At 39.6% G+C, this 45,756-nt stretch carries 49 protein-coding genes, 2 pseudogenes and 2 riboswitches (1 of these 53 cut by a window edge); of the genes and pseudogenes, 10 read left to right on the top strand and 41 right to left on the bottom strand.

What is annotated here, in order from left to right; all coding sequences use genetic code 11:
* Window positions 1–127: 127 nt before the first annotated feature.
* Window positions 128–1,315 (top strand): annotated as a pseudogene (locus H9649_RS03610) (IS1182 family transposase); the annotation flags it as partial.
* Between the two features lie 295 nt (window positions 1,316–1,610).
* On the opposite strand, the gene H9649_RS03605 reads toward H9649_RS03610, so the two are convergent.
* The 12 genes from H9649_RS03605 to H9649_RS03550 all read right to left on the bottom strand — a co-directional run bounded on the left by H9649_RS03605 (window position 1,611) and on the right by H9649_RS03550 (window position 13,791).
* On the bottom strand, window positions 1,611–2,195 hold the full coding sequence (locus H9649_RS03605; protein WP_191693346.1) for an ECF transporter S component: 585 nt from the start codon (window positions 2,193–2,195) through the stop codon (window positions 1,611–1,613).
* 258 nt (window positions 2,196–2,453) lie between these two features.
* A riboswitch (FMN riboswitch) is annotated at window positions 2,454–2,586 on the bottom strand.
* Window positions 2,587–2,663: 77 nt separating this feature from the next.
* Window positions 2,664–3,857, bottom strand: coding sequence for a hypothetical protein (locus tag H9649_RS03600; RefSeq protein ID WP_191693345.1), 1,194 nt, complete (start codon window positions 3,855–3,857; stop codon window positions 2,664–2,666).
* On the bottom strand, window positions 3,858–4,385 hold the full coding sequence (locus H9649_RS03595; protein WP_191693344.1) for an RNA polymerase sigma factor SigX: 528 nt from the start codon (window positions 4,383–4,385) through the stop codon (window positions 3,858–3,860).
* 68 nt (window positions 4,386–4,453) lie between these two features.
* Window positions 4,454–6,256: an ATP-binding protein gene (locus H9649_RS03590; RefSeq protein ID WP_191693343.1), complete on the bottom strand. Its 1,803-nt coding sequence runs from the start codon at window positions 6,254–6,256 to the stop codon at window positions 4,454–4,456.
* Window positions 6,249–6,968, bottom strand: coding sequence for a response regulator transcription factor (locus H9649_RS03585; RefSeq protein ID WP_191693342.1), 720 nt, complete (start codon window positions 6,966–6,968; stop codon window positions 6,249–6,251). Before H9649_RS03585 ends, H9649_RS03590 begins: the two co-directional genes overlap by 8 nt.
* A 102-nt stretch (window positions 6,969–7,070) precedes the next feature.
* On the bottom strand, window positions 7,071–8,255 hold the full coding sequence (ccsB, locus tag H9649_RS03580; RefSeq protein WP_191693369.1) for a c-type cytochrome biogenesis protein CcsB: 1,185 nt from the start codon (window positions 8,253–8,255) through the stop codon (window positions 7,071–7,073).
* 2 nt (window positions 8,256–8,257) lie between these two features.
* Window positions 8,258–9,904: a cytochrome c biogenesis protein ResB gene (resB, locus tag H9649_RS03575; protein WP_191693341.1), complete on the bottom strand. Its 1,647-nt coding sequence runs from the start codon at window positions 9,902–9,904 to the stop codon at window positions 8,258–8,260.
* Window positions 9,905–9,917: 13 nt separating this feature from the next.
* The gene (resA, locus tag H9649_RS03570) at window positions 9,918–10,451 is read right to left on the bottom strand and encodes a thiol-disulfide oxidoreductase ResA (protein ID WP_191693340.1); all 534 of its coding nucleotides are present in this window, start codon (window positions 10,449–10,451) and stop codon (window positions 9,918–9,920) included.
* A 126-nt stretch (window positions 10,452–10,577) separates the two neighbouring features.
* A complete protein-coding gene (locus tag H9649_RS03565) occupies window positions 10,578–11,309 on the bottom strand; it encodes a pseudouridine synthase (protein WP_191693339.1) in 732 nt (243 codons plus the stop codon).
* A gap of 120 nt (window positions 11,310–11,429) precedes the next feature.
* Window positions 11,430–12,431 (bottom strand): D-alanyl-D-alanine carboxypeptidase family protein, encoded by a 1,002-nt coding sequence (locus H9649_RS03560; RefSeq protein WP_191693338.1) that lies wholly within the window; start codon window positions 12,429–12,431, stop codon window positions 11,430–11,432.
* Window positions 12,428–13,039 carry an SMC-Scp complex subunit ScpB gene (gene scpB / locus H9649_RS03555; protein ID WP_191693337.1) on the bottom strand — a complete coding sequence of 204 codons (612 nt, stop codon included), beginning with the start codon at window positions 13,037–13,039 and terminating at the stop codon, window positions 12,428–12,430. Before scpB ends, H9649_RS03560 begins: the two co-directional genes overlap by 4 nt.
* A gap of 2 nt (window positions 13,040–13,041) precedes the next feature.
* A complete protein-coding gene (locus tag H9649_RS03550) occupies window positions 13,042–13,791 on the bottom strand; it encodes a segregation/condensation protein A (protein ID WP_191693336.1) in 750 nt (249 codons plus the stop codon).
* Between the two features lie 56 nt (window positions 13,792–13,847).
* Between H9649_RS03550 and H9649_RS03545 the strand changes: the two genes are divergently transcribed.
* Entirely contained in the window at window positions 13,848–14,360 is a 513-nt protein-coding gene (locus H9649_RS03545; RefSeq protein WP_191693335.1) for a DUF309 domain-containing protein, read from the top strand.
* A gap of 13 nt (window positions 14,361–14,373) precedes the next feature.
* Here H9649_RS03545 and H9649_RS03540 read toward each other — a convergent pair whose 3' ends face one another.
* From H9649_RS03540 to H9649_RS03485, 12 genes are all read right to left on the bottom strand, one after another.
* Window positions 14,374–14,748 carry a GNAT family N-acetyltransferase gene (locus H9649_RS03540; protein ID WP_191693334.1) on the bottom strand — a complete coding sequence of 125 codons (375 nt, stop codon included), beginning with the start codon at window positions 14,746–14,748 and terminating at the stop codon, window positions 14,374–14,376.
* Window positions 14,749–14,999: 251 nt separating this feature from the next.
* Window positions 15,000–16,367, bottom strand: coding sequence for a diaminopimelate decarboxylase (gene lysA, locus H9649_RS03535; protein WP_191693333.1), 1,368 nt, complete (start codon window positions 16,365–16,367; stop codon window positions 15,000–15,002).
* A 22-nt stretch (window positions 16,368–16,389) separates the two neighbouring features.
* Window positions 16,390–17,838 (bottom strand): spore germination protein, encoded by a 1,449-nt coding sequence (locus H9649_RS03530; protein ID WP_191693332.1) that lies wholly within the window; start codon window positions 17,836–17,838, stop codon window positions 16,390–16,392.
* A 20-nt stretch (window positions 17,839–17,858) separates the two neighbouring features.
* Window positions 17,859–18,629 (bottom strand): SigF/SigG family RNA polymerase sporulation sigma factor, encoded by a 771-nt coding sequence (locus tag H9649_RS03525; protein ID WP_191693331.1) that lies wholly within the window; start codon window positions 18,627–18,629, stop codon window positions 17,859–17,861.
* Window positions 18,630–18,632: 3 nt separating this feature from the next.
* Window positions 18,633–19,079 carry an anti-sigma F factor gene (gene spoIIAB / locus H9649_RS03520; protein ID WP_191693330.1) on the bottom strand — a complete coding sequence of 149 codons (447 nt, stop codon included), beginning with the start codon at window positions 19,077–19,079 and terminating at the stop codon, window positions 18,633–18,635.
* Window positions 19,069–19,419 (bottom strand): anti-sigma factor antagonist, encoded by a 351-nt coding sequence (locus tag H9649_RS03515; protein WP_191693329.1) that lies wholly within the window; start codon window positions 19,417–19,419, stop codon window positions 19,069–19,071. Before H9649_RS03515 ends, spoIIAB begins: the two co-directional genes overlap by 11 nt.
* A 292-nt stretch (window positions 19,420–19,711) precedes the next feature.
* Window positions 19,712–21,010, bottom strand: a complete 1,299-nt coding sequence (locus tag H9649_RS03510; RefSeq protein ID WP_191693368.1) for a pyrimidine-nucleoside phosphorylase — start codon at window positions 21,008–21,010, stop codon at window positions 19,712–19,714.
* Between the two features lie 14 nt (window positions 21,011–21,024).
* Window positions 21,025–22,218: a phosphopentomutase gene (gene deoB / locus H9649_RS03505; protein WP_191693328.1), complete on the bottom strand. Its 1,194-nt coding sequence runs from the start codon at window positions 22,216–22,218 to the stop codon at window positions 21,025–21,027.
* 37 nt (window positions 22,219–22,255) lie between these two features.
* Window positions 22,256–23,155, bottom strand: a complete 900-nt coding sequence (xerD, locus tag H9649_RS03500; protein WP_191693327.1) for a site-specific tyrosine recombinase XerD — start codon at window positions 23,153–23,155, stop codon at window positions 22,256–22,258.
* 79 nt (window positions 23,156–23,234) lie between these two features.
* On the bottom strand, window positions 23,235–23,693 hold the full coding sequence (gene fur / locus H9649_RS03495; RefSeq protein WP_191693326.1) for a ferric iron uptake transcriptional regulator: 459 nt from the start codon (window positions 23,691–23,693) through the stop codon (window positions 23,235–23,237).
* An 85-nt stretch (window positions 23,694–23,778) separates the two neighbouring features.
* Window positions 23,779–24,291, bottom strand: coding sequence for a hypothetical protein (locus tag H9649_RS03490; RefSeq protein ID WP_191693325.1), 513 nt, complete (start codon window positions 24,289–24,291; stop codon window positions 23,779–23,781).
* 60 nt (window positions 24,292–24,351) lie between these two features.
* Window positions 24,352–24,897 (bottom strand): NUDIX hydrolase, encoded by a 546-nt coding sequence (locus H9649_RS03485; protein WP_191693324.1) that lies wholly within the window; start codon window positions 24,895–24,897, stop codon window positions 24,352–24,354.
* A gap of 104 nt (window positions 24,898–25,001) precedes the next feature.
* On the opposite strand from H9649_RS03485, the gene H9649_RS03480 reads away from it, so the two are divergent.
* A complete protein-coding gene (locus tag H9649_RS03480) occupies window positions 25,002–25,904 on the top strand; it encodes an aldo/keto reductase (RefSeq protein WP_191693323.1) in 903 nt (300 codons plus the stop codon).
* A gap of 115 nt (window positions 25,905–26,019) precedes the next feature.
* Window positions 26,020–26,235, top strand: coding sequence for a hypothetical protein (locus H9649_RS03475; protein WP_191693322.1), 216 nt, complete (start codon window positions 26,020–26,022; stop codon window positions 26,233–26,235).
* Window positions 26,236–26,277: 42 nt separating this feature from the next.
* Here H9649_RS03475 and H9649_RS03470 read toward each other — a convergent pair whose 3' ends face one another.
* Together H9649_RS03470 and H9649_RS03465 are read right to left on the bottom strand one after the other, a co-directional pair.
* Window positions 26,278–27,576 carry a nucleobase:cation symporter-2 family protein gene (locus H9649_RS03470; RefSeq protein ID WP_191693321.1) on the bottom strand — a complete coding sequence of 433 codons (1,299 nt, stop codon included), beginning with the start codon at window positions 27,574–27,576 and terminating at the stop codon, window positions 26,278–26,280.
* Entirely contained in the window at window positions 27,573–28,160 is a 588-nt protein-coding gene (locus tag H9649_RS03465; RefSeq protein WP_191693320.1) for a xanthine phosphoribosyltransferase, read from the bottom strand. Before H9649_RS03465 ends, H9649_RS03470 begins: the two co-directional genes overlap by 4 nt.
* 136 nt (window positions 28,161–28,296) lie before the next feature.
* Window positions 28,297–28,398: riboswitch (purine riboswitch) on the bottom strand.
* Window positions 28,399–28,620: 222 nt separating this feature from the next.
* On the opposite strand from H9649_RS03465, the pseudogene H9649_RS03460 reads away from it, so the two are divergent.
* A pseudogene (locus H9649_RS03460) lies at window positions 28,621–28,899 on the top strand (KGG domain-containing protein); the annotation flags it as partial.
* Window positions 28,900–29,046: 147 nt separating this feature from the next.
* On the opposite strand, the gene H9649_RS03455 reads toward H9649_RS03460, so the two are convergent.
* From H9649_RS03455 to H9649_RS03445, 3 genes are all read right to left on the bottom strand, one after another.
* Window positions 29,047–29,955, bottom strand: coding sequence for a pseudouridine-5'-phosphate glycosidase (locus H9649_RS03455; protein ID WP_191693318.1), 909 nt, complete (start codon window positions 29,953–29,955; stop codon window positions 29,047–29,049).
* Entirely contained in the window at window positions 29,952–31,055 is a 1,104-nt protein-coding gene (locus tag H9649_RS03450; protein WP_318241643.1) for a carbohydrate kinase, read from the bottom strand. The genes H9649_RS03455 and H9649_RS03450 overlap by 4 nt, the downstream gene beginning before the upstream one ends.
* 69 nt (window positions 31,056–31,124) lie before the next feature.
* Window positions 31,125–32,252: an NAD(P)/FAD-dependent oxidoreductase gene (locus tag H9649_RS03445; RefSeq protein ID WP_191693316.1), complete on the bottom strand. Its 1,128-nt coding sequence runs from the start codon at window positions 32,250–32,252 to the stop codon at window positions 31,125–31,127.
* A 194-nt stretch (window positions 32,253–32,446) separates the two neighbouring features.
* On the opposite strand from H9649_RS03445, the gene H9649_RS03440 reads away from it, so the two are divergent.
* Window positions 32,447–33,541, top strand: a complete 1,095-nt coding sequence (locus H9649_RS03440) for a branched-chain amino acid aminotransferase (RefSeq protein ID WP_191693315.1) — start codon at window positions 32,447–32,449, stop codon at window positions 33,539–33,541.
* Between the two features lie 32 nt (window positions 33,542–33,573).
* On the opposite strand, the gene H9649_RS03435 is transcribed toward H9649_RS03440, so the two are convergent.
* The 3 genes from H9649_RS03435 to H9649_RS03425 form a co-directional block, all read right to left on the bottom strand.
* On the bottom strand, window positions 33,574–33,732 hold the full coding sequence (locus H9649_RS03435; protein WP_191693314.1) for an aspartyl-phosphate phosphatase Spo0E family protein: 159 nt from the start codon (window positions 33,730–33,732) through the stop codon (window positions 33,574–33,576).
* A 357-nt stretch (window positions 33,733–34,089) separates the two neighbouring features.
* Window positions 34,090–34,341, bottom strand: a complete 252-nt coding sequence (locus H9649_RS17785; RefSeq protein WP_191693313.1) for a YqkE family protein — start codon at window positions 34,339–34,341, stop codon at window positions 34,090–34,092.
* 25 nt (window positions 34,342–34,366) lie between these two features.
* Window positions 34,367–35,551: an acetyl-CoA C-acetyltransferase gene (locus H9649_RS03425; RefSeq protein WP_191693312.1), complete on the bottom strand. Its 1,185-nt coding sequence runs from the start codon at window positions 35,549–35,551 to the stop codon at window positions 34,367–34,369.
* 110 nt (window positions 35,552–35,661) lie between these two features.
* Here H9649_RS03425 and H9649_RS03420 point away from each other — a divergent pair, with 110 nt between their 5' ends.
* Entirely contained in the window at window positions 35,662–36,564 is a 903-nt protein-coding gene (locus H9649_RS03420) for a hydroxymethylglutaryl-CoA lyase (RefSeq protein ID WP_191693311.1), read from the top strand.
* Between the two features lie 15 nt (window positions 36,565–36,579).
* On the top strand, window positions 36,580–37,506 hold the full coding sequence (locus H9649_RS03415) for an alpha/beta hydrolase (RefSeq protein ID WP_191693310.1): 927 nt from the start codon (window positions 36,580–36,582) through the stop codon (window positions 37,504–37,506).
* 63 nt (window positions 37,507–37,569) lie between these two features.
* Here the strand turns inward: H9649_RS03415 and H9649_RS03410 are convergent, their stop codons facing one another.
* The 6 genes from H9649_RS03410 to yneA all read right to left on the bottom strand — a co-directional run bounded on the left by H9649_RS03410 (window position 37,570) and on the right by yneA (window position 41,988).
* Entirely contained in the window at window positions 37,570–37,797 is a 228-nt protein-coding gene (locus H9649_RS03410) for a YneF family protein (protein WP_191693309.1), read from the bottom strand.
* A 123-nt stretch (window positions 37,798–37,920) separates the two neighbouring features.
* Complete coding sequence (gene sirA / locus H9649_RS03405; RefSeq protein ID WP_191693308.1) at window positions 37,921–38,367, bottom strand: sporulation inhibitor of replication protein SirA; 447 nt, start codon at window positions 38,365–38,367, stop codon at window positions 37,921–37,923.
* A 160-nt stretch (window positions 38,368–38,527) separates the two neighbouring features.
* Window positions 38,528–40,534, bottom strand: coding sequence for a transketolase (gene tkt / locus H9649_RS03400; protein ID WP_191693307.1), 2,007 nt, complete (start codon window positions 40,532–40,534; stop codon window positions 38,528–38,530).
* Window positions 40,535–40,641: 107 nt separating this feature from the next.
* Window positions 40,642–40,875 (bottom strand): DUF896 domain-containing protein, encoded by a 234-nt coding sequence (locus tag H9649_RS03395; protein ID WP_191693306.1) that lies wholly within the window; start codon window positions 40,873–40,875, stop codon window positions 40,642–40,644.
* 145 nt (window positions 40,876–41,020) lie between these two features.
* Entirely contained in the window at window positions 41,021–41,683 is a 663-nt protein-coding gene (locus H9649_RS03390) for a YneB family resolvase-like protein (RefSeq protein ID WP_191693305.1), read from the bottom strand.
* The gene (yneA, locus tag H9649_RS03385; RefSeq protein ID WP_191693304.1) at window positions 41,683–41,988 is read right to left on the bottom strand and encodes a cell division suppressor protein YneA; all 306 of its coding nucleotides are present in this window, start codon (window positions 41,986–41,988) and stop codon (window positions 41,683–41,685) included. Before yneA ends, H9649_RS03390 begins: the two co-directional genes overlap by 1 nt.
* A gap of 201 nt (window positions 41,989–42,189) precedes the next feature.
* Between yneA and lexA the strand changes: the two genes are divergently transcribed.
* Window positions 42,190–42,810, top strand: coding sequence for a transcriptional repressor LexA (lexA, locus tag H9649_RS03380; RefSeq protein ID WP_191693303.1), 621 nt, complete (start codon window positions 42,190–42,192; stop codon window positions 42,808–42,810).
* A gap of 45 nt (window positions 42,811–42,855) precedes the next feature.
* On the opposite strand, the gene H9649_RS03375 is transcribed toward lexA, so the two are convergent.
* On the bottom strand, window positions 42,856–44,115 hold the full coding sequence (locus tag H9649_RS03375) for a methionine gamma-lyase family protein (RefSeq protein WP_191693302.1): 1,260 nt from the start codon (window positions 44,113–44,115) through the stop codon (window positions 42,856–42,858).
* A 144-nt stretch (window positions 44,116–44,259) separates the two neighbouring features.
* Here H9649_RS03375 and H9649_RS03370 point away from each other — a divergent pair, with 144 nt between their 5' ends.
* The gene (locus tag H9649_RS03370; protein WP_191693301.1) at window positions 44,260–44,859 is read left to right on the top strand and encodes a trimeric intracellular cation channel family protein; all 600 of its coding nucleotides are present in this window, start codon (window positions 44,260–44,262) and stop codon (window positions 44,857–44,859) included.
* Between the two features lie 87 nt (window positions 44,860–44,946).
* Here the strand turns inward: H9649_RS03370 and hfq are convergent, their stop codons facing one another.
* Window positions 44,947–45,171 (bottom strand): RNA chaperone Hfq, encoded by a 225-nt coding sequence (gene hfq, locus H9649_RS03365; RefSeq protein WP_191693300.1) that lies wholly within the window; start codon window positions 45,169–45,171, stop codon window positions 44,947–44,949.
* A gap of 29 nt (window positions 45,172–45,200) precedes the next feature.
* Window positions 45,201–45,756, bottom strand: partial view of a tRNA (adenosine(37)-N6)-dimethylallyltransferase MiaA gene (miaA, locus tag H9649_RS03360; protein WP_191693299.1) — the 3' portion only. 407 nt of this gene lie beyond the right edge of the window; 556 of the gene's 963 nt are visible here — the last part of the coding sequence; its start codon lies off the right edge, out of view; the stop codon is at window positions 45,201–45,203.

Genomic DNA, 45,756 nt, shown 5'->3' with positions numbered 1-45,756 from the left:
CTCTAAAAAATATTTTTCACGCTGTATTCTTGGTCACGAACCCTATAGCTACCGTATTTTATAGAGGGAGTCGCCGCTCTCCGCTCCAATCAACGGTGTTTCCTATTAAATGAATGAGGTGATGGATATGATGACGAAGAATCAAATTAATGACCGCGAACAGTTGGAAATGCTTACAATAGAACAGTTGGTTCCTCAGGACCATCTGGTTCGTAAACTGGATGCGGCCCTTGATTTCTCCTTCATCTATCCATTGGTTGAAGATCTGTATTCAACCATTGGGCGACCTAGCATTGATCCTGTCGTACTCATCAAGATGACATTCATTCAGTATACCTTCGGCATCCGCTCCATGTGCCAGACAATCAAGGAAATTGAAACGAACGTGGCATATCGTTGGTTCCTAGGCTTCGGCTTTCATACTGAGGTTTCTCACTTCTCCACATTCGAGAAGAACTATGTCCGCCGATTTGCAGATACTGATCTATTTGAGCAGATCTTCTATATAGTTCTCAACGAGGTGGCAAACCTTGGGCTTCTCAGTCCGGAACATGTCTTCATTGACTCGACACATGTGAAAGCAAGCGCGAACAAGAGGAAGTTTGAGAAGAAGGTTGTGCGTAAAGAGACGCGGGCTTATGAGAAGAGACTTCAGGAAGAGCTCAACCTGGATCGAGAAAGGAATGGGAAGAAGCCATTTCCACCGGAAAAGTTTGAAAAGGAAGAGTACAAGGAAATCAAGGAGTCGACAACAGATCGGGAAAGTGTTTATTACGTTAAAGATGAACGGACAAAACAGTTCGCTTATTCTTTTCACGCTGCCACGGACGAAAAAGGTTTTGTACTCGCAAACATCGTCAAGCCAGGGAATGTCCACGACAGCAACATGCTTGAACCATTAGTGCGCAAGATTATCGACCAAGTAGGACGTCCAGTCGTCGTTGCGGCCGATGCAGCTTACAAAACACCAGCCATTGCTAACTTCCTTTTAGAGAATCAGGTTCTACCCGCACTTCCTTACAAACGACCTCTGACAAAAGAAGGCTTCTTTAGAAAACATGAGTATGTCTATGACGAGCATTTCGACTGCTATCTCTGTCCCGAAGGACAGGTGTTAACCTATCGAACAACAACGAAGGAAGGATATCGCCAGTATGCATCAACGCCTTCTATTTGTGCCGCGTGTTCAGTGATTGGCCGATGCACGCAAAGTAAGAATCAACAAAAGCTGATTCAACGGCACATCTGGCAGGACTATTTGGATGTAGCCGAGGATCTGCGACACAACCATGAGATTAAGGAAATATACGGAAAGCCCCGACTGTGGAGGCTGAAATGATGCCCCTGTCTTAAAGGATTTCCAGTTGATTGGAGTGCAGGGCGGCGACTCCTGGGGGATCAGCGCAGCGTGAAGACCCCGCAGGAGCGAAGCGACGAGGAGGCTGAGGGCAAGCCCCCCGGAAAGCGTCCGCCCGGAACGGAAATCAAAGTTATTTTTAGTCTATTGACAGTTTAAATGTACATGTGTAAGCAAAAGGGTTGGAAATCATAGATTTCCAACCCTTTTGTCTACAGTCTGAGCCATCCATTAAAGGATGGCTTTTTAAACTTTAATTTATTGTCAATTCCCTTTTTTGCTTATCAATCCAGTTGCTCATGCTCTTATAAAGAAGTAAAGAGATGACCATCAGCATAATCCCTTTAATTAGATTAAATGGCAGAATTCCGAGGACGACGACATTGAATAGCGCTACGCCTTCATAAGGAGGCATATTTAAAAAGTACACGTACATCGGCAAGAACACAAGATAATTCAATAGGCTCATTCCGATGGCCATTGATGCTGTTCCCGCAACTAGACCTGCAGTCAACCCTTTCGAAGACCGAATTTTATTGAATATGAAATAGATCGGCATGATGAATAAAACGCCTGTTACAAAGTTTGCGATTTCTCCTACTGGTACGCCGGTCGGACTCCCTGATAAAAACCAATGCAATAAGTTTTTTAGTAATTCTACTGAAATACCAGCTACAGGTCCCATCGTCATAATTGCTAAAACGGCAGGAATTTCACTGAAATCAATTTTCAGGAAAGTCGGCATTGCTGGCAATGGAAAATTCAACTGCATCAATACGGTTGAAATACTCCCTAGCATTGCGATGAGAATCATCTTTCTCAATTTCTTGTTATACATTTGTTCCTCTCTCCTTTTGCGATTCACTTCAAAAGAGGAAAGGTTTGACCGCTATCTATATCGTCCAATATATCAAGCTTACACAGCCATTTGTAATTGACGTTTAAGCAATAGATATAAAAATCCCTAAAGCTAAAAAGCTTCAGGGAGAGTTTAAAAGGCATCATTAAATAACAGGTTCAGCAAAGAGATTTAACTCTTTACACCCATACTTAAATAAGCACCCTTTTTGTAGACAATACAAAAAGACGGCTACACCTTCACCTTCTCCCATCCAGACTATACTGTCGGCTCCGGAATCTCACCAGAATCAGCTGTTAAGCTCGCGGGCTAAGAAGAATATACTTCCATTTCCGCCGGTCGGGAATTACACCCTGCCCCGAAGATGAATCAATATTAGATTACACTATTATTGTATACAAAAAAGAGTGGCTTGTAAACTTCAATGTTTACAAGCCACTCTTTTTCTTAGTTCCAATGAACTGGATTTGCACCAATCGGCTTAGGTAAAGGCTTTGTCAAATCATATTTAAGAAAATGATCCTGAACAATATTTCTTAACTGTACAACACAATCGAAATTTGCTGCAGTTAACATGAAACCTTCTAACATCTCATTCACTTCTTCACCGTTCATTTGTGCAAAGTCAAGCGTATCTGTGAATGTCAGCATAAGAATACCGTTCTCGTCTTTAACAGTATAGTCCACACCTGTTGGCACTACTTCTTCAACAACATCATTTTCAGATTGACGCATAGCAAGAAGAGCATCAACTGCATTATCAATAAAACCGTTCTCATAAGGTATTAGATAGCTTTGACCATCATCCATGACATATTTGAAGTAAGGTGCTTGTCGACGCAAATTGAACTTCATAGGCGAACCTACATGATCAAAAATAATGGCATCCCCTTTTGCATCTACAGTTTCGAAGTTGGAATGATCGCTACTAAATGTTGCAATGGCAGAGTTCATATATACTTCAATTGAAGCCGATGAATTGTCGTACAAGTAATCATTGCCCAACTCATGAATAATCACGCCTTCTGATTCTCTTATGGAACCTTTATAGGGATGATAGTCATCAAATCCAAATTCTTCTTCAGACAATGCGTTCGCATATTGATTATATAAATCTGAACTCGAATGCACTCCATCTGGGAAGTCCTTCTCTAAAGTTTCAATAGGCATAATGAAAGTGAGCGGTATAACTGTCGCTTCGTGCACGAGTCCGATATGGAAAAGCTGTCTTTCTTGAAATTCATCTGACAATACTACATGACTTGGTGCAAATGCTTTTGCAGAGTAAGAAGCCATATCCATACTTTCTTCTTCGGTTATATTTTGTGAATGTTCACTTTCCGGTAATTGCATTTTAGCGCTATCAATAGATCTAATCATCGCAGGTTCAGAGCCTATATCCATTTCACTTTTATTTCCATTCAACATAGAAGGTACAATAAGCATTAGAACAAACACTGCCGCAATTGCTACAAGTCCAGGTATCCATCTTTTCATACGTTTCGGTGAAGGATTTGTCTTCAATCGCTCATCGTTTTTCAATTGTTTTAAAATATTTTCTGCACTTCTATTATCAGTTGCCCTTGGCATTGATTGAAGAAGACTCTCAATATCATCGTCGCTCCATTTGTTGTCCGGCATTCATTTTCCCCCTTCTTCCGAAAGAGCATTCAATTTCTTTTGTAGAGATTTGATTGCCCGATGTTGGGTTGTCTTTACTTTTCCTTCTGTCCAACCCAATGTGTCAGCGGTTTCGGCAATAGTAAGCTCCTGAAAATAACGCAAGACGATAACCATTTTCTGATCACCTGTACATGTGTCGAGTACAAGAAGCATTTCTTTCATATCTTCATTTAGCTCAACAATATTTTCCGGGGTAGCCCTTGTAGAAACTAGTTTGTTTTCTTCCCAGTCAAATTTGTCAATTTGATGTTTTTGTCTAACCGTTTTTTTTCTAAAATGGTCAATTGCAACATTTTTAGCAATCGAAAATAACCACGTCTTTTCGGAACTCTTCCCTTCAAATCCGGCATATGCTTTTAACACCCTGACATATACTTCATGCATCAGATCTTCCGACTGGTTTCGATCTCCCGTTAGATAGATCAGAAAATTGAAGACATCCTGGTGATAGTGTTCATATAGCCGATGGAAAACGGAGTCATCCACGAAATCCCCCCGTTCAAATCATTAGTCGTAAGTCAAGGTAAAAAGTTTCACTTAGAAACCTTTAACATTCAATTTTCATCTGTCTCCTCAATCAGTGTATCGATTGGGAGTAGACAAGTAAAAACAGTTCCAGATACAGTGCCTAATTCTGCACGAATACGACCTTGATGGGAATCAATAATATTTTTAGCAATGGCAAGACCAAGCCCCGTGCCACCCTTGCCGCGCGTCCTTGCTTTATCCGCTTTATAGAAACGCTCAAAGATGAAAGGCAGATCCTCAATAGGGATGCCGCTACCTGTATCGGCTACGGCTATTTCAATCATCTCTCCTTTTCTTTCGACAGAGATTGTCACTTTTCCTCCATCAGGCGTATGTCTTATTGCATTGTCAATTAGGTTGGTAAACACTTGTTCCAGTCGATCGGCATCCGCATTAATGCAAATCGTGTCAAGATCTCGAATATTCTTCATTGAAAGTATTATGTTGGAGTCTTTTGAGATTTGCATGAACTTATTTAAAACTCTTTCAAGGAACTCAATAAGATCGAAATTATTCTTGTACAGACGCATATGTCCTGACTCCATCCTTGCAAGATCCAGCAAGTCCGTAACGAGCCTACTCATCCTTTTAGACTCGTCGTGTATGATTTGCACCATCTCATTGCGTTCTTCGTCTGTCGTAACGACATTATCGATAATCGCTTCACTGTATCCTTGCAATAGCGAAATAGGTGTCCTTAATTCATGTGAGACATTTGCAATGAAATCTGATCGCAATTTGTCCAACTTATGCTGATCAGTCATATCCCGAAGAACTGCAACTGCGCCACGTATGCTATTTTCGCTGTACAACGGACTAATGGAAACTCCGTAAAACTGACCACCTAATTCAAGTTCTTCCTCAACTTCTTCTGCAAACGTTACGACATGCTCGAGCATATGAAATATTTCAGGTGGCAATACATTGTCATCGGCACCATTAGCAAAATACCATTTCTGAAGCAGACGTTCCGCTTGAGGGTTACTTAATAATATTGAGTAATCCCGATTGAACGTTATGACAGCATCAGTCATTGATGTTAAGATGCTGGATAGTTGCTCCTTCTCTTGTTTAATCAATTCCATTTGGTACTTTAGCTGCCTGCCCATCTGATTAAATGCTGTCGCAAGTTGTCCAATTTCATCATTTTGAGATGCAGGTAGTCGCATATCAAAATTCCCTTTAGATAGTTCAAATGCAGCCTGCTTCATGCCTCGCAGTGGCGAAGTGATTTTTGTCGAAAGAAAGAAAGCGAAGAACGTCGTTAAGACGAATGCAATGAATGCGGATAGGAAAACAATTTGCGTTGTACTTTTAGTTGTGCGGTGCACTGCATCCAGACTTTGATACATAATCAATGACTGGGTAAGTCCATTTTCTAATTGAAATGGATAAACGAGTACAAGAAATTGCTCCATTACATTGTCATCAGACAATGAAGGCAGAATCATTTCTTTAACAACTTTTTCATTCGGTTTTATATCAGCGAAGAATCGTTCTTGCGAGAGTATCTTCTTTTCAAACAAACTCTGATTAGAGCCATTATGAAATGTGTATTGGACATCCCTATCACGATCAACGATTAACGCATTCGTTTCATCGCCTAAAATATCTCGTATGATCAGTTGCATTGCTGCCTCATTCTCGTGGTCATCGACAATCTTTCCAATAGTCGCCGCTTCCCTCCTAAGTGAATCTTCAGCTTGTTTAGTATGGAAATTGTCTAGGAATTCGAGAAGCAGTAATGTAACGATAAACAATACAAATGAAACGAGAAGCAATATGGTTGCCCATAGCTTCCCGACGATCGAATGCCATATTCTATTCATTCGGTACCTCAAACTTGTACCCGACACCCCAAACGGTAACAATCATTTTAGCAGCACGTTCTGAAACTCTGCTCAACTTTTCACGAAGACGTTTGACGTGCGTATCCACGGTACGCAAATCACCGAAGAACTCATAATGCCATACTTCTTTTAACAATTGTTCCCGATCAAAAACCTTATCTGGTGATTTAGCAAGAAAATAGAGCAATTCATATTCTTTAGGTGTCAAATTGACTTCCTTACCTTCTGCAGTTACACGGTGAGCGTCGTGGTCAATCGTTAGTTGAGGAAATACAACTAAATCCTTTGAACTGTTTGTTGCAGCCGCATCCGGAAACGTGACAGAACGTCTAAGGATTGCTTTAACTCTCAAAACAACTTCTCTCGGACTAAAAGGTTTAACTATGTAATCATCTGCACCTGTTTCAAATCCTTCAACTCGATCTGATTCTTCTCCTTTAGCAGTGAGCAAAATAACAGGCGTCATTTTCTTCTGTTCTCTTAATTCTTGAAGAACTTCCAGCCCGTTTTTCTCAGGCATCATGAGATCAAGCAAAATACAATCGTAGTGATTGTTCATCGCCTTTTCTATCGCTTCAGCTCCATCTACCGCCTCTTCGATTTCAAACCCTTCTCGAGAAAGATACATATTAAGAAGTCTTCGAATCCTATCCTCATCGTCCACTACAAGCAATTTAACACTTTCTTCCATTTGAATGATCCCCTTTCAAGTACGCTCCTATTTCCATTGTACAAGCAGTACGAATAAAAAGAAAGACTGCACACCCTTTAACGGTTGTGCAGTCTAATCGGCTTACGCATAAGAGTGCAAACCTGCAATTATCAAGTTAACAGCAATTAGGTTGAACATAATTATGATGAAACCAATAACAGCCAACCAAGCAGATTTTTTACCTTCCCAGCCTTGGGATAGACGAAGATGTAAGAAAGCTGCATAGAATAACCAGGATATGAGCGCCCAGACTTCTTTTGGATCCCATCCCCAGAATCTTGACCAAGCTTCATGTGCCCAGATCATCGCGAATATTAGTGCACCTAATGTGAAAACCGGGAAACCGATAAGTACTGCACGGTATCCGATTTCATCCATCAGTTGAGAATTTGCCTTCTTAGCAAACGGCTTGAGCAGAGTGGCAACTGGCCGCCTAATACTAAGTCTCAATAATAGATAGAGCACGATACCCGTTGCAACTGACCATACAAATGTCGTCAATGTTTTCGCGTTGACAATTGCTGGCATTTCAATCCATGGAGTCATTGCTTCAGGTGTTTGTGCTTCATATTCGTTCATACCAAATAAGGGCGGATAATTGTATTCAATATCCTTCGGTTTATCCTCTTTATCGATATATGTGAAATGTGCTTCATATCCTGTCAATTTAAAAGTTGTAGACGATACGACAAATCCAATGACAAGAACAAGCGCGATCATAACCGCTTCAAGCCAAAATCGTTCTCTGGACGGCTTTGTCAAGTCAACATTCTTAAGTAGATAAACAAGTCCAGCTACAGCACTAATAACAAGAATAGCTTCCCCAATTACTGTTGTAATAACGTGAATGACGAGCCAATGACTTTGTAATGCAGGAATGAGCGGTGTAATGTCTTTTGGAAACATGCTTGCATACGCGATCATAATAATAGCGATAGGTAATGCAAAAAGCCCAAGTGAAGGTGTTCGGTATAAATAGAACAACAAGATGAACGCACCAACAAGCATCATTCCGAACGCTGCTGTGAATTCAAACATATTACTTAACGGAATATGGCCTGAAGCCATCCATCTTGTAATAAAATAGCCTAAATTAGATATAAAACCAATGACTGTAATCGTAATGCCGATTTGTCCCCATCGGCTCTTTTTATATGTGGTTTCCGAACTCGCCTTTTTAATGGCTCCGCCGAAAAATGCGGTAGCCACCAAATAGGCGATAAAGGAAACCAAAAGCAAGTTAGCACTTAAATCAGCTAGTTCCATCATTATTTTTCTCCTTCCTCCTGCTCAGATTCAATATCGGTATCACGTCGATCCACATACTTCGGCAAGCCTGCATAGTCCTTAACTGATTCTAATTCTTTTTTCAAAGAGAACCAATTTTTATTTGTATGAGCTGCAACAAGTAGATTGCCGTCATTACCTTTTTGAACCCAAATCCTTCTATGATTCCAATAGGAACCTTGGATGACACCGATCATAAATATGATTCCACCAAGAAGAAGGATATAAAGTGTCTTATCTTTACGTATTGTCAAACCGGATATATGTCGTGTATCTGCACTTACAAATTTAACTTGATAAGCATTTTCTTCCGTTTCCAGTGTCTGTTGAATTGCAACGAAACTTTTCTCTCCTTGTGGCTTTTCCGGCGTTCTCATATCAAAGATGAAAGCGGGATTGTTAGGGACAGGAGACTTCGAAACAGGTTCTCCGTTTTCAACACCTGCATAATCTGCATAATAGCCGATAAGATTAACAGTTGCACCATTTTCTAGTTCATATACACCCTTAGGATCATCCAAATCGATTGTAAACTCTCCGAATGAATCTCCTGTTTCTTTCTCAATGAGTTTCATTTTCATCGATTTTAATTCATTTAAACGATAATCCATCTGGAAAATATTATAACCATCGAATTTCAAAGGTTTATTGACAATAATAGAATAGTCCTTTACAAACTCCATATCAGTTGAACCTGGCAAACCGTCTTCTTTTTTCTTATATAAAGAGACATCTGTCTGATAGTTTTTGACGATGGAACCGACTCTGTCTAGAGCTTTTCCAAATACTTCATCTGCCTCTTCTTTCGTATACATTTCCATGATGAATTGATTGCTCTTTAAATAATAATCTGGCGCACCAGGGATTGACCTTAATTCCCCTTCACGAATCCACATTGTATCATCGACATAAAAGCCAGGAATCCCTCGAAGAAGAATACCAAAAAGGAATATAATGAGTCCTGTATGATTAACGTACGGACCCCAACGTGAAAATCGGTTTTTTTCAGCTAAAACAGCACCGTCTTCCTTTTTTACATTATATTTCATTTCCTTTAGTTTCTCTTCCGCTTTTTCAAGTGAAAGATCAGGTGTTAACGCAGTTCCTTCACCATAAATCCTTTGTCGCTTCATGAAAGACGGATGCCTCTTCGTCCGTTGTCTTTTTAAAGACTTGTAAAGTGGGAAGACTCTATCAACACTCGCAATGATTATGGACGTACCAAGCATGCCGATTAAAACTTTAAACCACCAACTGTTGTACATATCATAAAAGCCTAATTTGTAATAGAGCGTTCCTATAAACCCATAAAGCCTCTCATAATAAGCCAACAGATCTTCTGGGGTTTGCACAGGCACATAAAATTTTTGAGGAAAGAGCGTACCAATTGCTGAAGTCGCCAAAACAGCAATTATAATACTGACTCCGATTTTGACACTTGAGAAGAAGTTCCAAATTTTATCGATAATTGAACGTTTATATGTTTGTGATCTTCGCGCGGAACCTTCATACCTCATATCTACAACTTCACTTTGTTTAGCTTCTTCAGTCAATGGACGACCGCATTTTTCACAGAGTACTGTTCCAAATGGATTTTCATGACCGCATTTGCATTTGATCTTACTCATGTGTACGAACTCCTTATTGAGGTAGAACGCTTTCCATTAAGGAAATGATTTCTTCCTCACTCATTTCTTGTTTGATGATTTTAACGATTTTGCCGTCCTTATCGATCAGGAAGGTCGTCGGAAGTGGGACGACATTATATAGATCTCTTACGTCTCTCGTTTTATCAATGACGACAGGGAATGTTAAACCATATTGTTCACGGAATGAATCTACTTTCAGTTTTGATTCGGCAATGTTGACGGACATTACATGAACGCCTTTTTTACTGAATGCTTTGTACTGATCTTCAATATATGGCATTTCCTTTTTGCATGGAGGACACCACGTACCCCAGAAATTCAAGAAAACTCCTTGTCCTTTAAAATCAGACAGACGATGCACATTGCCTTCCGTATCTACAAGTTCGAAGTCTGGAGCTTTATCACCAACTTCTAAAACTTTCACTTTATCTTTAGAAAAAATGGAGAAAAGAATTGCTGATGCCAATAAAAGGAGGACCACTCCTCTAAAGATAAGGCGCGATCTTTTTTTGTCTGGTTTGGCCAACTAGAAAGCCCCCTTGCTGTGATAAGATTTCAAACCCCATTATAACAAAGCAAAAATGGAAAATGAGACGAATACGTGATAGGTTTGTGAACGTTCTCACCTAGCATGCACAAAACAAGGGTGAGTTTAACCGATTTTTCCTGTTTCAGCCAAAACTCGTAATTGTTTCACTTCGTGTGTCGTCAATTCACGCGCTTCTCCTGCATTCAAACCGTAAGTTGTCAGCATCGCAAAGGATTCACGACGAAGTTTTTGCACGGGACAGCCGATTGCGTCAAACATTCTACGCACTTGTCGATTTCTACCTTCCTGAATGGTAATCTCCACTAATGCAGTACCTGTCTTCTTATCAAAAGATTGCATCTTAACTCTAGCTGGCGCAGTAATACCATCATCAAGCTCAATACCGCGTTCCAGTTTTTTTAACGCTTCCCTTTCAGGAATTCCTTTTACTTTCGCTACGTACTTCTTCTGAATGCCAAATTTCGGATGTGTCATTAAATAAGAGAAATCGCCGTCATTTGTCATAATGATGACACCAGACGTATCAAAATCCAGACGTCCAACTGGGAAAATTCGTTCTTCAATCATTGGAAGAAGATCTAATACCGTCTTTCTTCCTTTCTCGTCACTAACGGTAGAAATATATCCTCTCGGCTTGTAAAGTAGATAATAAACGAATTGCTCTTTAACAAGCTCTACGCCTTGCACTTCAACTCTGTCAGCACGTGACACTTTCGTTCCTAACTCCGTAACTACTTGGCCGTTCACTTTCACTTTTCCATCGACGATGAGCGTTTCAGCTTTACGACGTGATGCAACACCTGCTTGAGCCAATACTTTTTGTAATCTTTCCAACTCGTCACCTTCTTTCTATCTCAAAAAATTATGTCACATTTCAATGCAAATGAAAAGAAGACCGACCTATATACAGTCAGTCTTCCTGATTTATTTAGACACAAATTACAACTTGCGGACTTACTTTTTTATTTCAACTTGCGCTGAGACCAAAAGTTCATTGTCTAATGATACAGTCCAAGTTCCTTTTGCATGCTTTCCTTGACCACGAGGGATATACAGTACATGTGAAACACGATCCAATTCACTGTCTTTCAAGAGTATTGTAATTGGCTTTTTCAATTCACCTATCGAACTAGACAAAATTTTGTACTTTCCTTTTTTAGCTACTGTAACAAGCTCATAATTCGCAAATGTCTGATTCGCTAGCTCTTCGTGCGTATTCCAATCATTCCCATTGTTCAACGTTACAACTATTAACTTTTTACCGTCTCTTTCAAAATATGTGGCCAACGTTCTACCTGCAGCTTTAGTAAAACCAGTTTTACCCGCAATGACGTTCTCATTCGAATGAATTAGGCGATGTTTATTCCGCCAACTTTTCACTTCATCACCTTTTCGGTAAACATAATTTTCGGCTGCAGCAATTTTACTGAAACGTTCATTTTTCATCGCATAATGGAGCATAAGTGCTGTTTCATAAGCTGTAGATAAATGCTCCTCATGGTGAAGCCCTGAGGGGTTTGTAAATGTTGTTTGTTCTAGACCATAAAATTTCGCTTTCTCATTCATCAATTTAATAAATCCGTCGACAGAGCCACCACCGTGCTCAGCTAATGCGTATGCGGCATCATTACCAGATCGAAGCATCAAACCATAAAGCAATGCTTCACTGTCTATGGACGTACCTTGTTCTAAGTAGAGCGATGAGCCTTCTGATGCCGCCGCTCTAGGAGAAATGACAATTTCACCTTTTGCCGAGCCGCTTTCAAGAAACGTCAATGCTGTCCATATTTTAGTTAAGCTTGCTATTGGTAAGCGACTATTCTCATTGGAGCCGTCAAGCAGACGACCCGTATCCGCGTCAATTACCGCCCATGAACTTCCTGCCGCATCCGCACTTTCAGGAAATGCCGGCAACAGTAGCGCTAGGAACAAGACAACTACAAGTGCCCGTTTCAATCATTGTTTCCTCCTTCGTCCATTAGTTCAAATGCTTCCTGGAATTTCGTCATAAAGAGATCAGCATCGCCAAACGGCTCATCATCCACTTCAATAAGTGGCGGCAACATTTCGATGGATTCCAGACCGAATCTATCTAAAAACAGATCGGTTGTCCCATATAATATCGGACGTCCACTACTTTCTAGTCGACCTTTTTCCATGATTAACCCTTTAGCAACAAGCGTCTGAATCGGACCATCTGATTTCACTCCCCGTAAATCATCAATTTCTACTCGTGTGACGGGCTGCTTATATGCGATGATTGCCAGTACTTCGAGCGACGCTTGAGTGATTGAGCTTTTTGAAGGGTTTTCTAGCATTCTTAAAATGTCATCAGCATATTCAGCTTTCGTCACAAGACGGTAACTCCCTCCATAAAGTCTTAGTGTTATACCAGAATCTAGTCTCTCTTCATAATTCAGACGTAGTCGTTCAACCGTTACAGCTGTCATTTCAGCATCCAAGCTTAGCAAAACGGACAGTTGCCCTAAAGTCAAACCATCATCCCCAGCTATGAATAAAAAGCTTTCTAGCATTCCTAGTATTCTTTCATTAACATTTTCCATCTTTAAATATCCTCCTGTCCGGCGAATACTATCATTTGCCCGAAATTACCTTCTTGTATAACTGTAATATCCAACCGTTTCATTAGTTCTAATAGCGAAAGAAAAGTTACAACGAGATCATTGACATCCCCATCTTCGAATAGGGACTCAAAAGGACACTTTCCTCCAATCTTCTCAAGCTTTGTCATAATGTCATCCATTTTTTCACTTACGGATAACTCTGATCTTAAAATGCTTGCTGATAGTGGCGAACGTAACTTTTTACGTTCGAGCATTTTTTGAAAAGCTCCAATCAAGTCAAAAACGTTCATTTTTTCATCTGATTCAGTGACAGCAATTTCTCCATAGTCCGATAAGTCTTCAGGTAATTTAGTGAAATGGACAGATCTGTCCTCAGCTGACTCTTTTAAAGAATTTGCCGCTTCTTTATATTTTTTGTATTCGATGAGTCGAGCTACCAACTCATCTCGCGGATCATCTTCCATTTCGTAATCATTATGATGATCTAGCACGTCCCCCTCATGTACGGGCAGCAGCATTTTACTTTTAATCTCTATGAGAGTGGCAGCTAATACTAAGTATTCACTTAGTTCATCAAGTTCAAGCACGCGCATAGCATGAAGGTGCTCTATGTATTGACTAGTCAGTTCTGACATCGGTATATCATAAATATCGATTTCAAGTCTGTTTATTAAGTGTAATAATAGATCCAGAGGACCTTCAAATGCTTCAAGTTTCACTTTATATGTCATAATGGTTTCCTCCGCACTATATGTTTTATAACGATAAATTGAAAGGATTGATTTTTTTGCATCCCTATCATGATCCATTGTTCTGTAAGTTTATTGTTTATTTCAATGAAAATCAAGACTACTTTGAGTGCCACGAAGTATTAGAAGAGTATTGGAAGTCCATTCCAGGATACACAAAAGATCATCCTTTGACGGCCTTCATCTTATTGTCAACAGGCATGTATCATTGGCGGAGAGGGAATCTTAACGGAGCAGTCAGGACGCTACAGAAGGCAACGGGCAAAATGCTGGATTTCTCCCAATTTGACGTCGCTTATCTTGAAGAGCTTGATTATGAACTACTGTTGAAGACAAGCGAGAAAGCTCTGCAACGATTGAAAGAAGCAGACAATTTTACTCCATTCCTTATCGTTCCAACCTCAACTAGATTAAAAAAACTCATCGAAAACGAAGCTGGAAAGATGCAACTTCTACCTGCTGAAAGTGACGCTGTCATTCATAAACATATGCTTCGGGACCGTTCAGATATTCTCGCTGAACGCGAAAAGAAAAAGGGCAGACCGGATTGATCTGCCCTTTCGTCTATTCCAATTCAAGTTCGTCATCATCTTTAGCTTGACACTTTTCCGTGAATGACTGTGTATCCGGGGTACTTTTGCACATAAGATCAGGGAATGCTAAACCGATTTTATCAATCATTTCTTTCCCTACACCTTCTCCACGGAACGAGGGATTGACCGCTATATGCATAACAGTATAGGAATTTTCATCCACTATAACACCGATAATACCAATAAAGTCTTCACCTTTTTTCAACAAGTACAATTGCCAACATTCATTTTCCTCGTATTGATGAACTAATTCTTGCAGTTTTTTTACCGCTTTTTCCCCCGGCATATAGGAGAGCAAGCCCATTGCTATTTTTTCATATGCCTTCTTATATCGCAAGAGTGTCATTATAATCCCTTCTTTTCAAAAAAATCCTGTGAGGTGCCTATGCCGGATAAACTTGAAAATAGGCATTTTTCGTTATATTTTATTACTAACAACTTTGTAGAGACTATCGTACAGTATACTGTGTTCATTTTCAATGAGCGAGAAAGGTCATTTATTTTGCAATGAAAATGGAGCAATAAAGTACCAGTATACGGCACCCCATACGAGAGCAAGTACTAGTAGGATTAATAAGAGAATGATATTCGGTTTATTCATAATAATTTACTCGAATCTGCTTTTTGAAGCGGAATATCAAGTCTAATAATATCATCTTTCGTTTCTCTACGTATAACGAGCTGATGCTCGCCATTTTCACAGAAAACAACTGCCGGTTTTGGGAGCCTGTTATAATTACTCGCCATAGAATAAGTGTACGCCCCTGTACAGAAAACGGCAATTATATCACCTTCTGTAGGTTCTGCCAGGTACGTATCTTCTATAAGTTTATCTCCTGACTCACAGCACTTTCCTGCAATTGTCACTTTGCTAGAATGAGGATCCATCATTTTGCTCGCAGAGACAGCACTATACTTAGCTCCATAAAGAGCAGGTCTTATATTATCAGACATCCCACCGTCGACCGCGACATATGTCCTAATTCCAGGAACTGTTTTTGTACTTCCCGTTTTGTATAGCGTTGTACCTGCATCACCGACAAGCGAGCGACCTGGTTCAATCCAAATTTCCGGCAAAGGGTAATTATGCTTACGCGTCATAGACAAGACGACATTTTCCATTTCTTCGACATACGCCGCAGGAGGAAGGGGTTTGTCTTCGCTCGTATAGCGTATACCAAATCCACCGCCCAGGTTAAGAACAGGACAGACAAACTTGAATTTTTCTCTCCACTCAACCATCTTTTCCATTAAAGCTTCTGCCGCAAGACGGAATGCATCTGTTTCAAAAATTTGAGATCCAATGTGACAATGCATACCTAGGACCGTGATATAAGGATGATTGAACAATTTTAGAAAAGCATCGTCTGCTTGACCGTTCTTCAAATCAAACCCGAATTTCGAATCTTCTTGACCAGTTGTAATATAATCATGCGTGGAGGCGTTCACCCCCGGTGTGACACGCAATAGGACGTTCATCTCTTGTTGACGGGCTTCTGATATTTCCATGACTAAGTCTATTTCCATGAAATTATCAACGACAATACACCCGATCTTTTCATCAAAAGCGTATTGCAATTCCTCAAAACTTTTATTGTTTCCGTGGAAATGTATTTTTTCCCGAGGGAAATCTGCCGCTACAGCAGTATAAAGCTCCCCACCTGATACAACATCCAGAGACAAATCCATCTGTTTAGCAACTTCATAAATCGCAATGGATGAAAAAGCTTTGCTCGCATATGCGACTTGCGCTTTAATGCCCGCTTTCTTAAAAGTATCCTTGAAAGCTTTGGCACGTTGTTTGAATAGTGCAATGTCGTAAACGAGCAAAGGGGTTCCATAAGTGTCCGCAAGTTCAACAGAATCTACTTCGCCGATTGTTAAATGGCCTAAATTATTTACAGATTGAGTTCCATAAAGATGCATATTCCATTCCTCCAAGTCATATAGATAAAACTTTATCATATCTCAAAGGGTGGAAGCAATCTTATGAAAGTCTATTACGATCTGGAGATTTCGTTATAAACGGTCTCGGAGCGTCTACTGTCATCGGATAACGTATTAATATGCGACTCATTGCCTTTGGGAAGAACGGGACTGCCGGCCATAGATATGGAGTACCTAATGGTTTCAGTGACGCCAAATAATAAAAAAGGATAACTATGCTTAGGAAAAATCCTTCTGCACCAAATATCGCGGTACAAATAAGGATGAAAATCCGGAAAATTTTTGTTGTAATACTTAATTCGAAAGACGGAATGGCAAATGTGAAGATCGCACTGACCGCCACATACAAAATAACTTCAGCTGTGAACAGTCCAACATCAATTGCAACTTGACCAATGACAATTGCAGCCACTAACCCCATCGCAGTCGACATCGGTGTGGGAGTATGAATCGCAGCCATCCGGAGCACTTCAATTCCTACATCGGCTATAAGCACTTGAACGATTAGTGGTACTGAACCGGGATCATTCGGACCAATATACGCAAGCGACAAAGGTAAATATTGCTGATAAGTGGACAGCAAATACCATAGAGGCAGCAAAAAAAGGCTAAGCATAGCTCCCAACAATCGCACCCATCGTACAAACGTCCCGATGAATGGCGCTTGACGATACTCTTCAGCATGTTGTAGATGATGAAAAATCGTTGTCGGCACAAGTATAACGGAAGGTGATGTATCAACGATTATTGCGATATGCCCTTCCAATAAATGAGCTGCACAAATATCTGGACGCTCAGTGAACCTGACAAATGGCATTGGATGGAATCGTTGTTTAAAAAGGAATTCTTCCAATGATTTATCCGTCATTGTCAACCCGTCCGTCTTAATATCATCCAGTCTTTTCCGAATATATGAAAGGTGTTCTTCACTAGCAGCTCCTTTCATAAATGAGATTGCAACATCCGTCTTGCTATTAAGAGATGTCTGATGCATTTCAAAACGCAAATCTTCTGTTCTGAGCCTTCTTCTAATTAAAGCTGTATTCAAAACGATATTTTCTGTAAAACCATCCCTCGCTCCGCGGATAACCTTTTCGGTATCAGGCTCCTCCGGTTGCCTTCCTGGATAAGTTCTAATGTCTGCAATAAACGAAAAACCATCTGGTATGACAAATCCTACTTGACCAGATAAAATATCTGTCAAAAATTTTTCTCTATCATCCGCTTCTGATAATGCATGATACGGGAAATATGTCAAAAAATTATCTGGTTTATTGCGATAATCATCTGATTGATTATAGTTCTCCTGCATTTCAGTTAGAAGCGATGTTAATAATTGTCCATCTACAAGACCATTAATATAAATTAGACCGACCGGCATCCCCCAAAGATGAACTCTTTTAAAAGTCGCATCAAAGGTCTCGCCAATTCCAAATTTACTTTGGAACCACGCTTCCGATTCCTTAACAGATGTGAATAGTTTAGCCATTTATCAAACCGTCCTCGCTGTTATGTCAATTCATCTGGTTGCCCACTCATCCACTCTTTTAATTGTACTAATATTTTCTTTTCCAGACGCGATACTTGGACTTGTGAAATACCGATTCTTTCCGCTATGTCACTTTGTGTACAGTCTAGATAATAGCGCATATAAATAATTGTTTGATCACGCTTATTCAATTTGGAGACAACATCACGGAGAGGTATATGGTCAAAGAACCGCTCAGATCGTTCGTCTTTTAACTGATCCATTAAAGTGAGACTATCGCCTTCACTTTCGTATAACTGTTCATGAAGAGATGCAGGATCCCGCAACGCATCTGAAGCGAGAATGATATCATCCACGGCCACTTCCAGAATTTCAGCAACTTCTGAAATTGAAGGCGACTTACCATGTTTCTTCACATAATCATCCGTGGCATGTCTAATTTTAAAACTAAGTTCACGTATTGATCTACTAACTTTAACCATTCCATCATCTCTAAGGAACCGTTGGATTTCCCCAACAATCATTGGAACAGCATACGTTGAAAATTTCACTTCATAGGTTAAGTCGAATTTATCAATCGACTTCATCAACCCTATGCAACCAATCTGAAACAGATCCTCAAGATCTGCTCCACGGGATGCAAATCGTTGTACAATAGACCAGACGAGTCTAGTATTCCCTTCAACCATCATTCGCCTAGCTTCTTTATCGCCATCCTGCGATTGCTGGATAAGAATCCTCATTTTCTCCTGGGACAATAAGGCATCTTGTTTTTCAACAAACGTATCCATCGGTCACCTCATTCTGCTTGCTTCCGTAACCGGAGAAAACATTTTCTCGAAGCGTACAATTGTTCCGTTTCCAGGAGTGGATTCAACGGATAAATGGTCTGAAAAACTTTCCATAATAGTAAAACCCATTCCTGACCTTTCCATTAGCGGTTTTGTCGTAAACATTGGTTCCATCGCCTGTTCAATATCAAAAATCCCTTCTCCATGATCTTCGACCGTCATACTCACTTTTTGTCCGTCAATCTGCGCGTGGATTGTCACAAGACTTTCCCCATCACAGTTATAACCATGAATAATAGAATTTGTTACCGCCTCGGATACAATAGTCTTGAATTCCGATATTTCCTCCAACGTTGGATCCAATGGTGTAATAAAACATGTCAATGCCATTCTTGCGAGTGCTTCGTTTTCTTCAATTGCAACAAATGATAACGTCATTTCATTTCTCATGCAGTACCCCTCCGATTTCGCCAAGTACACTGTCGACTGAGCCGTGTCTGATGTTTGAAGCTAATCCTGAAAAACTAAAAATCTTCTCCATTGTTGGAGATGGATTCAATATGAACGTTTCCCCTTTGTAAGGTGCAAGGTCGCGCATCCTACCAAGAATTAGACCAATACCCGCGCTATCCATAAAACCGAGTTTGCTCAAATTCCAAATGACCGCTTTTACAGTCCCCGTAAAAATGGAAGACGAAATCGTCGACCGGATTTTATTTGCTTCTAGATTGTCCAGCTCACCTGCTAACGTCACAACAACAATATCGTCAATTTGAATAATATCAGCCATGCTGAATCCCTCCTTCTCATGCACAAGATTCAACACGCGCTAGACAAAACCCTTTCAGCCGACAAAACTAGTCATTCCTTACTTTTATCTCCTATTATTCGACAAGTTTGCTCGCCTTTAAAAGCCTTTCCAATTGATACGGTTTTTACACAGCCATTGGATAAAAAATCCGCTTTTTAAAAGAAGTATAAGTTAAACAACTAATACACTCATACGCTTATGAGCGATTTAAAGCATAAAAAAACCATATCAAAGTCCTATAATAGGACCTGGATATGGTTTTCCGGAAAATTTATTCTGTTATCATCCTTAAGATTAGCTCAGGCTTTTCCTGAGGATCTTTTGCTATGTGAATGTGTTTTTGGATTATTTTAATTGATTTTGATACATCATCTTTATTCGAATGGATGACTGCGATCGTTTCACCTTCTTTAACAAAATCGCCAATTTTCTTGCTCAACATAATTCCTACTGCTAAATCGATATCATCATCTTTCGTTTCACGTCCAGCACCCAGTACCATGGCAGCGACTCCAATTTCATCGGCTTCCATTTTTGCAATGTATCCAGTCGATAATGCAGGAACGTTAATCTTGAAAGTCGCGGAAGGAAGCAATGAAGTATCATGAATAATTTTGCTGTCTCCACCTTGCGCATCGATTAATTCACCAAACAAGGCTAATGCCGATCTGTCTTCAATCACTTTTTCAAGAAGCGCGCGTGCTTCCTCAATTGTTTCAGCTTTGCCACCTGCAACGACCATTTTGCTACCGAGCACTAAACAAAGTTCCGTCAAATCCTCTGGTCCGTTGCCTCCCAATGTTTCAATCGCTTCTTTCACTTCTAATGCATTACCGATAGCATAGCCAAGCGGCTGACTCATATCTGAAATGACAGCCATGGTATTCCGTCCGACTTGACGACCGATAGATACCATCGCTTGTGCTAGAGCCTCGGCATCTTCAACGGTCTTCATGAAAGCGCCGTCCCCCGCTTTGACATCGAGTACGATTGCATCTGCACCCGCGGCAATCTTCTTACTCATTATTGAACTTGCTATAAGTGGAATACTATCAACCGTCGCAGTGACGTCGCGTAAGGAATACAGTTTCTTATCGGCTGGAGTCAAATTACCACTTTGGCCGATAACGGCAAGTTTCAAGTCATTGACCTGATTGACGAACTGCTTTTGAGTAAGTTCGATATGAAAACCTTCAATGGCTTCAAGTTTATCGAGCGTTCCGCCGGTATGTCCAAGACCTCGACCACTCATTTTTGCCACTGGAACTCCGCACGCTGCTACTAATGGTACTAATATTAACGTCGTCGTATCGCCGACACCACCTGTAGAATGCTTATCTACTTTAATTCCTTTAATACCCGACAAGTCGATTTGGTCACCTGAGTCTACCATCGCCATCGTTAAATCTCCTTGTTCTTCAGCAGTCATTCCTTTGAAGTAGATTGCCATAAGTAGAGCGCTTGCTTGATAATCGGGAATGGTGCCCGCCGTATACCCATCGACGAAAAATGAAATCTCTTCTTTAGTAATGGATTCCCCGTCTCTTTTCTTCTCTATGATATCTACCATCCTGAACACAGCTATCACTCCTTTTCAGTTAATGAATTTAAAAAACTTTCTCCGAATTTTGGCAGTTTCACATTGAAATTATGGGCGATTGTCGCGCCGATATCTGAAAACGTCTTCCGTATCGGCAGTGCACCTCCACTTTTAAATGATGGAGAATAAATAAGCAAAGGAACAAATTCACGTGTATGATCGGTTCCACTATGAACAGGATCATTTCCATGATCAGCTGTTAGGATGAGCAAATCATCTTCCAAAAGCGCTTCCATAATTTCCGGAAGTCTTGCATCAAAATCCTGCAATGCATTGCCATATCCAATCGGATCGCGTCGATGTCCGTACAACGCATCAAAATCGACCAAGTTTGTAAAACTCATACCATTAAAGTCCGACTTCATCACTTTCAGTAATTTGTCTACACCATCCATATTACTCACTGTCCGAACTGATTCGGTCACGCCTTCTCCATTAAAAATGTCTTCAATTTTACCGACAGCCATCACATCAAAACCGGCATCCTTCATTTCATTCATAACCGTTCTATCAAAAGGCTTTAATGCATAGTCGTGACGGTTAGTTGTACGGATGAAACTTCCGGGTTCACCGACGAACGGCCGCGCAATGACTCTCCCCACAAGGAATTCAGGTTGTAAAGTAAGTTCTCGTGCAATTTCACAAATTTTATATTGTTCTTCAATCGGAATAATATCTTCGTGTGCGGCAATTTGCAATACAGGATCAGCAGATGTATAAACGATAATTGCTCCCGTCTCCATATGTTCTTTACCGAGTTCCTGGATAATTCCCGTACCACTCGCAGGTTTATTCCCAATAACCTTTCTGCCCGTACGCTTTTCCAATTCATCAATTAATTCTTTAGGAAAACCATTGGGATATACTTTGAAAGGCTTGTCAATATTTAGTCCCATCATTTCCCAATGTCCCGTCATTGTATCTTTACCGACAGATGCTTCTTGCATTTTTCCGTATATACCTGTTGGATTTTCTTCAGTATCAATACCTTGTATCTTTTTAATATTTGATAATCCTAGACGACCCATATTAGGCATTTTCAATCCGCCCATCGCTTCACCGATATGGCCGAGTGTATCAGCTCCGATGTCTCCAAACTGATCAGCATCAGGTGCTTCTCCAATGCCAACAGAATCCAACACAATTAAATGTACTCGCTTAAAGTTTTTCTTTTCCATGTAATGACCTCCAGTTTTTTACGCGCATAATGAGTAATTAAGCGCGCGGATGAAATTTCACGTAAACATCTTTCAATCTTGACTTGCTGACATGCGTATAGATTTGTGTAGTGGATATATCCGCATGTCCTAGCATTTCCTGAACTGCTCGTATATCTGCGCCGTTCTCAATGAGATGGGTTGCAAAAGAATGACGTAAAATATGTGGAGTCAGTTCTTTATGTATACCCGCTTTTATTGCATATCCTTTAAGGATTTTCCAACAGCCTTGTCGGGTCAGTCTTTTACCTCTCATATTGACGAAAAAAGCCTCTGCACCTTTCTCTTTTGCAACAAATTTCGGCCGAGCATCTTTCAAATAAGTGGTACACGCTTTCATGGCTCCACCACCGAGTGGTATTATCCGCTCTTTACCACCTTTCCCGAAAACCCTGACGAATCCCATTGAAATATGTACATCATCCATGTTTAATCCGATTAATTCACTAACACGCATCCCTGTTCCATATAATACTTCCAAAAGTGCTATGTCCCTCTTACCTTGTGGCTTCAAACCTTCAGGCATCGCGATAAGCTTGTCCACTTCCGAAACGGAGAGCACTAGCGGCAGTTTTTGTTCAAGTTTCGGCATTTCAAGATGTACAGTTGGATCTTCAGTTGAAACTTTTTCACGTAACATAAACTGATGGAACGAGCGAATAGAAGAAATATTTCTAGCAATTGTGCGAGAAGATTTTCCTTCTTCTTTCAAACGATGTAAATGATTTAATATCGAATTTCTATCTATTTGTGAAATACTTTGTAAGCCATCGCTTTCCATTTTACTAATATAATCAGTTAAGTCACGTTTATAAGAAGAAATCGTATTAACAGAAAGCTGCCGTTCAATTTTCAGAAAGTGCAAGTAATCTTCCAGTGCAAATCTGATATCTTTCATAGCATATCGGCCACATGCATTTCGCCTTCTCTCCTTCTTCACAAATGACAAAAGGGATAGCGCTACGCCATCCCCCATTTCACTTTTCGTTGTTTGTTCCAGATGATTTACAGTTTTCACATACACCGTGGAATGTTAACCAATGGTCCTTTACATTGAAGCCATAACGACTTTCGACAATTTTCTCAACATCTCCTAAAAGATCTTCTTGAATTTCAGCAACTTTACCACACTCAATACAGATGAGGTGATGATGGAAACGTGATGCTCCTTCTTGACGCAAATCATATCTGGAAACACCATCGCCAAAATTAATTTTGTCGACAATTTTAAGTTCTGTTAATAACTCCAACGTCCGATACACTGTCGCTAGTCCGATTTCAGGTGCTTTCTCTTTTACGAGTAAAAATACATCTTCTGCACTTAAATGATCTTCTTCATTTTCCAGAAGGACCATGACCGTAGCTTCCCGCTGAGGCGTCAACTTATAGCTGGCCCCGTGCAACTGCTTCTTGATCCGTTCAATCCGGCTTTCCATACGACGCCCCCCTCAACACTGAATTCATTATATCAAATGGTAGTTGAGTGTGACAACATAAAGGAAATAGATACTTGGACATTACTCATTTTACGACTAAATTATAGATTGTCATTTCTATTAATAGAATAATGGAATAGAAAGCCAAAAGGTATGGAATAGCTTTCAAATTACGTTGCCTTTTTGAAATCCTATTGAAATAAGGTGGACTCAACACTATGCAATACACGAGAAACAGCAAACAACTTAATAACTGAAAAGGAAACCACCATACCGAATACGCAATCATATTCATACCTGTTGCGAGCAAATATGAGGAAGATAATCCAAACAACACACACTTTACAGCTCCAATGAATAAGACTGCATGACGCGTTTTATTATTCACAGAAAGTCCGAATGCCACGAGAAAAAATAAAAACGTCGTAATTAAGGGCATCCTAAAAGCTCCTTCACTAATAGACAACACCCTCGGATCAAAAAAACCAATCCATTTCTCAGAAGCTATTTGAGGTACCTCTCGGAATAATAAAGCCCCACCAATGTATCCTACAGACAAAATGACAAATAGATGGATAAATGATAAAGAACGGAACATAGGTTTCACCTTCACCTTCGCATCGTTTCCACATTATATGCTTGTCCGCTCTTAAATAGGTCAACATTCCATAAGTTTTTTAGCATACAGTATCGCGAAAGCAGTTTTGGCATCATATATCTGTTCCTCGAGTACCATTTGTTCAGCTTCTTCGATTGTACATTCAAGAATTCGAATGAATTCATCTTCATCTCCTTGTGCAGGATTTTCCACCTTATATAATTGTCTAGCTAAGTACATATGAACAATTTCATTCGCAAAACCTGGCGAAGTTGCAAATGATTGCATGTACGTAAACTTGCATGAGCCATATCCTGTTTCTTCTTCAAGTTCACGAATTGCTGTCAATTCCTTATCTTCTCCTGACTCAATTTTGCCAGCAGGAATTTCAATGATTGAACGTTTCAAGGCCTTTCTATATTGTTCGACCAATAGTATTTTTTTATCATCTGTAATTGCAAGTATAGCTACTGCTCCTGGATGGTCCACTAGTTCCCTTTTCGCACTTTTACCGTCTGGCAACAATACATCTTCAACTCTTAAATCGATTATCTTGCCTTTATATATAGTAGTCGATGATATTGTCTTTTCTTCAAATCTCTTCATTTTCCACACTCCTCAGCTTGAATGGGTAAGTACTATCACTTTAATTTTTACATGCATAATTGTACCATTAATAATTAATTGAACCAAAACATGGAGGTGCTCATATGAAAAAAAGAGAGCTTGGCAATAGTGGAATATTCGTTTCAGAACTTGGACTAGGTTGCATGTCTCTGCCGGCTGATTTAGCACAAACAAAAAATATTATTGACGCAGCACTGCACGCGGATATTAACTTTTTTGACACAGCAGATCTATATGAAGATGGAAAAAATGAAATAGTCATAGGCGAAGTCCTAAAAAATAAACGGGATAAAGTTATTTTGGCAACAAAAGTTGGCAATCGGAGAATTCCTGGTGAAAAAGGGTTAATGTGGGATCCTTCTAATAAACATATAATGAATGCCGTTAAACAAAGCCTTTTACGCTTAGGAACTGATTATATAGATTTATATCAATTACACGGCGGGACTATAGAAGATGATGTAGATGAAGTCATTGATGCCTTTGACAGCTTAAAAAAAGAAGGACTCATTCGACAATACGGAATTTCTTCTATCCGACCAAATGTCATTGAGCGCTTTTTACAAAAGAGTTCCGCTGTTTCAGTCATGATGCAATACAGTCTATTAGATAGACGTCCAGAAGAATGGTTTCAGCTGATTAAAAATAGTGGTGCAACTATTTTAACACGTGGCACATTAGCAAAAGGACTATTAACAAATGAAGGACTTGAAAGAATGAACAAAACTGATGGATTTGTGGATTTTGGTAACGATGAATTGAAAAAGACGCTTGAATTGATCAATGAACAATTTAAAGATATACATGCAGGAGCAATAAAATTCAATCTGAACAATTCAGTTGTTTCTTCAGCATTAGTTGGTGCAAGTTCTTCCGAGCAGCTACTAGACTCAATTATCGCTTATGAACAAGAAATAGATGAGGAAGAGCTTGCAACTATAAGTTCTTTAGTAAGTATCCATAACTACAGTGAACATCGGCCATAATTCATCCTTTATACAATTGATATATTTGTAATCTAATTGTAATGATTAGTATACGTATTGCCGGGTATCTAACAAGTAGGCTACATTAACAAACTAAAACTTGGAGGAGATTACTATGACACTACTAACAGATAAAAAATGGATGAAACTTGGAGCAGCAACATTCCTATCAGTCGGATTACTAGCAGCTTGTGGAGATGGCGAAGATGACTTAGACGTTGATGTTAATAATCCACCTGCAGAAAGTGACGTAGATCTTGATGTAGATGATGGGGCAGATGTAGATGACGGCGCAGATGTTGATGTTGATGACAGTACTGACGGAAAATAATTATATAAAGTAAAAACGCGCCTACTTTGGCGCGTTTTTACTTTATATATTTTGTTCTTTTAACTCTGTCGCAAGGACTTTTTTACGTTTCTTAGAAGAAAGCATATTAAATAAAATATTTAAAACTATTGCTGTTAAGCTGCCTGCGACAATTCCATTACTCGTTAATATTTGAAAATACGGCGGAAGACCTGCAAAAATATTCGGAACTACCGATACACCGAGTCCTAAACCTATTGAGCAAGCAATAATCATTGCATTTTCTTCTGAATCCCCTACTACTTTGCTAAGCATTCTAATTCCTTGAACTACGACCATACCGAACATCGCAACCATAGCACCACCTAAAACTGCGGTCGGTATAACGGTAGCGAGAGCTGCAATTTTCGGCATGAATCCTAAAGAAATAAGCATAACAGCAGTAATATATATAATCCTGCGTGATTTCACACCTGACATTTGAATTAGTCCAACGTTTTGTGAAAAAGTTGTATAAGGAAAAGCATTAAAAATCCCACCGATGAATGACGCTAAGCCTTCCGCTCGATATCCTTTCTCCAAATCTTTCTTTTTAATATCTTTCTCACAAATGTCGCCCAAAGCGAAGTATACGCCTGTCGATTCTACAAGTGACACCATTGCCACTAAAGTCATAATTAAAATCGGATATAAATGGAATGTAGGTTTCCCCAAATAAAAAGGCATTACCATATGGAAAGCTGATGCTTCGTTAACTGCACTAAAATCAACTACGTTCAACATAATACCCGCAACAGTTCCAGCTACCATTCCAAGAAGTATAGCTATAGATCTGAGAAAACCGTTAGTAAATCGGTATACAAGAATTATGAATGCCAAAGTACCAAAAGATAGTAGTATGTTAATTGAAGATCCGAAATCAGCTGCCCCTTGTCCTCCTCCCATATTCGTCAAAGCGACTGGGATTAACGTAATTCCTATAATTGTAACGACCGAACCTGTAACGACTGGCGGAAAAAATTTTATCAATTTACCAAAAAAGCTACTTATAATAAAAATGATCAAACCTGAAGCAATGACTGCTCCATAAATTGCTGAAACACCGAAATTATCGCCGATTGAAATCATTGGACCTACTGCAGTAAATGTACAACCTAACACTACAGGCAATCCGATTCCAAAAAAACGGTTACTCATTACTTGCAACATCGTCGCTACTCCACACATTAAAATGTCAATTGAAACGAGGTAAGTCAATTGAGTCGAAGACAATCCAATGGACTGACCGACGATAAGGGGCACCAAAACCGCCCCTGCATACATTGCGAGTAAATGCTGAAATCCTAAAACGACCGATTTCATCGTTCATCACGGTTTTCCGTCAATACAACTTTCCCATTTTGAAGCGATTCGATAATGGCTAATGATTCCACTCGAATCCCTTTGTCACGTATTAAATCGCCACCAGGTTGAAACCCTTTTTCGATAACAATACCTACACCGACCAATTCTGCTTCTGCTTGCTCTATTATATCCAACAAACCTAAAACTGCTTGTCCATTTGCTAAAAAATCGTCAATAAGAAGAACCTTATCGCCTTTTTTAAGGAAATCCTTTGACACAGATATGTCATTTGTTTCTTTCTTCGTGAATGAATAGACACCCGCTGTATAAAGATGATCGCTCATCGTTAATGATTTGCGCTTTCTAGCAAAAATTACCGGTACTTCTAAAAGTAAACCACACATCATTGATGGTGCAATTCCTGAAGATTCGATAGTAAGAACTTTTGTCACACCATCCTCTTTAAATCGTTCTGCAAATTCTTTACCAATTGCTTGCATAAGCGGCGGGTCAATTTGATGATTTAGGAAAGAATCGACTTTCAAGACCTCTTCGGATAATACCTTACCATCTTGCACTATTTTTTCATGTAATTCTTTCATACTGTATGTTCCTCCTTTTTATATAAAAAAATCCGAGTGACCTCGCATCCATTCATACCATGAGTGGAGCAAGGTCATTCGGACAAGAAATCACTGAATGACAAAATAAAAGAAAGAGAATGATTACCTTCTCAACTTTCACTTCTATGCTTCTCATAGTCAATCCGTTTACGGAGGATCGGTAGAAACTTGCAGGCCATATCCCTGCGATTATATGAGTCATTAAATTTTAATTAGGGTATTAGTATATCACGATTTCGACAAGTTTCAACATTTTTTTCAAACTCAAATATGACATAAAACCAACATTCAACATCACTTTTATATAAATGTTATTACGCAGATGTCAATTACATTTCCAATTAAACAAACACTCTTTACTCGTTTAACTAACTGCCTAAACGGCAATAGAAGATTATGGAGAAAGATAAAAGTTCAACTCAAAAGGAGAGTAATAGTAATGACACAACAAAACCCTACTAACCAAAACAAACGCACAAAAATGTCCTTGGCAGAAGCTGGGCGTAAAGGCGGTCAGGCAACCGCAAAAAAACATGATAAAGATTTTTATGAAAAAATCGGTCGTAAAGGTGGAGAAGCAACCGCAAAGAAATATGACAGTAATTTTTATGAGGAAATCGGCCGTAAAGGTGGCAACGCGACAGCGAAAAACCACGATAAAGATTTCTATGAAAAGATTGGTCGCAAAGGCGGAGAAGCACGTGTTCAACAACAAAACAAATGAAACTTATAAAAGCTGAGCGTTAAAGCTCAGCTTTTATATCTGTTTACATACCTTATTTACTTAAGTAATTACCCACTAATTAGCGATAATGAATAATGAGTAGCCTACTTGTTTAACTTGCTGTTGCTTTTGCTGCAATCGTTACGAATGAAAAGCTACTGCTATTTGAGCCCCAATTACTGCATTATTCTTTACGAGTGCAATATTTGCATCAAGACTGCGTCCTTCTGTCAATTCCTTTACTTTCCCTAACATGAAAGGTGTTACATCTTTACCTTTTATGCCATTTTTCTCCGCTTCCAATAGCGCTTGTTGAATTATTTTATCGATAGACTCTTTGTTAATGGCATCTTCTGATGGAATCGGATTGGCAATGACAGCGCCTCCTTTTAAATGCAAATCCCATTTTACACGGAGCATATCTGCTACAGTTTGTGGGGTATCCGCGCGGAAGTTGACAGCAAATTCACTTTCAGGCGTATAAAATGCAGGTAACATATCTGTTCCATATCCAACTACCGGTACACCTTTTGTTTCAAGATATTCAAGAGTTAATCCAATATCTAAAATAGACTTAGCCCCAGCGCAGATGACTGCCACATTAGTTTGTGCTAGCTCTTCAAGATCTGCAGATATATCCATTGTCATTTCAGCTCCACGGTGAACCCCGCCAATTCCACCCGTTACAAAAATACGGATATTTGCAAGGTCAGCACAAATCATTGTTGCTGCAACAGTAGTTGCGCCGAGTTGTTTTGTAGCAAGCAAATAAGCTAAATCTCTACGAGAAGCTTTTGCAACTCCTTGACTGTTTCCGAACATTTCAAGCTCTTCATCAGAAAGGCCGACTTTAATTTGTCCGTTAATGAGGGCAATTGTTGCAGGTACCGCACCATTGTCACGCACAATTTGCTCAACTTCCCTTGCAGTCTTTACGTTTTGAGGATATGGCATCCCGTGTGATATTATAGTCGACTCTAATGCAACAATTGGTTTCCCCGTCTTCATTGCTTCTTGTACTTCTACTGAGTAAGATAAATATTTCTTCATTTGTAATCCTCCATTTCAATAGTTAAGCGGTCATTTGTCAAATCTGGTCTTACCGTAAACGAGCATTCGAGCGTTTTTGCTGCGTTGTGCAAACCCATTAGTATGCTTTCTTCTAGGTCTGCACCTTGCAAATACCCATGTAATACGCCAGCAACAAAAGCATCTCCTGCACCTGTAACATCTTCAATATACATCGGTTCAATCGCTTTAAACCGTACGGCAGCAGTTCCTATTGAAGCTGCCATAACTCCTTTAGCGCCTCTAGTCACAATGACATTTTCAGCACCGAAATCCAACAATTTGTAAACAGCTTCCTGCCAATCGTCATCATTTTCAATGACTTGTCCAGTATATGCTTCTGCTTCATCTCGGTTACAAATAAACCATGTCACACCTTCAAGATCATCCGGCATCCGGTTCATTTTCGGTGAGGATACAGGTATTATGGTCAACGGAATTTGATTATTTTGTGCCACTACTTTTACTGCAGTCACAGTCTCTTTGGGACAGTTCAAATCAATGACGAGCATCGATGAATTGGATAATACTCTTGATTTGTCTTCGATATAGTCAGTGGAAAGTAAATCATAAACCCCCATATTGGCCATTGCGATAACAAGTTCACCATTCGGATCAAGAACTGCTGAGTAGGATCCTGTTGATTGTCCAAATAATATTCCTGCATCTGTGACATTCATAAATGCAGAGGATTGCTGCACAATCTTTTCCCAGTCAGTATCATTCCCTGCTACAGTTAAGAGACGCACATTATGACTAAGACGTCCAAGATTTTCCGCAATATTTCTGGCCACTCCACCAACAGAAACAGTCATATTAGCAGGATTGGAAGTCCCTAACTGCGTACTTTCTTTTAAGTGGAATTTCCTATCAATATTAGCTCCACCAATGCATACAACCTCTTTTTCATCTGAAAGAATATAAGCTCTTCCAGCTATTTTCCCCCGCTTCATCAAACTGGAAATTACATTGGCTAATGTCGGCCTTGGAATTTCAAGCTCATTGGCCATTTCTTGCTGAGTAAGATAGGGATTACTGCGAATTAAATCAAGCACTACTTTCTCTTTTTCATTCAATGTCATCATCCTTTAAACATTTGTTTATATTATAAACTTTTGTTGGGTTGATTACAATAAATATATTCGACTATCTTATTGTTCATTTTCTATAAATGCGTCATCTACTTTATAGTTAGCTACATCAACATCCGTCTGTTCATTAAGTATTAGATGGGTCAATTGCTTTCCAATGTAAGGACCTACCGTCAATCCCGAAGCTCCAAGACCATTAGCAAATAGTACTTCAGGATAATTAGGTACGGGTCCGAACATCGGAAGAAAATTAGGTGTGAATGGACGTATTCCAATACGCACCTCTTCAACAGAAGCATCAGCTAGTGCGGGTGCAGTTTGTAATGCTTTATCCAACACTTCATGGATTCCATACACAGTTGGACGAACGTCAAATTCTTTATCATCTTCGTGAGTGGCGCCAATAACAATTTTGCCACCATCGAATGCGACGATATACTGATCATTTGGGGGGATTACGACTGGCCACTTGGATGTGTCAGTATTTTCTTCTTTTAAGTGAAGTATTTGTGCTTTTTGTCCTTTTACATTTACTGTAAATCCGAGAGGAGTGAATAGTTCTTGTGCCCAGGCACCCACTGCTACAATTATATTGGATGCGAGATGGAGTGTATCGTCAACAAAGACTCCATTTACTTTATTCCCGTCAACAGAGAGCTTTGCATTACCGTACATAATTTTCGCTCCGAACTTTTCAGCACCTCTCATTAGGGCATCTCTAAGTGCCCTACCATCAACTCTCGCTGCTCCTTCAATAAAAACAGACGCATACTCTGATGCTAAACGAGGAAATTTGTTAAACGTTTCAGTAGTAGACAATTTCTTCACATTTCCGATTTCCTTTGCCGTTTCTCTTCGCTCTAATGCTCTTTTCTCCATTTTTTCGAGCTTTTCCTCATTTGTTTGTAGACTTATTGCCCCTACTTTACGATAACCGGTTTCCGTTTCTCCCTCTTTAACTAGCTGATTAATTAGATAGGTGTAATAAGCTGCGCCTCCCTTTGCCAGCGCATACCAAGCTTTATTGCGTCGCTGAGAAAGCCACGGGCAAATAATACCCGCAGCTGCATCAGTCGCCTGTCCATTATCTCTCCTGTCGACTATAAGTACTTCAAGACCAGCTTTAGCTAAATGATAAGCAGCAGAAGCACCTAGTATTCCACCGCCAATAATTACAATACGTTGCATAAGTGCACCTTCTTTTTCATTTTACGTATATTGTACAAGTCCTTTAACATACATACAAATAGCTGGAATTGAAACCGTTTTCACAATGGTAACAATAATGAAATAAATTTTTTCTTTCTTTTTTCGAAATATGCAGTATACTTATTTTATTCAATAGTTTTTTTACATACTAATAACGAGGAGAATTGATCCGTATGAGCAGATTACCGATCCAGATTAAACTGAGCGATAGTAAAAAAGAAAAACCCGATCCACAAACTCTTGTTTTCGGCAGAAATTTCACGGATCACATGTTTATTGCAGATTACGACGAAGGAAAAGGATGGCATAGTCCACGTATTGTTCCTTATGCTCCCGTAACACTTGACCCAGCCTCAATTGTTCTCCATTATGGTCAAACTGTTTTTGAAGGTCTAAAAGCTTATAAATCTGAAGATGGTACTGTTAGACTTTTCCGACCCGAAGAGAACATGAAGCGAATGAACTTGTCATTAGATCGTTTATGCATGCCTAGAATTGATGAAGAACAAGCATTACATGCACTTACTCAATTAATTCAAATTGAAAAAGATTGGATTCCTACTTTACCTGGAACGTCATTATATATAAGACCCTTTGTTATCGCCAATGAAGCATTTCTAGGAGTGGCACCCGCTAAGAAGTATCAGTTCTACATTATCCTCTGTCCCGTTGGATCTTATTATAAGGAAGGCATACATCCTATTAAAATTCTTGTAGAAAATGAATTTGTCAGGGCAGTTAAAGGTGGCACTGGAGGAGCAAAAACAGCAGGAAATTATGCTTCAGGTTTAAAAGCACAAGAAGCGGCTGATAAGAAAGGCTATTCTCAAGTGTTGTGGCTCGATGGAGTGGAGCGAAAATATGTTGAAGAAGTAGGTAGTATGAACATCTTCTTCAAAATTAACGGAGAAGTGATTACCCCCGCCATTAACGGAAGTATTTTAGAAGGAATTACGCGAAAATCGATATTACAGTTATTAAGACATTGGAATATTCCGGTACAAGAGCGAAAACTTTCGATGGACGAAATTCGAGGAGCATATGAAAACGGACAATTGGAAGAAGTTTTTGGCACTGGAACAGCAGCCGTCATATCCCCTGTAGGAGAGTTGAACTGGGATGGCTATAAGATGATTGTGAACGATAATAAAACTGGCCCTCTTTCGAAAAAATTGTTTGAAACATTGTCCAATATTCAGAATGGCAATGAAAAAGACTCTTTCGCTTGGATACTTAAACTGAATAGCGAGCTTGCTAAACTTGCATAATTAAAAAGACATACCGACTACGGTATGTCTTTTTAAGCTATATTTTGATATCGGTTCAATAACGTGTCAAGTTGTTGGCTGTATGCAACGACCTCTGGATGTGTGAACCCTTGGTCTAACGCTTTTTTTACCATTTGGGATCTTTTAATTTGGATTTTTAAAGAAAGTAAACGTTTTGTAACAATTTTCATCTTATTTTTCCTCCGTCAAGTTTTTACCCTATCTCATCATACTAGGCGAAGAATGAAAAAAATGTCGAAGCATGTGTATAATTACCAATTTAACAAACTTGTCACAAATTGTACACACTTAAAGAGAATAGGGTACCTTACATAGGAATACCCCATTCCATCTATTTGTAAACCACATCTTTGAAAGATGCGGGGAAATACTTTTAAATGTAGATGAGTCAGAAGGTTAACTTCTTTTGAATAGTATATTCATGACTAGCATGTGCTGACTCGCTTATTTTATCCTTATTTTCGAAATGTAAAAAGTAAATGTAAACAATGAAAAACCGGCTGGAATAGACCATCCGGTTTTATTTATTAAAATTTAGAGCCAGTACTATCGTACTCTTCAAGTAACTCAGCAAAAGTCTTATTCTTCTCCCGCTCTTCTCGATCTTTAAGTAGCTGTAATTGATGTTTTTCCTCTTTTGCTTGCTCATCAGCTAGCAGATCCCTTTTGGCCGCTTTCAGTTTCAGCAATATATCATCATTAAGTGCATCGGAAAAAGTCGTTTTTTCTGTTTCTCTTTTGACAGGAGTTAGTTGTGGTCTTTTTTTCTTTTTCGCCACACGTTTCACCTTCTTTCATTCAAGTTTAAGGACGTTGAACGATTGTTGCAACACCTTGTCCACCACCTATGCAGAGAGTTGCTAGTCCAGTCTTTGCATCGCGTCGTTTCATTTCATGAAGCAATGTGACTAATATTCTTGCACCACTCGCGCCAATCGGGTGGCCGAGTGCTATAGCACCACCATTAACATTCAATTTCTCCTTATCAAAATGCAGTTCTCGGTCAACAGCAAGTGACTGAGCAGCAAAAGCTTCATTTGCCTCGATTAAATCAATATCTTTCAAGTTCAAGCCTGATTTTTCAAGTGCGTTTTTCACGGCTTGTACCGGTCCTATTCCCATCACCGAAGGATCCACACCAGCATTTGCATTTGCTGTAATTGTCGCTAAAGGCAGTAGACCTAAACTATCAGCTTTCGTTTTTGACATAATGACAAATGCAGCAGCTCCGTCATTTATGCCAGACGCATTGCCTGCCGTGACACTTCCATCCTTTTTAAAAGCAGGTCGTAGTTTGGAAAGCTTTTCAGCTGTCGTTCCAGCTTTTACATACTCGTCTGTGTCAAATAAGACAGGCTCCCCTTTTCGTTGAGGAATTGAAACAGCTACAATCTCATCTTTGAATTTGCCTTTTTCAATTGCTGAAGCAGCTTTTCTTTGAGATGCAGCTGAGAATGCATCCTGTTCTTCTCTTGTCAATGAATACCGGTCGCATAAATTTTCTGCAGTAATGCCCATATGATAGTCATTGAAAGCACACCATAACCCATCAGAGATCATGCTATCTACAACTTTCTGATCACCCATCTTATATCCTTCTCGTGCATTTTGTAACAAGAATGGAGCTTGACTCATATTCTCCATACCGCCAGCCACTATAATTTCTGCATCACCCGCTATGATTGCTTGCCTTGCAAGGTGAACTGCTTTCAAGCCTGATCCGCACACTTTATTTATCGTCATTGCTGGAACTGTTTCAGGCAATCCGCTTTTAATCGCAGCTTGACGAGCTGGATTTTGTCCTAGACCTGCTTGAAGGACATTTCCCATAATGACTTCGTCCACTTGGTCACCCTTTACCCCAGCACGGTCAAGTGCCTCTTTAATAACAATTGAACCCAACTCAATTGCTGATACATCTTTAAGAGAGCCTAAGAATGACCCAATTGCAGTTCTGACCGCACTCACAATTACCACTTCATTTGACATGACGTTTCCCCCTATCAATTGTTTAAAACGATTAGAATTTCCGTAAATTCATTCTTCTTCATTGCTCTTTATGGCATCCCTTCAGTACAATATAAAACAGGAGGGATGATATGTTCATTTTACCAAAGAACGTAACAATTATCGAGGTAGGACCTAGAGATGGTTTGCAGAATGAAAAAAAGCATGTAGCTGAAAAAGATAAACTGCAATTCATCCGCTCTTTACAAGAGGCTGGTATCCATGAAATGGAGCTTACCTCTTTCGTATCCCCTAAATGGGTACCCCAGATGGCTGACGCAAAGGCTATAGTTGAAAAATCAGAAAGAGTTGGTAGGCAATTTGTTTTGGCTCCAAATGCGAAAGGTGCAGAACTGGCCCAAGAGTCAAACGCCAATAGTGTTGCTGTATTTGTGGGAGTCAGTGATTCATTCAATGAAAGAAACATTAATCGATCGACTGATGAAAGCATGGATGCACTCGACCCTGTCATCGCTAAATTAAAAAATGATGGTGTCTTTGTAAGGGCGTGCATTTCAACCGCTTTCTATTGTCCATATGAAGGAAAAATTAAGCAAGAAGATGTCCTGGAATTATGCAGAAAATTTGTTTCGATGGGTGTAGACGAATTGAGTGTCGCTGATACTATCGGAATGGCTAACCCTGTTGAAAGTTATGAACTGTTTTCTAGCCTGAAGAAAGAGTTTCCGACGATTCTTATAACTGCGCATTTCCATGATACACGTAAAATGGCGATTGCCAACATTTTCGCTGCTTTGCAAGCTGGGGTTGACCGTTTCGATACTTCAGCTGGCGGTTTAGGTGGGTGTCCATTTGCACCAGGCGCTACAGGAAATGTAGCCACTGAAGATGTTGTCAACATGTTGGATTCGTTAGGTATTATAACTGGAATTGATGTTGAAAAGGTATGTATTGCTGTAGATGGTATTTCTGAACATGTTTCACATCCGATTGAAACAGGAATGTATAGATTATATAAAAACAGCAACCGTTAAAGGAGTTGAAGCTGATTGAAAAAGCGCTTCCTCTTTATTACTGGAGTCATTGGAAGCATTTATACAGCAATTATTACAATCCTCGCTTTTTACGCAACAAGCCGATTAATGTTCATGAAAGTAAAAGACAGCGATTTAATTTTAAAGAGGGAAATTATCGCTAAACGATTTGATGAGCACTGGTATGAATCGGTGCGGAAAGATGATTTCTGGGTCGATTCACCAAATGGCTATCCACTCAGAGCTGTTTTCTTACGTCCTTTTGATACGACTAAAACGGTTATCATTTGTCATGGGGTTACGGAGAATAAGATCAATTCTATTAAATATGCACGCTTGTTTGAACGGCTCGGTTTTAACTCTGTCATTTACGATCACCGTCGCCATGGCGATTCAGGCGGTAAGACTACGAGTTTCGGCTATTATGAAAAAAGTGATTTACATGCAGTCGTCTCTTCTGTACGAGATCGTATCGGAAGACGCGCATTGCTAGGAGTCCACGGTGAATCGATGGGAGCAGCTACAACGATTTTGTATGGGGGTGAATTCGAGGATGAAGCAGACTTTTACATTGTCGATTGTCCTTTTTCAGATTTCACAACACAGATTCTTCACATTTTAAGAACGAGCACCCCTTTACGGACGTCCATGACATTGCGTATTGCCAATTTGTTTCTCAAAGTTCGGGACGGTTATACGACAAAACTTGTTTCTCCTCGCCAAGTAATTAGTAAAATTGATAAACCAATGCTTTTCATCCATAGCTTGGAGGATGATTTCATCTTACCAGAAATGACAAAAGAGTTATTTACGTTAAAGGAAGATAAAAAGAAAATGAAACTCTTCAAGAAGGGTGCACATGCAAAGTCTTTCAATGACAATCCAGAAGAATATGAACGTGAAGTACATGCTTTTCTCAATGAGTACGGTTTCATCTCTTGATAAATACGAAAAAAGACCTTTTTTTCTGAGTTACTAGGAAAAAGGTCTTTTTTGTAGAACAAATTATTTTTTATCATTCATCTTATTCATCTGACTCATCATCTGGTTAATCTTCTTTTGTGAAGGTTTTTGCCCCATCTGCATCATCATCATGCGTAACATTTGTTCATTAATTGGCGGGTTCTCTTTAAGATATTTCATCATGTATTGACGTGCAATGAAAAATCCGAGGGCTACACCAGCTATTAATGCTACGACAACGATTGCAATCCACCAACCTGTGCCTAACATTCGCTATTACCTCCTTCACTTCCCTAAATCAGGTTTACTCTACCATGATGGATTATACAACAAAGGAGGTCTATATAGCAATGTCTGGCAGATAAAATCTTAAAGATTGTCGAATTCCCACTATCAAAATAAGACTGACTGATTATTCATAAATTGGTGGTCATGCTTGATAGGTTTTAACCAGCCCCACTCCCCCCGCTTGTCCATAACAGCGAAGAAACGGTCATCCGCTCCAGAGAGCGCAACAAACAAATCCAAATCCAACATTCTTGAGCCGTCGCAGTAAGCTTGGAGCGAATAGGGACTAAGTGAAATATGAATAGATCCTTTCATCGGATGAGATAATTTGTATTCACCTTCGTCACTTTCTACTTTTGTAAAACTTTTTCCGAGGTTACAAAGGATCGCCTGGTCAATTGCACTTTCTTCAATCTCGTCACACAAATAAGTGACTTCCTGCATAGGTTCGTTTGTTGTATAATCCTTCAATAATTCGTAAAGTAGATTTTCCCTGCCTAATATAAACGACTGGTATCTTTTTTTCACTTTGTAAATATCATATGTCCTCATGACCGACACCTTCCTTTTACAATAGTTTAAATCAAGGCAATTAAAAAGTTTGTCAAATCACGCTACTAAAACGCACTATTATTGTCGTAAATTTCAAATTGTTGTTACAATTAAAGAAAACCGCTTTGGACAATGCATTATCTCCAAAGCGGTCGTTCATTTATCGATTAAACATCTTTTTCATTTTATTCAATACGTTGTCTGTAGTAAAGCCATACTCAGCAATTACTTTTTCTCCAGGTGCACTTGCACCGAACGTATCAATTGCAATTACTTCTCCTTCATCGCCGACGTATTTATGCCAGCCTAGAGATGCACCCATTTCAATAGAAATTCGTTTTTTCACAGATTTCGGTAGAACACTTTCTTTATACTCATTGTCTTGCTGTTCGAAAAGATCCCATGATGGCATTGAAACGACTGACACATCGATTCCTTCTTTACGCAAAGCGGCTTGTGCATCGACTGCCAAATTCACTTCTGATCCTGTAGCAATAATGATGCCTTCTGCCACATCCTTTTCAGCAGGTGAAATTGTATAAGCACCGCGACGCACTCCTTCCATCGACAGTTCACAAGATTTAGGTAGAACCGATAAGTTCTGTCGTGATAATACAAGTACTGTAGGACGATTCTTTGATGAAACAGCAATCTTCCACGCAGCGGATGTTTCGTTGCCGTCAGCAGGACGTAACACAGTCAAACCAGGCATAGAGCGAAGAGATGACAGATGTTCCACAGGCTCGTGAGTCGGCCCATCTTCACCTACTGCTACACTGTCGTGTGTAAATACATACGTTACCGGTAACCCCATAAGGGCTGAAAGTCTTATTGCAGGTCGTACATAGTCGCTGAATACGAAGAATGTTCCACCATAAACATGCAGACCGCCATGAAGGGCCATACCGTTCAATGCAGTTCCCATCGCGAACTCACGAACACCAAACCAAATATTCCGTCCACTATAATTAGTAGGAAGGAAATCACCAGCACCTTTAATCGTTGTCTTATTGGATCCTGCTAAGTCCGCACTTCCTCCGAAAAATGAAGGTAATACATTTGCAATTGCATTAATAGCATCACCTGAAGCTGAACGAGTTGCATGTGACGTACCCGTTTCATAGCTCGGAAGATTATTTTCAAGTGATTCAGGCACTTCACCTGAAATAGCAGTTTTAAGTTGTGTAGCAAGTTCTGCGTATTCGCTTTCGTATTTCGAGAACAGTTCATTCCACTGCTTTTCCTTTACTACGCCAAGTTCATCTGTTGCTTCTTTGAATGTTTCGTAAACGCCATCCGGAACAGCAAAATCCTCATCAAATGTCCATTTGTAATATTCTTTTGTCAATTTCATCTCATCTTCACCTAAAGGCATACCATGCGCATCAGATTTACCTGATCTGTTCGGAGAACCGTAGCCAATAACTGTCTTCACTTCGATCATAGTAGGACCGCCTGTATTGGCTTTAGCCTGTTCGATTGCTTTAGAAACGTCAGTTATTTCATTGCCGTCTTCAACTCGGATATAGTTCCAGCCATATGACTCGAAGCGCTTCTTTATATTCTCTGTAAACGACATATCCAATTCTCCATCTAGAGATATGTCATTGCTATCGTAAAGTACAATGAGCTTATCAAGTTGTAGATGTCCTGCCAGTGATATAGCTTCCGCTGCAACACCTTCCATGAGGTCGCCATCTCCGCAAAGTGCATACGTATAATGGTCAACGACGTCAAAACCTGGTCGGTTATAAATAGCCGCCAAATGCTTTTCAGCCATCGCCATACCCACAGCCATACCGATACCTTGACCTAATGGGCCAGTCGTCGCTTCGACTCCAACTGTATGGCCATACTCCGGATGACCTGGTGTTTTAGAATCCCACTGTCTGAAGTTTTTAATTTCTTCCATTGGCAATCCATAACCACTTAGGTGTAATAAGCTATAAAGGAGCATAGATCCATGTCCTGCTGAAAGTACAAAACGGTCACGGTTGAACCAATCTGGGTTTGATGGATTATGATGCATATGTTTCGTCCATAATGTATAAGCCATTGGCGCAGCACCCATTGGTAAACCAGGGTGGCCAGAATTCGCTTTCTCAATTGCATCAATGGATAACGTTCGGATCGTGTTTATTGCTAGCTGATCAATTTTTTCAGTCATTCAGAACATCCTTTCCCTTACTGTCTCTTTTAATTGTATACTGATCTTTTTACATCTTTAGTGTAGTCAATTTGTTTATGGATTACAATCCATCTCCTCACTTACATTCAATTCAGGTATTTATTGTTGTGAGCATCTTTCACTTTTTCAGGCGTAACATCATTGCCATCCGGATCAATGACTCTTACGTTTTCAATTGTATCTCTCATTGAAGAACGGAAAGTTTCCAAGTATTCTTTACGCAGTTTTGTTTGCTCTTTCGCTTCTTCTGTAGATAAGCCAATTGTTTTTGACTTATTTGCAAGTTCATTAATTCGTTTGATCTTTTCTGGTGATAACATACTATACCTCCGTTCATTTAATAAAAATCCATGTCGGCATTTGCCTATTTCTCAGTTTAGCATTTTTTAGTCCGCTTATAGTAGTGAATACACCCAGCACTACAGAAGTTTTAAGTAAAATAAAAAAAGCAGTTGACTGAATTGATCAGCTCTCCTGCTCCATTTCATATTCTTTGTATCTACGATGTACTGTTGCTTTGCTTATTGCGTGGCCAAGCCCTTTTAACACACCTGCAATTTCTTCAAACGTTAACCCTTTTTGACGTAACGCAACGATTTCATTTAGGGGAGCTTCTATCCGCTCTCTTCCTTCAACATTTCCTTTATTACGCAAATTCTGTTCAGGTTTGTAGCCACCCTTTACTGCTCTTTTCATTCCACGTCGAATTTTTGCATTATGTAATTTCCGTTGATATTCTTCGACAATAGCTAGTATTTCAAGCAACATTGTATCCATTTCATTTAACTTCATAGGTCCGCTGTCATGATTCGTAATAATTGTCGTATTCGTTTTAGCAAGAAGATGTAAGACGGCAACTCTCGCATTACCTCTTCCAAGTCTAGTCTCATCTTGAACAAGAATCGTCTGTATATGGTTTGAACGTATATAATCTAATAGATCTAGGAGGCCATCCCGTTCCATGTCATACCCGCTATGCTTCTCTGCGAAAATTTCCGAGATAGTTAAACCAAGTTCCATTGCTAGCTTTGTCAGTTCTTCTTCCTGTCTAGATAATGAAGTTTCTTGTGTATCTTTTTCTGTACTCACTCGGCAATAAAGTACACAATTATTTTCTGGTTCTCTCATCATTCTTCCCCCGCAATATCTGTCATCTTATTCATTGCAGGTTTCGTTGCTGGCATTTTTAGTGTAGTTCCGCTTTTTATCATTGTCGAGTCCATATCGTTAATTTTTTGTACTTGTTTAATCCATTTATCAGCCTTTCCATCTTCAGCAAAGCTTTGAGCCAATCCCCAAAGTGTATCACCATCTACAATTTGAATTTCAACCGTTTCGATGTTTGTTGATTCTTTCATCACTGCTGCTGCTGCAAAAGTGGAACTTACTAGAATGATCATAAGAATATAGCCGTATTTTTGAATGAAAGTCATTGTTAACCCCTCCAAGAATGTTTGTTCGGAATACTTGTTCCCATTATAGGACACGTTTTTTCATAAGTCAACAATAAATTCGAACCTTTGTTTGCTAATCGCCCGAACACCTGTTATACTATTTTTAACGTACTACTATGTTTTCTTATTAATATCTAAGTTATTGGCTCTTTAGCTAACATTAAATTGGAGGGTGGACATATGAAGAAAATTTCTAAAAGGCAGCAAGATATTCTGACGTTTATCAAAGAAGAAGTTAAACTGAAAGGATATCCTCCTTCTGTGCGAGAAATCGGTGAAGCGGTAGGTCTCGCTTCCAGTTCCACTGTACACGGACATTTAGCACGACTTGAAAGCAAAGGATATATAAGACGAGATCCGACGAAACCGAGAGCAATAGAAGTATTGGATCCTGAAGGTCTTGATTCATTAAAAGCTGGCGTTTTACATGTTCCTTTGGTCGGTAAGGTAACTGCCGGCTTGCCGATTACCGCGATCGAGAATATCGAAGAATACTTCCCTCTTCCAGACACGTATGGTACATCTGACGACAATCTCTTCATGTTAGAAATAGTAGGAGACAGTATGATAGAAGCAGGCATACTGAACGGTGACTATGTCATTGTAAAACAACAACATTCCGCTAATAATGGGGAAATCGTCGTTGCCATGACTGAGGAAGACGAAGCGACTGTAAAACGATTCTTTAAAGAGAAAGACTATTTCCGTTTACAACCAGAGAACGATTCGATGGAGCCAATCATTGTTAATAATGTCTCTATCCTCGGAAAAGTTGTCGGTGTATATCGCCAAATTCATTGAAGTAAAAAACTCTCTGCCGATTAATATTCGGTAGAGAGTTTTTTATTATATCATTTTATCTTGTAGCAACTTTTCCATGGAGGACATAACTGCTGATTTCACGTGTTCATACGTTAAACCGCCTTGTATGTAGGCAGTATACGGAGGCCTTATTGGTCCATCCGCTGTCAGCTCTATACTTGAGCCTTGTATGAATGTTCCCGCCGCCATTATGACATCGTCAGTATAACCAGGCATATAAGATGGCACAGGAGAGTAATGTGCATTAATTGGAGAGTTCTCTTGGATTGTTTGACAAAAAGCAATCATTTGTTCTGCGTTCCCAAAATTGACAGATTGAATTAAGTCCGTACGTTCTGCTAAATAGTGTGGAGTCGTGTCAAACCCAAAGCTTTCAAGGAATCCTGCTGTGAATACAGCACCTTTTACCGCCTGACTGACAACGTGAGGCGCAAGGAAAAAGCCTTGATACATTTCTAGCAACGTATCGAGTGATGCACCAGCCTCTGCCCCTATGCCAGGTGAAGTCATACGGTAAGCGCATCTTTTTACTAAATCTGATCTACCTGCAATATAACCACCTGTTCGAACTAATCCTCCGCCGGGATTTTTGATGAGGGAGCCTGCCATTAAATCGGCCCCTACCTCAATCGGTTCTTTCGTTTCAACGAACTCTCCATAGCAATTGTCTACGAATACAATAATGTCCGGTCGGATCGCTTTCACAAAACGGATCATTTCTGCAATCTCTTCAATATGGAAAGACGGTCGATCTGAATACCCTTTTGATCGCTGAATTCCTATCATTTTTGTCTTATCATGAATAGTGTTCTTTACTTTTTCAAAATCCACTTTGCCGTCATCTAATAAATCAACATGGCGGTAGGAAATGCCATAATCAGCAAGGGAACCAGTATCCTCCCCTTTTCCAGATACAATGGACTCTAAAGTGTCGTATGGTTTTCCTGTCATATATAATAACTCGTCACCCGGTCTTAAAATACCAAACAAGCTGATGGAGATGGCATGTGTACCTGATATGATCTGATTACGTACTAGACAGCTTTCTGCTCCGAACACATCCGCATATACTTGCTCAAGCACATCTCTCCCACTATCGTCGTATCCGTATCCCGTAGATCCAGACAGATGGAAGTCACTGACCATATTTTTTCTAAACGCAGCTAATACTTTACGCTGATTATAAAATGCCGTTTTTTTAATACGTTTAAAATGTCCTCCAAGTTGCTCTTCTACTATGTCTGCCCTGTTCTCAATTTCATCTGTAAATACATCAATTATCATTTCTTAGTCCTCTTTCCTGCTAATAGTCACTCCATTATTTTATCAGCCCAGAAAAATAGGTCAATGATGAGCCATTACTGATTAGTCATATTCAGACTTTTACTATATACTATTATAGGTTTGAAGCTAAAAGGAGTGAAAGATTTGGCATGGGAAGTATTCAGTTTTATAGGCACTGTCGCTTTTGCCATTTCGGGGGCATTAATAGCAATTGAAGAAGAATATGATATATTCGGCGTGTACATATTAGGAATGGTAACGGCGTTTGGCGGTGGAGCGGTTAGAAATTTGCTCATTGGTGTTCCTGTAAGCGTACTATGGGACCAACATTTCTTGTTCGTCGTCGCAACCATTTCCATAAGTATCATCTTCTTCTTTTCTAAATATGTGTTAACCCATTGGAATCGGTGGGGTACTTATTTTGATGCAATTGGTTTGGCAGCTTTTGCAATACAAGGGGCTATGCTAGCTGTAAACTTAAACTTATCGTTATTTGCAATTACGGTGGCAGCAGTTCTCACAGGAGCAGGTGGAGGAGTAATCCGTGATTTACTCGCAGGCAGGAGACCTCTTATTTTCAAAAAAGATATTTATGCAGTATGGGCGGGGACAGCAGGACTTATCGTCGGTTTAGGACTTTACGAGTTTGACTTTGCACTATATATCCTATTAATTATTACAACAACAATGCGCATTCTTTCGTATAGTTTCCAGTGGCGTTTGCCGCAAGGACGAAAAACGTAGCTATGCAAACAAAGCAAGAACAGCAGAAAGGTGAAGTATAGCACCTCTGCTGTTCCTTTTTACTTACGTCTCTTATGAATTCTCATCTTATTCCTGATCTTTCAACTGAACAGGTTTGATTGGCACGTATGTCGATATGGCATGCTTGTAAATTAGTTGTTGCTTGCCATCCGACTCCAATAGAACGGTATAATTATCATAGGATTTAATAAGACCTTTTAATTGAAAACCATTTAATAGAAAAACAGTCACAAACGTATTGTTCTTCCTTAAAGCATTCAAAAAAGTTTCTTGCATATTCACTTGCGCCATACACCTAGCCTCCAGTAGCTTCTATATTTCTATTGCTTACTTACCTTATTCGATTCCTCAAGAGCGAAATCCTTCATTATTGTCAAAATTCCTTCTACATTTTTTTCTTTATCACTCATCGCGTCAAACCAGAAAATCTCCATTTTATTTTTGAAATACGTCATTTGCCGTTTCGCATAGTTCCTTGTGTTTTTTTTGATCATTTCGAGAGCATCTTCTAAAGGTAATTCATTTTCAAAATGAAGAAATAGTTCCTTGTAACCAATCGCCTGGACTGATTGTACATTTCGTATTCCTTTATCCCATAACCCTTTTGCTTCATTGAATAAACCGTTATTCATCATCTTATCTACTCTTTCATCAATTCGTTCATAAAGACGCTCTCGTTCCACTTCCAAACCAATGATTAAATGTTTATACATTGGTTCATGTCCTTGCCCTTGTTCGTGATCATCTTTTGTCTTACCTGTAACTTCAATTATTTCAAGAGCTCTAATTAATCGGCGATGGTTGTTCTTATGGATTTTCTCGGCACTTTTCGGATCTAATGTTTGCAATCTGTTATACAGTTTTTCAGGTCCATTT

This window comes from Sporosarcina quadrami (genome assembly GCF_014836615.1).
GTDB classification, from domain to species: Bacteria; Bacillota; Bacilli; order Bacillales_A; family Planococcaceae; genus Sporosarcina; species Sporosarcina quadrami.
This window is presented reverse-complemented; position numbering and strand designations above follow the sequence as displayed.

What these genes read in the sequence shown, in the direction of transcription:
- H9649_RS03395 (WP_191693306.1), bottom strand. Translation starts at nt 40,875, where the DNA reads ATGTTATCACCAGAAAAGATCAAACGAATTAATGAACTTGCAAATAAG.
- H9649_RS03470 (WP_191693321.1), bottom strand. Translation starts at nt 27,576, where the DNA reads ATGAAATCGGTCGTTTTAGGATTTCAGCATTTACTCGCAATGTATGCA.
- scpB (WP_191693337.1), bottom strand. Translation starts at nt 13,039, where the DNA reads ATGGAAAATGTTAATGAAAGAATACTAGGAATGCTAGAAAGCTTTTTA.
- H9649_RS03445 (WP_191693316.1), bottom strand. Translation starts at nt 32,252, where the DNA reads ATGCAACGTATTGTAATTATTGGCGGTGGAATACTAGGTGCTTCTGCT.
- ccsB (WP_191693369.1), bottom strand. Translation starts at nt 8,255, where the DNA reads ATGGAACTAGCTGATTTAAGTGCTAACTTGCTTTTGGTTTCCTTTATC.
- xerD (WP_191693327.1), bottom strand. Translation starts at nt 23,155, where the DNA reads ATGAAAGATATCAGATTTGCACTGGAAGATTACTTGCACTTTCTGAAA.
- H9649_RS03480 (WP_191693323.1), top strand. Translation starts at nt 25,002, where the DNA reads ATGAAAAAAAGAGAGCTTGGCAATAGTGGAATATTCGTTTCAGAACTT.
- H9649_RS03585 (WP_191693342.1), bottom strand. Translation starts at nt 6,968, where the DNA reads ATGGAAGAAAGTGTTAAATTGCTTGTAGTGGACGATGAGGATAGGATT.
- H9649_RS03485 (WP_191693324.1), bottom strand. Translation starts at nt 24,897, where the DNA reads ATGAAGAGATTTGAAGAAAAGACAATATCATCGACTACTATATATAAA.
- spoIIAB (WP_191693330.1), bottom strand. Translation starts at nt 19,079, where the DNA reads ATGAGAAATGAAATGACGTTATCATTTGTTGCAATTGAAGAAAACGAA.
- H9649_RS03410 (WP_191693309.1), bottom strand. Translation starts at nt 37,797, where the DNA reads ATGTTAGGCACAGGTTGGTGGATTGCAATCGTTGTCGTAGCATTAATA.
- sirA (WP_191693308.1), bottom strand. Translation starts at nt 38,367, where the DNA reads ATGAGGACATATGATATTTACAAAGTGAAAAAAAGATACCAGTCGTTT.
- H9649_RS03435 (WP_191693314.1), bottom strand. Translation starts at nt 33,732, where the DNA reads ATGAAAATTGTTACAAAACGTTTACTTTCTTTAAAAATCCAAATTAAA.
- H9649_RS03600 (WP_191693345.1), bottom strand. Translation starts at nt 3,857, where the DNA reads ATGCCGGACAACAAATGGAGCGACGATGATATTGAGAGTCTTCTTCAA.
- H9649_RS03515 (WP_191693329.1), bottom strand. Translation starts at nt 19,419, where the DNA reads ATGGCTGATATTATTCAAATTGACGATATTGTTGTTGTGACGTTAGCA.
- hfq (WP_191693300.1), bottom strand. Translation starts at nt 45,171, where the DNA reads ATGGCGCAAGTGAATATGCAAGAAACTTTTTTGAATGCTTTAAGGAAG.
- H9649_RS03550 (WP_191693336.1), bottom strand. Translation starts at nt 13,791, where the DNA reads ATGACATATAAAGTGAAACTTGAAGCATTTGAAGGTCCTCTGGATCTA.
- H9649_RS03465 (WP_191693320.1), bottom strand. Translation starts at nt 28,160, where the DNA reads ATGAAAGAATTACATGAAAAAATAGTGCAAGATGGTAAGGTATTATCC.
- H9649_RS03440 (WP_191693315.1), top strand. Translation starts at nt 32,447, where the DNA reads ATGAGCAGATTACCGATCCAGATTAAACTGAGCGATAGTAAAAAAGAA.
- H9649_RS03455 (WP_191693318.1), bottom strand. Translation starts at nt 29,955, where the DNA reads ATGAAGAAATATTTATCTTACTCAGTAGAAGTACAAGAAGCAATGAAG.
- H9649_RS03540 (WP_191693334.1), bottom strand. Translation starts at nt 14,748, where the DNA reads ATGACACTCTTGCGATATAAGAAGGCATATGAAAAAATAGCAATGGGC.
- H9649_RS03605 (WP_191693346.1), bottom strand. Translation starts at nt 2,195, where the DNA reads ATGTATAACAAGAAATTGAGAAAGATGATTCTCATCGCAATGCTAGGG.
- H9649_RS03590 (WP_191693343.1), bottom strand. Translation starts at nt 6,256, where the DNA reads ATGAATAGAATATGGCATTCGATCGTCGGGAAGCTATGGGCAACCATA.
- H9649_RS03390 (WP_191693305.1), bottom strand. Translation starts at nt 41,683, where the DNA reads ATGAGAGAACCAGAAAATAATTGTGTACTTTATTGCCGAGTGAGTACA.
- H9649_RS03420 (WP_191693311.1), top strand. Translation starts at nt 35,662, where the DNA reads ATGTTCATTTTACCAAAGAACGTAACAATTATCGAGGTAGGACCTAGA.
- lysA (WP_191693333.1), bottom strand. Translation starts at nt 16,367, where the DNA reads ATGATAAAGTTTTATCTATATGACTTGGAGGAATGGAATATGCATCTT.
- H9649_RS03450 (WP_318241643.1), bottom strand. Translation starts at nt 31,055, where the DNA reads ATGACATTGAATGAAAAAGAGAAAGTAGTGCTTGATTTAATTCGCAGT.
- resB (WP_191693341.1), bottom strand. Translation starts at nt 9,904, where the DNA reads ATGAGTAAGATCAAATGCAAATGCGGTCATGAAAATCCATTTGGAACA.
- tkt (WP_191693307.1), bottom strand. Translation starts at nt 40,534, where the DNA reads ATGACTGAAAAAATTGATCAGCTAGCAATAAACACGATCCGAACGTTA.
- deoB (WP_191693328.1), bottom strand. Translation starts at nt 22,218, where the DNA reads ATGGAAAAGAAAAACTTTAAGCGAGTACATTTAATTGTGTTGGATTCT.
- lexA (WP_191693303.1), top strand. Translation starts at nt 42,190, where the DNA reads ATGAAGAAAATTTCTAAAAGGCAGCAAGATATTCTGACGTTTATCAAA.
- H9649_RS03475 (WP_191693322.1), top strand. Translation starts at nt 26,020, where the DNA reads ATGACACTACTAACAGATAAAAAATGGATGAAACTTGGAGCAGCAACA.
- yneA (WP_191693304.1), bottom strand. Translation starts at nt 41,988, where the DNA reads ATGACTTTCATTCAAAAATACGGCTATATTCTTATGATCATTCTAGTA.
- H9649_RS03490 (WP_191693325.1), bottom strand. Translation starts at nt 24,291, where the DNA reads ATGTTCCGTTCTTTATCATTTATCCATCTATTTGTCATTTTGTCTGTA.
- H9649_RS03525 (WP_191693331.1), bottom strand. Translation starts at nt 18,629, where the DNA reads ATGGATACGTTTGTTGAAAAACAAGATGCCTTATTGTCCCAGGAGAAA.
- H9649_RS03375 (WP_191693302.1), bottom strand. Translation starts at nt 44,115, where the DNA reads ATGATAATTGATGTATTTACAGATGAAATTGAGAACAGGGCAGACATA.
- fur (WP_191693326.1), bottom strand. Translation starts at nt 23,693, where the DNA reads ATGGAAAGCCGGATTGAACGGATCAAGAAGCAGTTGCACGGGGCCAGC.
- H9649_RS03530 (WP_191693332.1), bottom strand. Translation starts at nt 17,838, where the DNA reads ATGGCTAAACTATTCACATCTGTTAAGGAATCGGAAGCGTGGTTCCAA.
- H9649_RS03425 (WP_191693312.1), bottom strand. Translation starts at nt 35,551, where the DNA reads ATGTCAAATGAAGTGGTAATTGTGAGTGCGGTCAGAACTGCAATTGGG.
- H9649_RS03510 (WP_191693368.1), bottom strand. Translation starts at nt 21,010, where the DNA reads ATGGTAGATATCATAGAGAAGAAAAGAGACGGGGAATCCATTACTAAA.